Origin of the sequence: Marinicella litoralis (assembly GCF_002591915.1) — a bacterium.
Lineage (GTDB): Bacteria > Pseudomonadota > Gammaproteobacteria > Xanthomonadales > Marinicellaceae > Marinicella > Marinicella litoralis.
On sequence record NZ_NIHB01000002.1, the window covers coordinates 256,133 to 313,803 of the forward strand.

General features: G+C 42.0%; 36 protein-coding genes, 9 tRNA genes and 1 other RNA gene (1 of these 46 cut by a window edge). 17 read left to right on the forward strand and 29 right to left on the reverse strand.

Going from position 1 to position 57,671, the window contains the following annotated elements:
• Window positions 1–346 precede the first annotated feature (346 nt).
• Together CCS90_RS07630 and CCS90_RS07635 are read right to left on the reverse strand one after the other, a co-directional pair.
• Window positions 347–637, reverse strand: coding sequence for a DUF6881 domain-containing protein (locus CCS90_RS07630; RefSeq protein WP_099018960.1), 291 nt, complete (start codon window positions 635–637; stop codon window positions 347–349).
• Window positions 638–2,830: an HYD1 signature containing ADP-ribosyltransferase family protein gene (locus tag CCS90_RS07635; RefSeq protein WP_143751552.1), complete on the reverse strand. Its 2,193-nt coding sequence runs from the start codon at window positions 2,828–2,830 to the stop codon at window positions 638–640. It lies immediately after the preceding gene.
• 238 nt (window positions 2,831–3,068) lie between these two features.
• Here CCS90_RS07635 and CCS90_RS07640 point away from each other — a divergent pair, with 238 nt between their 5' ends.
• On the forward strand, window positions 3,069–4,004 hold the full coding sequence (locus tag CCS90_RS07640) for a transposase (protein ID WP_099018962.1): 936 nt from the start codon (window positions 3,069–3,071) through the stop codon (window positions 4,002–4,004).
• Between the two features lie 238 nt (window positions 4,005–4,242).
• On the opposite strand, the gene CCS90_RS07645 is transcribed toward CCS90_RS07640, so the two are convergent.
• The 3 genes from CCS90_RS07645 to ssrA form a co-directional block, all read right to left on the reverse strand.
• The gene (locus CCS90_RS07645; RefSeq protein ID WP_099018963.1) at window positions 4,243–4,827 is read right to left on the reverse strand and encodes an SMI1/KNR4 family protein; all 585 of its coding nucleotides are present in this window, start codon (window positions 4,825–4,827) and stop codon (window positions 4,243–4,245) included.
• A gap of 2 nt (window positions 4,828–4,829) precedes the next feature.
• On the reverse strand, window positions 4,830–18,302 hold the full coding sequence (locus CCS90_RS07650; protein ID WP_133566443.1) for an Ig-like domain-containing protein: 13,473 nt from the start codon (window positions 18,300–18,302) through the stop codon (window positions 4,830–4,832).
• A gap of 1,093 nt (window positions 18,303–19,395) precedes the next feature.
• Window positions 19,396–19,747, reverse strand: a transfer-messenger RNA (tmRNA) gene (gene ssrA, locus CCS90_RS07655).
• Between the two features lie 458 nt (window positions 19,748–20,205).
• Here ssrA and CCS90_RS07660 point away from each other — a divergent pair.
• From CCS90_RS07660 to CCS90_RS07695, 8 genes are all read left to right on the forward strand, one after another.
• Window positions 20,206–20,511, forward strand: a complete 306-nt coding sequence (locus CCS90_RS07660) for a hypothetical protein (RefSeq protein WP_099018965.1) — start codon at window positions 20,206–20,208, stop codon at window positions 20,509–20,511.
• A gap of 163 nt (window positions 20,512–20,674) precedes the next feature.
• The gene (locus tag CCS90_RS07665) at window positions 20,675–20,944 is read left to right on the forward strand and encodes a hypothetical protein (RefSeq protein WP_099018966.1); all 270 of its coding nucleotides are present in this window, start codon (window positions 20,675–20,677) and stop codon (window positions 20,942–20,944) included.
• Between the two features lie 93 nt (window positions 20,945–21,037).
• Complete coding sequence (locus CCS90_RS07670; protein ID WP_099018967.1) at window positions 21,038–23,320, forward strand: TonB-dependent receptor; 2,283 nt, start codon at window positions 21,038–21,040, stop codon at window positions 23,318–23,320.
• A 54-nt stretch (window positions 23,321–23,374) separates the two neighbouring features.
• The gene (locus CCS90_RS07675) at window positions 23,375–24,964 is read left to right on the forward strand and encodes a peptide chain release factor 3 (protein WP_099018968.1); all 1,590 of its coding nucleotides are present in this window, start codon (window positions 23,375–23,377) and stop codon (window positions 24,962–24,964) included.
• A 72-nt stretch (window positions 24,965–25,036) separates the two neighbouring features.
• A tRNA-Met gene (locus CCS90_RS07680) sits at window positions 25,037–25,113 on the forward strand.
• 382 nt (window positions 25,114–25,495) lie between these two features.
• Complete coding sequence (locus CCS90_RS07685; protein ID WP_162846750.1) at window positions 25,496–25,999, forward strand: chalcone isomerase family protein; 504 nt, start codon at window positions 25,496–25,498, stop codon at window positions 25,997–25,999.
• A gap of 5 nt (window positions 26,000–26,004) precedes the next feature.
• Window positions 26,005–29,010 (forward strand): amidohydrolase family protein, encoded by a 3,006-nt coding sequence (locus CCS90_RS07690; RefSeq protein ID WP_162846751.1) that lies wholly within the window; start codon window positions 26,005–26,007, stop codon window positions 29,008–29,010.
• Entirely contained in the window at window positions 29,007–30,272 is a 1,266-nt protein-coding gene (locus CCS90_RS07695; protein WP_099018971.1) for an amidohydrolase family protein, read from the forward strand. Before CCS90_RS07690 ends, CCS90_RS07695 begins: the two co-directional genes overlap by 4 nt.
• Window positions 30,273–30,350: 78 nt before the next feature.
• On the opposite strand, the gene CCS90_RS07700 is transcribed toward CCS90_RS07695, so the two are convergent.
• The 22 genes from CCS90_RS07700 to CCS90_RS07805 all read right to left on the reverse strand — a co-directional run bounded on the left by CCS90_RS07700 (window position 30,351) and on the right by CCS90_RS07805 (window position 49,940).
• Window positions 30,351–32,252 carry a SurA N-terminal domain-containing protein gene (locus tag CCS90_RS07700; RefSeq protein ID WP_099018972.1) on the reverse strand — a complete coding sequence of 634 codons (1,902 nt, stop codon included), beginning with the start codon at window positions 32,250–32,252 and terminating at the stop codon, window positions 30,351–30,353.
• Between the two features lie 73 nt (window positions 32,253–32,325).
• Window positions 32,326–32,402: transfer RNA gene (locus tag CCS90_RS07705), tRNA-Asp, on the reverse strand.
• Window positions 32,403–32,407: 5 nt separating this feature from the next.
• A tRNA-Val gene (locus CCS90_RS07710) sits at window positions 32,408–32,483 on the reverse strand.
• Between the two features lie 13 nt (window positions 32,484–32,496).
• On the reverse strand, window positions 32,497–32,769 hold the full coding sequence (locus tag CCS90_RS07715; protein WP_099018973.1) for an HU family DNA-binding protein: 273 nt from the start codon (window positions 32,767–32,769) through the stop codon (window positions 32,497–32,499).
• 255 nt (window positions 32,770–33,024) lie between these two features.
• Window positions 33,025–35,427, reverse strand: a complete 2,403-nt coding sequence (gene lon, locus CCS90_RS07720; protein WP_099018974.1) for an endopeptidase La — start codon at window positions 35,425–35,427, stop codon at window positions 33,025–33,027.
• Window positions 35,428–35,438: 11 nt separating this feature from the next.
• Entirely contained in the window at window positions 35,439–36,701 is a 1,263-nt protein-coding gene (clpX, locus tag CCS90_RS07725) for an ATP-dependent Clp protease ATP-binding subunit ClpX (RefSeq protein WP_099018975.1), read from the reverse strand.
• Window positions 36,702–36,863: 162 nt separating this feature from the next.
• Window positions 36,864–37,466, reverse strand: coding sequence for an ATP-dependent Clp endopeptidase proteolytic subunit ClpP (gene clpP, locus CCS90_RS07730; protein ID WP_099018976.1), 603 nt, complete (start codon window positions 37,464–37,466; stop codon window positions 36,864–36,866).
• A gap of 1 nt (window position 37,467) precedes the next feature.
• Complete coding sequence (gene tig, locus CCS90_RS07735) at window positions 37,468–38,772, reverse strand: trigger factor (protein WP_099018977.1); 1,305 nt, start codon at window positions 38,770–38,772, stop codon at window positions 37,468–37,470.
• Window positions 38,773–38,799: 27 nt separating this feature from the next.
• A tRNA-Leu gene (locus tag CCS90_RS07740) sits at window positions 38,800–38,884 on the reverse strand.
• A gap of 31 nt (window positions 38,885–38,915) precedes the next feature.
• A tRNA-His gene (locus CCS90_RS07745) sits at window positions 38,916–38,991 on the reverse strand.
• A gap of 13 nt (window positions 38,992–39,004) precedes the next feature.
• Window positions 39,005–39,081 (reverse strand) — tRNA-Arg (locus CCS90_RS07750).
• A gap of 22 nt (window positions 39,082–39,103) precedes the next feature.
• A tRNA-Pro gene (locus CCS90_RS07755) sits at window positions 39,104–39,180 on the reverse strand.
• Window positions 39,181–39,317: 137 nt separating this feature from the next.
• Window positions 39,318–39,395, reverse strand: a tRNA-Arg gene (locus CCS90_RS07760).
• A gap of 88 nt (window positions 39,396–39,483) precedes the next feature.
• A tRNA-Ser gene (locus tag CCS90_RS07765) sits at window positions 39,484–39,574 on the reverse strand.
• Between the two features lie 524 nt (window positions 39,575–40,098).
• The gene (gene csrA, locus CCS90_RS07770) at window positions 40,099–40,350 is read right to left on the reverse strand and encodes a carbon storage regulator CsrA (RefSeq protein ID WP_099018978.1); all 252 of its coding nucleotides are present in this window, start codon (window positions 40,348–40,350) and stop codon (window positions 40,099–40,101) included.
• Window positions 40,351–40,482: 132 nt separating this feature from the next.
• Window positions 40,483–43,101 carry an alanine--tRNA ligase gene (gene alaS / locus CCS90_RS07775; protein WP_099018979.1) on the reverse strand — a complete coding sequence of 873 codons (2,619 nt, stop codon included), beginning with the start codon at window positions 43,099–43,101 and terminating at the stop codon, window positions 40,483–40,485.
• A 101-nt stretch (window positions 43,102–43,202) separates the two neighbouring features.
• The gene (kdsB, locus tag CCS90_RS07780) at window positions 43,203–43,964 is read right to left on the reverse strand and encodes a 3-deoxy-manno-octulosonate cytidylyltransferase (protein WP_211336985.1); all 762 of its coding nucleotides are present in this window, start codon (window positions 43,962–43,964) and stop codon (window positions 43,203–43,205) included.
• Window positions 43,961–44,998, reverse strand: coding sequence for a tetraacyldisaccharide 4'-kinase (gene lpxK, locus CCS90_RS07785; RefSeq protein WP_099018980.1), 1,038 nt, complete (start codon window positions 44,996–44,998; stop codon window positions 43,961–43,963). Before lpxK ends, kdsB begins: the two co-directional genes overlap by 4 nt.
• Window positions 44,937–46,688, reverse strand: coding sequence for a lipid A export permease/ATP-binding protein MsbA (msbA, locus tag CCS90_RS07790; RefSeq protein WP_133566444.1), 1,752 nt, complete (start codon window positions 46,686–46,688; stop codon window positions 44,937–44,939). The genes lpxK and msbA overlap by 62 nt, the downstream gene beginning before the upstream one ends.
• Window positions 46,685–47,107 carry an ExbD/TolR family protein gene (locus CCS90_RS07795; RefSeq protein WP_099018982.1) on the reverse strand — a complete coding sequence of 141 codons (423 nt, stop codon included), beginning with the start codon at window positions 47,105–47,107 and terminating at the stop codon, window positions 46,685–46,687. The genes msbA and CCS90_RS07795 overlap by 4 nt, the downstream gene beginning before the upstream one ends.
• A gap of 4 nt (window positions 47,108–47,111) precedes the next feature.
• Window positions 47,112–47,714, reverse strand: a complete 603-nt coding sequence (locus tag CCS90_RS07800) for a MotA/TolQ/ExbB proton channel family protein (RefSeq protein WP_099018983.1) — start codon at window positions 47,712–47,714, stop codon at window positions 47,112–47,114.
• A gap of 240 nt (window positions 47,715–47,954) precedes the next feature.
• Window positions 47,955–49,940, reverse strand: coding sequence for an SDR family oxidoreductase (locus CCS90_RS07805; protein WP_099018984.1), 1,986 nt, complete (start codon window positions 49,938–49,940; stop codon window positions 47,955–47,957).
• Between the two features lie 82 nt (window positions 49,941–50,022).
• Here CCS90_RS07805 and CCS90_RS07810 point away from each other — a divergent pair, with 82 nt between their 5' ends.
• On the forward strand, window positions 50,023–50,280 hold the full coding sequence (locus tag CCS90_RS07810) for an acyl-CoA-binding protein (RefSeq protein WP_099019447.1): 258 nt from the start codon (window positions 50,023–50,025) through the stop codon (window positions 50,278–50,280).
• Window positions 50,281–50,907: a TetR/AcrR family transcriptional regulator gene (locus CCS90_RS07815; protein WP_099018985.1), complete on the forward strand. Its 627-nt coding sequence runs from the start codon at window positions 50,281–50,283 to the stop codon at window positions 50,905–50,907. It abuts the gene before it with no gap.
• Between the two features lies 1 nt (window position 50,908).
• On the opposite strand, the gene CCS90_RS07820 is transcribed toward CCS90_RS07815, so the two are convergent.
• Together CCS90_RS07820 and CCS90_RS07825 are read right to left on the reverse strand one after the other, a co-directional pair.
• Window positions 50,909–51,979: a saccharopine dehydrogenase family protein gene (locus CCS90_RS07820; RefSeq protein ID WP_099018986.1), complete on the reverse strand. Its 1,071-nt coding sequence runs from the start codon at window positions 51,977–51,979 to the stop codon at window positions 50,909–50,911.
• Window positions 51,976–52,791, reverse strand: coding sequence for an SDR family NAD(P)-dependent oxidoreductase (locus CCS90_RS07825; RefSeq protein WP_099018987.1), 816 nt, complete (start codon window positions 52,789–52,791; stop codon window positions 51,976–51,978). Before CCS90_RS07825 ends, CCS90_RS07820 begins: the two co-directional genes overlap by 4 nt.
• 77 nt (window positions 52,792–52,868) lie before the next feature.
• On the opposite strand from CCS90_RS07825, the gene CCS90_RS07830 reads away from it, so the two are divergent.
• The 6 genes from CCS90_RS07830 to CCS90_RS07855 all read left to right on the forward strand — a co-directional run.
• Complete coding sequence (locus CCS90_RS07830; protein WP_099018988.1) at window positions 52,869–54,050, forward strand: acyl-CoA dehydrogenase family protein; 1,182 nt, start codon at window positions 52,869–52,871, stop codon at window positions 54,048–54,050.
• Window positions 54,047–54,736, forward strand: coding sequence for a TetR/AcrR family transcriptional regulator (locus CCS90_RS07835; protein WP_099018989.1), 690 nt, complete (start codon window positions 54,047–54,049; stop codon window positions 54,734–54,736). Before CCS90_RS07830 ends, CCS90_RS07835 begins: the two co-directional genes overlap by 4 nt.
• The gene (locus CCS90_RS07840; protein ID WP_162846753.1) at window positions 54,736–55,737 is read left to right on the forward strand and encodes a phosphotransferase family protein; all 1,002 of its coding nucleotides are present in this window, start codon (window positions 54,736–54,738) and stop codon (window positions 55,735–55,737) included. Before CCS90_RS07835 ends, CCS90_RS07840 begins: the two co-directional genes overlap by 1 nt.
• Window positions 55,738–55,766: 29 nt before the next feature.
• The gene (locus CCS90_RS07845) at window positions 55,767–56,519 is read left to right on the forward strand and encodes a glucose 1-dehydrogenase (protein ID WP_099018991.1); all 753 of its coding nucleotides are present in this window, start codon (window positions 55,767–55,769) and stop codon (window positions 56,517–56,519) included.
• 57 nt (window positions 56,520–56,576) lie between these two features.
• A complete protein-coding gene (locus CCS90_RS07850) occupies window positions 56,577–56,978 on the forward strand; it encodes a nuclear transport factor 2 family protein (protein ID WP_099018992.1) in 402 nt (133 codons plus the stop codon).
• 102 nt (window positions 56,979–57,080) lie between these two features.
• Window positions 57,081–57,671, forward strand: the 5' portion of a protein-coding gene (locus CCS90_RS07855) for a DUF3011 domain-containing protein (RefSeq protein WP_099018993.1). It continues 645 nt past the right edge of the window; only the first 591 of its 1,236 coding nucleotides appear in the window; its start codon is at window positions 57,081–57,083; its stop codon lies off the right edge, out of view.

Genomic DNA, 57,671 nt, shown 5'->3' on the forward strand with positions numbered 1-57,671 from the left:
TGAGTTCGGAGGTCAAATCAGTACTTTTTTATGACTAAAACTTCGATCAATGTTCGGTTTGCAGTCCTTAAGCGATGCATGTCCTTGATTAGTTTCGCTCAGAGCTTAGATTTCAACCCTTAAGCGATGTGTGTTCTTGATTAGTTGTTAAAGCGCCAGCCCAGTATGACATAACGTGTTTTATGTTATACTAATTATGCTGCCAGGAAATCAGATTAGCATCCGTTTTTCTTCAACATTTGGGATGTATAAAACGGATATTCACAACATGTGAATATCCTCAAATTCCTTTTTGAGAATATTCTACTTTTGACGGTAGGTGTTTTTCGGGGGGATTACCATCCACTTATTTAGAATAGTTACTTAAAATTGCTAACCGCCAAACTTCTTCGAACTCTTCTTTTGTAATTTCATGTGGTTCAAACTCTTCTTGAGCAGCTATCTTTTCAACTTCAGGCATAGCACATTCAGATAATATAGAACCGTTTATTTCATGTTCATTAAACGCATAACCATAAGTGCCACCTCTATACTTTTCAACTTTTCTAACATCAAAATTATCATCTGCTATTTCATAATATAGCTCTACAGGCTCATTAATATCATTATGCTTCCACAATACTTTCAAATAATTCATCTAATTGCTCCCAGTTCTTAATATCCTTTTTGAAATATCTAATGCATTTTCATTAGGAAAAACAAACACACCATCTCTACCTTTCAATACATTAAAACCTGACACATCTATCTCAAGATAATTTTTGAATTTATCACCATGAAATGGTCTGCCTAAAAATGCTCGTGAAAGCTGAGCATTCGACTTTGAGCCTGGTGCTATATCAGAAAAATACTGTCCATTACCATACCTGGCATCTTTAGGGTTGTTAGCCTTTAATGAAGGATTAAGCTTACCAGAACTGACAATACCATCTAAACCTTTATCATCAGTATAATGATATAAACTTTGTATCGAATCACCACCTCTCTTACCCCATTTAACCTGAGGTACTACTGCAGCAATTGCAATAGCCCAACCTCCTAAACCACATCCACTTGAATAACATTCACTTACATCTTGAAATGGATTCATAAATCGCCCAATAGACTTTAGGTTATCCATTGAATCTTGTTCAGATCCAATATTTATCATGTTGCCCCATTTTCCTTGAGTATATCGATTACCATTAGAATCAGACAAGCCCAATCCTGGCCTATAAGCGAGATCTTTTCCATCGGGTTGACTTCTTACATCACTCCCATTCCACCCCTGTCCATTGTCACTAAAGCCTAATGCATAATTATTATTACTAAAACTCCCATTATTCACCCCAGCAGGAGAACCAACCGACTTCTGATTCTGCAAAAAGTTTTGATAATTACCTTGATTATGTGCATTATCTTTACGACTTCCTGAGAATATTTTACTAGCCACACCAGTAGTTACTTCTCTGACCTTATTTGCCATTTGCCTAAGTGCTTCATAATTATTCACAGCAGCTGCAGCAAATAAATTAGGTGTAGGTATATGTCCAGTAGGATCAGTATAACTCAACGGATTGTTATAAACATAGGCATATCGATTCAATGAATCAACTGCTGGTCCATCAGGAACAATGGTGTCAGCTTGTAACATCATGCCTAATTTAGGATCATACATCCTGGCATTGAAGTTAATTAAACTCAGTTCGCTAACATGATCCTGTCCGGTAAATCCTTTGTTACTTAATGAGACAGTGGCAAAATTTGCAAATGATGCAGGGTCCCAAATTGCACGGGTATTTCCAAATGCATCGTAACTAACATCTTCTCTCCAATCATTTAATTGTTTGGTATAAACCTGAATACTACCCAAGTGGTCTTTATGCATATAATCTACATCAATGATATCCGGGCCATGGTGTGTAACCATTGCATTACTGCCTAGATAGCGTTTTGATGAAACCTTACCAGCAATACCATCTGACCAATCAGATAATATTATTTCAGTGTTTCCAACATACCAAGTTAATGTTTCCTTGCCATTCTTTATGTCTCGACGTGTCAGTTTTTCATTTGAAGATCCATATGTGTAATCAACGGAGTAATTGCCATTACTCATGCTGGACGCTTTATTAAATGCTGTATAAGTTATGAGTCTACCATCTGAAACTTCTTGATTACCCACTGCATCATATTCATATGATTTTCCATCTGAGGTAGATTGAACACCATGAATGTGCTGAGGATCATAACTATATGTAATTGGTGTTTCTGTACCTCGTTTTAATATATCTCTTCGGCCACCCTCGTCATATGTGATGTCATAATCAGTAAAGTTGATTACCGACCCAAATACATCGGCATATTCAACTTCAGACTTGAGCAGACGGTTGACATTATCATAGTCAAAAACATCTTTGGTATATGTGTCAATATCTCTGGAATCCCATCGCGTTTTCATATTACCAACAGCATCATATTCAAAGGTCATGTACTGTAACTCTGACCCACCATCGGTTCTGCCAGACATCAGGAGCTCAAGACGACCAGATAAATCATATTCACGGTAGGTATATACACCATTACCAGCTACTTCCTTAGTAACGTGGCCAAAAGCATTCTTTGATAAAACTTTTTGATACTCTACACCTGTTCGTATTCCTTGTGTTATTTCTAAGTGTCCCTGATTATTGTATTGGTATAAAACGCCCTCCCCAGATGCATCGTAAGTCGCTTTAACACGACCATAAGCATCATAGTAAGATTGTTCATTTCTAATAAGCCCATGAGCCAGAAGTTCAGACGTTACCATTTCTGTTCGTCCAAAATCATCATAGAAGTACGTTTTCAAACTGGCTTGGCTGCTCTCAGTTAATACCTGGCCAAATGAACTTTGTTGCGGATCGTTTCCATAGGTAAACTCATGGTGATCTTCTAGTACACCATTGGAGCAATCATTGTTGCTTGTTGTATAGAACTAATCAAGGACAGGCACCCCAATCAACAAATTCTTACACGCTCTTCAGTAATTTGCCACAGATAATTACCCACCAATTGCTCAAAATATAGTTTTTAAACGGAGCTTTTGTATGACTATTGCCCGAAACCAACAGATTTGTGTTGAAGAAACGCCGTATTACCATATTGTCTCAAGATGTGTTCGACGCGCTTTTCTTTGCGGTGAAGACAAGGCTTCAGGAAAGTCGTTTGAACACCGACGTCAATGGCTGATTGATCGCATCAAACAAGTCACTTCTGTGTTCGCCATTGATGTGTGTTCTTACGCCATCATGAACAACCATTTCCACATCGTTTTGAAGATAAATTCAACCAAAGAATGGAACGCCACTCAGGTACTGATGACATGGTGCTCTTTGTACTCATTACCTGTGTTGTGTGATCGTTATCTAAAAGGTGAAATTGAGACTGAAGCTGAGCTCAGACGAGTTAAGGAATATGTGGCTGAATACCGCTCCAGACTTGCATCAGTATCTTGGTATATGAAATCAATCAATGAGTACGTTGCTCGCATGGCGAATGAAGAAGATAAATGTAGCGGTCACTTCTGGGAATCGAGGTTCAAGAGCCAAGCCCTGCTTGATGAGCGAGCTTTACTGACCTGCATGGCTTACGTTGATCTGAACCCGATTCGAGCTGCTATCGCGAAAGATTTGAAAGGTTCTGAATTCACTTCGATTAAGGAACGAATTGAGAGCACAAATACATGGTTATCCGGTTTTGGTAAAGGTGATAATGACCTGCCTTTTTATCTATCAAGTTATATTGATCTAGTTGATGAGACAGGTAGGTGTTTAAGGGACGACAAGCGTGGCTTTATTTCAGAGAAAACAGCCAAAACCATTGATGATGTTGGTATTGACCCAGACTCCTGGTTAGACGAATTAAAAGGCTTTAAATCAATTGGTTTCTCAGCCGTTGGAACAGCTGAGCAACTCAAAGAATATTCAATCAAAACCAAGAGAAAGTGGGCGCTAGGGATTAAACTAAAACCCGCTTTGGAATAGCACAAAAACCATCAAAATCTATCCAGCAGAACATGTCTGCAACCGTCCAGCTCAGCTCAAATCTACTAAAACCAACTCTAAACCACCCTAACCTCTGACTTAATCACTTTCCTGCTGAACAAATGGGTCAAGTCAGTTATTTTTTAATCAAAAACATCACTTAAAAATTAGTTTGTGCTTTCTAAGTAATGCATGTCCTTGATTAGTTCATGCATGTCCTTGATTAGTTCACCTTTGATTAGTTATCCTCCCAAAGCCCAATAGCAACAAAGGCATTGTAATCGTCATCCTCTGAATGACTCACTATGCTCATTTCATTATTATTCAATGTTACAGTTATACGCCCAGCTTCAATTTCTTCATTGATCCTTCCACAAAGCTCATTTAAGGATTTTGAGACTAATAAAACTCTACTGTCACCTCCCATCATGTCTGTAAGTATTATTTGCCCATCATTTCCGGTATCTGCTGAATCAAAGTCTAAAAAGTTATAAATACCATCTACAGATACAAATGGAATCCATTTTTTATTGTAAACATAAGGTTTAACACCTTCTACAATAGAAGATTCATTAACATATTGATTTAATTCTTCAAAGTTAAAAAACAAATCTTCAATTGTTTCCTTGTAATAGTCTAAATCCACAAGTGGAGATATGTAACATTCTGAGTTTTCCATTTTAAGCGAGGAGCAACAAATCCAAAAAAATTTAACTTCTTCAGAAATAATTAATCCTAATTCTTTTTCAAACCATGAAAACCTTTCATTATCAATATCTATTTGTGATATTTCTTTTTTAAATAATTTTTCTATTTGTTCCATATTTATTTCCAGTCTAAACACAAAGCTGCAGAAGGTATATCTGCACTTGGTAATGCTATTGATGTAAATCTACTTTTCTTAATTGGCCTCTCTTTTAGCCTACAAACTGAAACCAATGTTTTAAATAAACCTCCTTGTAACCTTTGCTCTCCTGCTGGGGCCAACCTAAGGGAAACTTGTCCAGGCAAATTACTTGGGGCACCTTGTCTTGTTTGAAAATATGGGTACTCATCACACCATTGTGTCATTGAAGAACCTCCACAAACCTGCCCTACTTTCTTATACCTATCTAAATGTTTCCTAGTATTGGTTTTTTTCTGGTAGTTCAAGAGAAATGATGCAGGTCTTAGTTGTGTACCAGAACCACGGCCTAGTTGGGCATCAGCTATGTGCTCTGCAGTTACTGGAGAATCAGCCCCACCAGTGACAAGCACTGCGCCTCCTAACTTACATTTTTTTGGATGTTGAATACATTGTTTTACCAACCTTTTAGCCTGAGCATAACTTTTTTTAGTAAAAGTGTAAGCCTTTTTAATATATTTTCTAGGTGAAATTGGACGGGCCCATCTGGCAACAATGGCTCTTAAATTACCCATTAAACTACTCAATGTCACATACCCACTAGGATCCACATTATTAATCGGATCAGCATGCGTATACAAATACTTGTGCAAGGACTTAGGTTCAAACTGCATCCCCGGGAACGTATCCATATTCTGGAACCGCCCAATACCCGGATTATAATACCTCGCCCTCAAATAATAAAACCCAACATTATTGTCATACTGCTCGCCGGTAAACAGGTAGTTGTTTTCAATGGCACCATACTGATAATCCAATTCACCAAAAGCCTGATAACCATAGGAATTTTGTACAGCTCCATTAACATCAGTTAGGATTCGGGTACTGCCCAAACCATCATAACCAAAGGTGTACACACCCTGGGCATTGGTCTGGCTGATCAAGTCATCTCCATAGGTATAAACCACTTGTGGCATAAACAAGTCATCTTGTTCTTCCAGCACTTGGTGGTAACTTCTGTTGGGGTCGACCAAATAGTTAATGGTTTGACCGTTTACAGTCTGGCTTTGGCGTATGCCACCGGCATCATAGCTGTAACTGATGCTCGAGGTGCTGGTATCAGCGGTGAGCATGCGGTTGTCTTTGGAGTAGCTGTAAGTGGTATCAATGACTGTATCGACTGTCTTGGTTAATGTATTGCCATTGTCGTCATAATCATAGCGGGTAACGATTGAGTTTTTCGTCTCTGTCAACAGATGATCATTATAGTTGTAGGTATACAGCGTGATGGTCCCATCTATTTCCTGCTGTAAACGGTTGCCTACCGCATCATAAGCCCATTGGGAAAAATGATCGCCGTTGATAGGATCGGTTACAGTTTCGCTCAACAAGCGGTACAAGTCATCGTAGTCATATTCAACATAACGACCAGTACCTTCGGTCAAACTCAAACGGTTGCCATTGGGTCCCAATTCATATGAATAACTGGCAAGAATGGTGTTCAATGCATCGGTGTGTACCAAGTCAGTCAAACGGTTCAAGTCATCATAGGTATAGGTCGCCACTGTGCCATTGGCATTGGTTTGGGTTTCTCGGTTACCCACCGCATCATAGGTGTAGGTCGTGGTTCCTGTGGCATCGGTCACGGTTTTCAAGCGGTTAAGCTGATCAAAGGTGTAATCTACAGTCTGATTGGGGGTTTTTACTTGGGTGCGATTGCCATTCAGATCATATTGATACTCGATGTAATTACCGGTTGGGTAATCAATGCGCGTCAAGCGATCTTGGGCGTCGTAGCTGTAACCGGTTGTACCATTTATCTCGGTCACAGTTTCCATTTGACCTGTTATGGTGTAAGTGTTCACTACGGTACTTAGATCGGCATAGGTGGTCAAAACCAATTGATTCAAATCGTTGTACTCATAGGTGGTCAAGTCACCATTGAAATCAGTTTTACTGACCCTGTTACCTACTGCATCATAGCCATAGGATTCGGTTTCACCCATGGGCAATGTTCTGGAAGTGACCCGATTGAGTGCATCATAAGTCCACACTGTGGTGTGGTTATTGGCATCGGTTTGGGTCAACTTGTTACCGCGTTGATCATAGGTATACTCAGTGCGTTGGTTCAAAGCATCGATGACTGCCACCAGGTTACCTGCTGCATCGTATTCGTACTGTGTCGATAAACCTGCCAAATCCGTTGCTGACTCTTTGCGGCTCAATTGGTCATAAGTGGTGGTGGTAAAGCTGCCATTATGAAAATTGGTGCGCTCAAGATTACCCAAGGCGTTGTATTCAAAGATTGTTACCCTACCCAGCGCATAGGTGCTTTGCGTGCGTCTGCCTAAGGCATCATAAACCGATGAGGTTTCATTACCTAAAGCATCAATGGTCTTGGTACGCCTGCCTGCATCATCATACTCATAAGTGGTGGTGTTACCATTGGCGTCAGAAACCGCCACCAAGCGCCCTGCACCATCGTAAGAGTTCACAGTCATTGGGTTGTCTGTGTCGTCGCTTGGCGTGTCATCTGGATAGATCACCGCCTCAACACGATTCAGTTCATCGTAGATGGTTTTGGTGATTCGCCCTGCTCGATCGGTAGACTCGATGACGTTATTCTCTTCGTCATAAACCATGGTTTCGGTTGAGCCATCTGGATAGCGGGTGAGCACTTGATTACCGCGGTCATCGTATTCCATTTCAGTGCGGCGACCTAATGTATCAATGCTGGCTGAAACTTTGTTCAATGCGTTGTATTCAGTGCGGGTGATGTTACCTAAGGCGTCTGTTACTGTAACCACATCACCATTGGCATTGTATTGGTAAGTGGTGGTGTATTCAGTCACAGTCACTCCCAACTCATCGCTAATGATTTGGGTTTCAGTCAGTGGCCTGGCTTCATCATCATATTCAGTTTCAGTTCGCAGTCCATTGAGGTCTGTACTCCCGCCTGTCAAACCGTCATTGGTACCACCACTGATGGGACTGATGTCATAACGGTTACCTGCCGCATCAGTAAACCCAGTATTAACTGAGATACTTTCCTCTGTACTGGCATTGATTCCTGATAGCCAGTGGAATTGTGTGATTCTACCCAAAGCATCTGTTACCTGTTTAAGTTGAGCATAACCATGCTGTGGATCTTCAGGTCTTTGTGGGTCGTAATCTGGATTGTATTCATTGGTGATTACAGGCTGTCCCAATGCATCCACCTGAGTTAATAACTCGGCTTTTCGATTGTATGTCGAGGTGGTGACATGTCCAAGAGGATCGGTTTCAGTTAACTGATTACCTTGTGCATCATAAGTCCACTCGGTTCGATGACCCAAGTGGTTAGTCCGTGATTCCTCTAATCGCAAATAATTGTATTCATAATTGGTGGTTTCTCCCAACGCATTGGTTTGGGCAATGATGTTACCGGCATTATCAAATGCATTAACCATGCTGTTACCCCGACGGTCTGTGATGGTCGATGTTCTGGCTATCAAGTTATTATCGTATTCGATGCGATTGCCATCGGCATCAATGTGCGCCACCAATCTGCCACCTGAGTCATATTCATTGCGCGCCACCCTGATACCTCGAGGGTCAATGATGTCTTCCAGGTAGTGATCTTGAATATAGGTAAAGGTGGTGGTGTTTCCATTCAAATCAGTGAATGAAACCAAATCGCCTGCGGCATCATAGCCATAATCGACTCCCTCACCATTTGCTTTTTCAATGCGGGTGATGCGCCCTTGGGCATCACGAATGAACTCAACAGACAATCCTCCGGAATGTTCAATGCCATTTTCAGTGAATCTGAGTTCATGACCCGAAGTGGTTTTAATTTTTCTAACATTGAAGCCTTGATCCAATGAATACTCGGTACCATCGAGCATGGTTAAGGTGTACTGGTTCGGATCAACCGGCACAAATGAAGTCAACTCTTCTAAATTTCCATTGATAATCTTTAAGTTATTTTGACCTAAGTTTGATGTAATGGTTGAGGTGGTATCTCCCTGAGGGATGAACTCAATGCCAAAATAGTCAGGAGTGATGATGTTTTGGCAATTTGACAACAGTTCAGATGCCGGATTGAGTGTTTTGGCCTTAACCTTAAATTTCTCAACCTGACCATCAGGTAGCAGCACTGACACCAAAGCTTCACTGGCCGGTTTAACACAATACCTGGGTAACCTAACCGGCCCAATGCTGTAAAATCCAGTTTCCATGTACCAGGCCAAGCCAGGAATCCGGCTTTCTTGAACCCTGACCGATTCAAAGCCAATTGACCAACCTTTACCAAAAGCCCGATCTCGATTGCGGTCTCGTGTGTCATAACCCCGGGTGATGGTCACTGGAATTCCCGCAACTGGGATGTTCATGTCTTCAAATGCAATGGAAAAATGACCCAGTTTCAAATCACCCTCCAAAAACACACTGTGCACAACACTGGATCTTTGGCCACTTAAATCCGTGGCTTCAATTAATAACACATAAATACCATTTCTGAGCAATGACGTATCCCAATTTGCCACCACTGCATCATCAACTGTATCAGTCCCTTCCGCCAACGTCACTCGGCCAGAAAAATCATCTTCCGCATTGCGGTATGACAGTTTCCATGAAGCCAAATTATCATCTTGAACACTGACCACAACATCATTAAATCCAGTGATGATCGCTCCATCTTCAGGGCTGAGGATATCGACTTCTGGGAATGCTGAGGCTGTAGAAGAAGTGACCGTATACGTAGACAGTTCAGTCACTGTTTCATATGTATCTGATACTTCTGCGACCACATCATGCGAACCCACACCATCAGCTGTAAAAGCGGTTTCATTGTTTTCATCTAATACAAGCAATTGTCCATCAACAGTTAAATTGATTGATACCGGGTCAACTGCATTAGTAACGATAACTTGAACAGTTACCTCATCGCCTTCAACAATATATTCAGGAGTAATGGTGACTGTGGCTGTTAAGGGTACATTTTGGTCTAATACCAATACATTCCATGCTTGGTTGATGTAATACTGATTGTCAGAAACCCTGACAATGACATCTTCTGACCCAATGACTGAAGGCACCCAAGTCAATAAGCCATTGGCATCAACTGACATGCCAGCTGGACCACTGATTAACTCATAATCTAATTCGTCACCGTCACTGTCAGAAGCCATGATTTGGTAAGAATAACTAAGTCCTACTTTGGCAATATAACCAGGCACACTGGTTAAATTTGGTGGGTTGTTAATTCCTGTCCCTTGAACTGAAATGGTGAAGGATTGGGTGGCAAAACCACCTCTTAAATCATCCACATAAACGACCACATCAAATACACCCACTTGATTGGTGGTTGGCAGCCAAGATATTTCACCACTTTCAGAATTTATTTGCATGCCAGCTGGCCCAACAAACAAAGTGTATTGCAGCACATCTAAATCAGCATCAACTGCTATCACATCATAACTATACAATGAATTCACCGTTGCATTTAATGAGGGCGTTGAGGTGATTTCTGGCGCAACATTGTCTGCCACAATGGTAGTGACTTGAATTGACCATGCTTGCTCAATAAATCCAAATCCATCGGACACCCTCAATACAACTGAATAAGTCCCTTCACTGACTGGTGTCCAAGTAACCAGACCATTTTGCGCTAAGGTCATCCCTACCGGTGCTTCAGTTAAACTGAATATAAGTACATCACCATCTGCATCTCTCGCGCTGACAAGGTATTCATAAGGGGAATTGGTGAAAGCGTTGAAAGGGGGTTGACTGTTTATGGTGGGATACTCATTGGATGGTGGCGTACCTACTTCAATCACTTGCAGGGTGTATGTTTGCTGAACTGATGCGCCCAATATATCAGCCACATCAATCACAATCTCATGGTCTCCCACTTGTGATGATTCTGGAATCCAATTAACTTTTCCAGTCATTGGGTGAATTTGCATACCCGCTGGTGATTGAAGTAAGGCATATTCCAATGGATTGTTGTTGGGATCATTCGCCACAACTTGATAGTCGTACTCAACATCCACATAAGCCAAACCATTGGCAGAAGATGAAATATAAGGAGGAAGGTTGTTTGTATTTTCTTCAACAAGTATATTCAGCTGAATGACATCACTTAAACCTTGTAGGTCCTTAGCTTCAATTTGAATACTGTGCTGGCCGAGTTGCGAAGGTGATGGCACCCAATAAAGCACACCACTAAAAGGATCAAGCCGCACACCATCTGGACCATTAATCAGACGCATTGAGATGTCATCACCTGTGTCAGGATCTTCTACCTCGATAACTTGACGAAAAATTGTTGATGCTTTGGCATTTGTAAGAGTTGAAGTAAGAAAACTCGGTGCTTCATTGATATTTTCAACCAAAACTGTGAATCTTTGCTGGCCTACTAAGTTTTGAGCATCAATGGCCTGTACCTCAAATAAGGCCGTGGTTAAGCTGTTGTTGTTTTCTATGCATTCACTTACATTTTCTGCCACATCTATTTGAGCATATAAATTTGTAGTGATCAGTGTTGGATCAACTGCAATTGAAAATGTCAGTGATGCGCCAGCTGACAGCGCTGGTATGACTCTATTGTCTAGAACTTGACCACCCAAATTAAAGTCACCATTACTGATGACCAGATCAGTTTCTGATGAACTTCCTAACCCCCTGTTTGTAACTTCAACCCATACCTCTGCAATTGTATCTGTTTCAACTAATTTAAGGTCCAACACTGCCAAATCAGCTGTGCCTAAAGGGTGACCATTCAAAAATGTATTGGATCGGTATGTATTGTGAGTCAACCAACTTTTTTCAGGATTGGCCGGTACGGTTAAATCATCATTGATGTTATTAATGCTATATGCATATTGATTCCAAATGTTTCGCGTATCTACCCAAGAATCATAGCGGTCTTCAATGACTTTAATACCTGTATTGCCCGAAACAACTATTTCAGCATGTCCATCATTGTCAATATCAACCACAATGGGTGCTTCTGACGATGTGACTGAGTTGTTGGGTGTAATGTATCTGACATCACCTGTAGAGCCATCAAAAACACGCAAGAATTGTTCGTCGTGATAAACCGCCTCTAATTGTCCATCACCTTCAAAATCGAAAGCCACTGCACCCGTGGTGTGTGAACCTTCGACCACAGGATGGGCCCACAACTCAGCGCCAGAAGTGGCGTCAAATGCCCTGAAATGGAATCCAACCAGCCCCATCAGATCAGGGTCGCCATCACCATCGGCATCACCTATGGCCAATGGGGTGGCATTGTAACTGTTGTAATAATTTCTCCAAATCAAAGTACCATCATTATCAATCACTTGCACGCTTTTGTGAGTGCCACTGGTATACGCCAATTCTGGAAACTCATCACCGTCAATGTTTACAGCTGAGAATGAACGGGCGTAATCGCCATCAGGTAATTTCCACAATTCATTGCCTAAATAATCGAAAACCGTGTCGTAAATCAAGACTTCTTTAATTCCATCTGAATCTAAATCTATGGCATCCGCAAAACTGGCATTCCAAACCCGGCCAGTATGTTCGAATCGCAATGAACCATTATTTTCCAGCACCGCACTGGCTGCTAAAATTTCTGGAATCCCGTCGCCTTCAATGTCTACTATGGTAGCTGCTCCTTGGTTGTAACAGGAATTGGCACGTGGAAAATCAGAACTCCATTCAATGGCACCCTCATGGTCGAATACCACCGTTCCTCCGTTGTCTCTCATTGCAACGATTTCAATGGATCCATCGGCATCAATATCGGCTGCAGCCAAACTTGAACCTGACCCCACTGCCTGAATTGATAACGAGGTGTCCCACAGTAACTCACCGCTTATTCCATCTAAAGCAATGATATATGAAGGCCGACAATCACCTCTCCAAGCCACAGCCAAGACCACTTTATCGTCATTGATATCCATAACTCCATCACCATTGGTATCTTGCAATGGAACCACAATGGGCTGGCTTAAGGCAGGGATGGTGTTTTGCCATTTCACAACTGGATCAAAACCACCCAATTCAGGACCAGAAAATCGACAAAACTGGTTAGTCGTTGTGATTGACTTGGCAGGTATAGTGTCCATCAATGCCGTAAAAACACCTGTTGATTGTTCTAAATCATAGCCAGCTGGTGAATTAAGAACATTGAAACCGACGATGTCATTATCGACATCAACTGCATCGATGTCATAACTGAAACTGCTGTACTCAGCAACTGATGCACTCGGTGCAGAAACAATAACTGGGGCTTCAAATCCAATCACTGTAAGGACGTATGTTTGAATTGCTTCACCACCGCGCCCATCTGTAACCCTTACTGTCACATCATGAATACCCGCATCATTGATGTTCGTAACCCATGTAATTACGCCCGATGATGGGTGAATACTCATTTCAAATGGAGAATCTAGCAAACCATAGACCAGACTGTCTCCATCAGGATCATTTGCTGTAACCAAGTATTCATATGTTTCCAGTACTTTAATTGATTCAATGGGTGAAGAAGTAATTTGTGGTGGCTCATTTGGAATTGGCGGTAACACATTTATGGTAAAAGTTTGTGTGCTTACCGCTCCAAAAATATCACTGACATTCAATGTCATTTGATGTGTACCTTGTTGACTGGCGTCAGGAATCCAAAATAAATGGCCGCTAACATCATCAATAGTTAAGCCATAGGGACCATCACTTATGGAATACAACAAGGCATCTCCTAAGTCATTATCGATGGCTAAAAATTGAAAATTGTACGGCTCATTGGCTGTGGCCTCATCCATTTCAGCGGTCAAAATAATTGGTTCACTGTTGGTATCAACTACATTCACTAAAAACCGTTGGGTGTCATATAAATTTCTACTGTCCGTCGCTCTGACTTGGATTAACTCTGCTGCAGCCAGGTTATTATTTTCGATACATTCATTGAGTTCATTGGAAGCATCAACCACAGCATAAATATTTGCAGAAATTTGTGATCGGTTTAATCCAGTTAAAGTTAATCGCGATGTTTGGTTGGCACTTAACACAGGGACAAGTACTTCGCCCAACAATTGACCACCAACTTCAGGATCAGAGTTATAGAACTTCACTGTGGTTTCGGCTGGCGTTGGTGACAATCCTCTGTTTATAACCAACACACTGACTGAAGAAAATTCTGCATCAATCAACTCAAGCTCAGACACTGCCAAATCCGGAATACCAAGTGGGCTTCTGTCAGGAAAATTATTTAATCTATATGTGTTGTGTGTTTGCCAACTATTTATGGGATCAGCAGGAACAGTCCCATCATCATTGATGTTATCAATGTGATATGAAAATTGATTCCAAATACTCCTCGTATCTACCCAAGGGTTAATGCCAGAAAGCATTTTTACTCCGGATGTACCACCATTTTCAACAACCAATATGTCTGCAGCACCATCCAAATTAACATCAGCAATCACTGGAAATTCAAGAGATGTGTGGCTGCGATTAGGCGTTTCATACAATACACTGCCTTGTAAAGCATCATAAATTCGAAAATACCTTTCATCTGCATATGTGATTTCAACACGACCATCGCCATTAAAATCGAACATAGACGAGCCTGTCATGCTTGATGAAGCATCTTGAATGGGTTGTGTCCAAAGGATGTTTCCATCGCCATCAAATAAATGGAATCGCTTGGCTCCCGCCACACCAATTACAGTTTGACCATTAACCTGACCAACTGTTGGTGCACCACCAAAACCACCACCAATTAATTGGGATTCCCAAAGTTCAGTACCTAAAGAATCATAAGCCCTTAAATAACCTTCAAACACACTGAGTATTTCTGCATGTCCTTCATTATTGATGTCTGCAATGGCGGAAAAGATTCTGCTTTGACTGACTATATCAACTGGCTGAGTCCATAATTCAGTACCATCTGGGGCATAAACTGTACCACCCATAACAACCTCATTGATACCATCATTTTCTAAGTCCGTAACAAGTGGCGCACTGATTACACTCAAAACATCATGAGTCCAAAGCGTATTGCCTTGATTGTCAAGCACACTACCAGCTATTAAGATTTCAGGACTTCCGTCTTTATCAATATCTGAAATTGTTGGAGGATAGGACCAACCTCGAGCGAACGGAATGGCATTAATTGGGGCCCTGAATTTTTCAGTTCCATCATGCTCCAATACAATGATGTGAACTCGGTCAGTACTGGTTCCAACAATTTCAACAATCCCATCACCATCCAGGTCCGCAGCAGCCAATGGGCCAGATGGATAAAGCTTGCTTACAGAATTGATGAAGACTGTTTCGAGGGTATCTGCTCTAACGGCTACAACTTTGTTGGCACTGTAACTATTTTGGTAAGCATTAAAAACAACAACAGGGGTGTCTTCTACATCAATATTTCCATCTCCATTACTGTCAATGGCTCTGATGACCAGTGGTGGTATATCTACATCATTATATATATCACCATTTAATGGCCACAATACTGTCTCAGTGACTTCAAAATTTTGTTGCAACTGAACACCACTGCGACAATAAAAATTTTGTTTAATATTACCTTGAACCGGAACATCAAAAGCAGAAATATTTAATACGCCTGAAACGGTGTCTATAGTAGAGTTGTTTGGTGATTGGTCAATAGAATAAATGATTGTGTCATTGTTCTGGTCAACACCATTTACATCGTAAACATAGCTGGTTTGTTCATCAACAATGGTTCCGGGTTCGGAAACGATTTCAGGAGGAAGGTTGTTCTCAACAACATGGATGTCAACAGTAACAATTAATGAGTCAAGCAATCCATCACTGGAGTGATATGTAAAACCATCAAAGCCGTAAAAGTCAGTAGTTGGTGTATAAATATAATTTGCACCCGAACCCGTTAAAGTACCATTTAATGGCGAAGTATCAATCACATAATTTAATAAATCTCCATCGACGTCTGTGCCTGATAAAATTATGTTGATTGATTCATTTTGCTGGGTCTGAATATTTAAACTATCGGCAATGGGTTCATCATTGACCGGATTTACTGTTATATAGACTGATGATACAGCTGAAACCAGTTGACCATCACTGACCTGGTATGTGAACACATCTGACCCATTGAAGTTCACTTCCGGCGTATAAATCAAATCAGGAATTGTGCCAGTCAACGATCCGTGAGTCGGCTGTGAAACCAATTGATAGCTGATTTCATTGTTATCAATATCTGAGCCTAGCAGGATTAATTCACCCGCAACGTCTTCATCAGTCACAAAATCTACCTGAGTTGCAATTGGTGCATCATTGACCGCAATTACATTGATATTAACTGTGGCAGGATTTGAAGTTTCTAAACCATCATTAACTGTAAAAGTGATTGAATCCGTACCAAAGAAATTTGCATTTGGAATATAAGTTAAATTGGGTAGAGTTCCAGTAATTTCACCATGAACTGGCAATGTTTCCAGGTTGAACATCAATTCATCACCATCTGGGTCTTCACCATTCAAGACAATGTTTGTACTCTGGTCTTCGTTGAGCTGAATGTTTTGTTCAATTGCTGTTGGAGGTTGATTAATTGACACCACCTCAATTTCCACAATGGATGTATTTGAATCTACAAATCCATCGTTAACTTTGAATTCAAATGAATCGCTACCTGCGAAACCATGGTGAGGGGTATAAAGATAATCAGGTCCAATTCCTGTTAGTGTTCCATGAATGGTTGGACTGGTAATGATGAATTCCAAACCATCAAGATCACCATCAGTTACTGCCAATAAATATTGTTGACCATTAATTACTTCATTACGATCACTGAGAACAAACTGAACCGCTTCATTTTGCAGCGTGCTAAAAGAGTTATCCAATGTATATGGCGCATAATTACCGCAAGCCACACCACCTCGATAAATGAAACTGATGTTACTTTGACCATTGAGTTTATAAGCCGTCAGTTCAATTTGTGCGAAATCACTGACCGCATAATCCAAATGACTGCCTGATCCCCTGATTTCTGACCAAAGTGGAACCGTAATCACCTGTCCGATGAGGTCATCGAGTGCATCTCTTACATGTCTGGCATTGTTTTTCCCAGGCGCACCTTGTATCCAATCACCTACATTAACTTGGTGGTCAGCTGAATTATCAGGATTCACATAATTATGCGAATCTCCTGGCATAACAAAACTTTGTGCCAGTGTATTGGTGTCATTGCACCCTTCCCAAGTTAACAGTGAATAATTTCCATTACCTACAGAGGTCGAATAATTATTAACTTGATCACCCACTTGTAAGTTTTGCACCTGAATGTCTTCAAGTACATAAGGATATAGTTCACATTGAGTTTGTCCGACATTGAAACTAATCGCAGCAACTTCCGAGTCTAGCTCACCATCATTGGCAACAAATAACAAATGATCAACACCAATAAAACCATTAAACGGTACATATTCAAATTCAGGGGCTGTTCCATTGAGCGTGCCAAAGCGTGGGCCCTCAATAACTCGAAATGACAAGTTGTCTCCATTGACATCACTGGCCGTTAATGTAAAAGAAATGTTTTCATCCTGGGCCAAATCAAAAGATTGGTCATCAGCCAATGGCATCTGATTATTTTGACTGCTTGCTCCATCAAATGGTACGTGATTAATTTGCATCATTCCATCCCAAGACTGTGCAAACAACTGACCTTTAATTACCCCTTGTGGATTGCTAATGATTGCATGTGGAGCCAACACCGTGCCTTCAACTCCAATACCCGAAAACGTCAGTGTGTTGGCTTCATAAAAATTATAAATAACACGTTCCCGGTGGTTTTCCAAACTCGCCATACTCATGTTAGTTAAACCTGAACTGACGCCTGAAACATTGAACACAACATAAGCATAATCTGGAATACAATCTACCTGAAATGTATGAGATTCAAGAACTGTTGCTCCATCTAAATTAAAAACTTGGATGGCACTGCTACAATCACCAGATAAAGTCAATCCACCCCATTGGTAGTCAAAAGAAGTATTTACCGACATTTGAGCCAATGACTGACTTAACCCAACCAACTCATTATAAGTTGCTGCAAAATCAATCGGCAACGCACTGCTTCCTTCAACCCTCGAGCCTGGCTCCATACCATTTGTCACAGCAGAACCAACACCCAAGATGCTTCCCGCTGCCAAAATGTTGCCATAATAAACACGACCACTTGGAAAAGTAACATCTCCACCACTGAGCAAAACATCGTGTATTTCGTTTGGATCTAATTTATCACCTACTGAATAGTTATTGATGTTGATATTGCCTTGAACAGCCAATCTACCTTCTACATCGGATGAATTGGCTGAAAAGTCACCAAAAATAATGGCATTGTAATCAGCTGCCGATCCCAAACTGATGTCTGATACCGCCTTAAAGGAAGTAGAAACCAATAGTGACATCAAAAGCGTTTTTAGGTATATGTTTTTCACAGTAAGTGCTCCCTACGAAATGTAAAGTATTTACTTTTTAATGGAGTTATCGAATAAATAATTTATTTTTAAATCCTTTTAATAAAAGCCAACCTGTTAACAGGTTTTATACAAATTAATTTTATGATTTTTCTTTAAAAAATGAGTCAAACAAAAGAATGGTACTTTTGTGATTTCAATGAGGAAATTAAACTGATTGTGATTCTTGCGCACAAATACATTTTGTTTATGATTAAACAAAAAATTAGTTTTGATTGAATTTGCAAAAACAAGAAAACTTGGAGAAGTGAATGATTTCGTCCATGATTCCAACAATGCGTGTAATGTTATTTCCATTTTAAAGCCCTTTATACTTTTTAAACACCAACGAATATCCAGAAACATTCATCAGTAATTACACACACGAATCCATTATATTTAATTTTTTTTAATATGCCATAAGTAATGGTAATTATTTTAAAAAAAGCGAATAAATAATACTTTTAAGTCTGAATGGTTTGGCTTAAATCGTGGATAATGATTGAAAAGTTAAACATGACTTGTAGAAAATGTAAGGGAAAAACGATGTAGATATGTCGAACCTCACTTTGTAATGGGTTCTATTCAAAGCCACGCATTCCACCAATAAAAAAGGCCACCTTGAAAAAAGGCGGCCATATTTAACCTGTCATTATTAATAGTTTCAATCCAGGCGTTGGGTTCATCGCGGGAATTACAAAACACATCCATGTGCTTCGCCCTACGGGTCGCCTACATGGATGTAGGTGTGCAAGAGATAGCAGGAGCGGTAACTGCCGCCTGCGGCGATCAAAAAGGCTGTCCTGCCTTTTTAGTCAAACCCCGCTGTGCGATAGGTTCTATTTAAAGCCGTCTCTACCACAATAAAACCACCTTTGAATTTGCTTTTAGACTGAAAGTCCGGCGGCGAGAATTATGAAATACATCCATGTATTTCACCCTGCGGGCCGCACTTCGTGCGTTCAATTTGGCTGTCCTGCCAAATTAGTCAAACCCCACTTCGTGAGGGTTCGAACCATTTCGCCGTCTCCACCAATAAAAAAAGGCCACCCCGTAAAGGGCAGCCTTATTTTATTGGTGGAGACGGCGGGAATCGAACCCGCGTCCGCAAGTCCTCTGCTTGAGGCTCTACATGCTTAGTTTCGGCTTTTAATCTTATGTTGATGACTCCGCCTAACAGGATTCATCAACACCAGCTCAGATTTTATTTAACCTGGTGCGTCTAAACAGCACACCGGGCGATCTTGCTAGTTATGACGGACAATCTACAAACGCAAGAATATGTAGGTGTCCGTTTAGCTTATGCAGCTAAAGCGTAGTTATCGTCGTTTGCAACTATAACTTTGAAACTGAGTTTTACGAGGTGAGTTTCGCCCTCGGCATGCACCTACAAGTTTCGTAACCCACGTCGAAGCCAGGTCGTCCCCTTGTATTGTTGATGAAAATATGGAGGTAAATTCCATAAATTCAAGGGTGTGTATTGTAACACCAAGCTGTGGAATGACAAGATAATGTCTGAATGTTTGAAGTAAATTTGAAACAGGAGGGTTTCACCCTCGGCATGCAGTTTTGTGACTTCCTTTGGTTTCTTTCATTGTGCCAATGAAAACCGACAAAGTCAGTGTATTTGATGGCATGACTGCTGTTCGCTGCGCGCTTAAAACGATCAGCTGTGTTTCAATATAAACATTTAAATTTATAATATCTGCTTATAAAAGTACATACCATCAAACCAGCTAAGTTGCTGATACTAAACTTAAATTATTTATTTTTACCAAATTGTTCCAGAACATTTCATCAATCCATTGGGGATTTCAATACACTAAACTCTGTACTTTTTAAATTTGAAAAGTATGGATTTTTATTAAACTAAAGAGGATACAAAATGAATAAATCAAAAACTTCAATTCTACTGTTTACCCTGAGCTTGCTATTGGGCTCTTTAACGGCCAATGCAGCTTGTACGGGTTGTGTTTATGTTGGGCCTATAGATGATGATATTGATCATTTAGCCACTTACAGTGCTGTTGTAAGATACACAACATGGCATACAAATGAGTATGGGCAAAGCTATTCTCGTGTCAATTTCTTAACACTGACAGGCACCAGCATGGCTTATTGCCAACAACAACTGAGTGCTGTTATGAATTCACCCGGCACCAGTGTGGTTCAGTTTTGTCAAAAGGACTGAACATGAAATGAATTTTCTTTCATTTTAAATGTAATGACTTGAATTAAACACAGCATGTCTGATTGATGTGGTGTGTTTAATTCAATTGTATAAACAAAGTCGATTTACAAAAATATACTTTTGACCTATTGATTATTTTGTTTTATAAAACTATATTGCGGATATGAACTTCAAAGTCATCCATGGAATACTGTTTATATTGCTGCTGTCGCTGTCTGCCTATGTGGTACACACGTCTTTGGCACATGACAGTGAGACCTGTGAGGTTTGTATTCAAGTGCAATCGAATGATGACTGGTCTGAACAAAGCAGCAGTCCCTACTTGGTATTCGATACCGCACTGCACGAGAAAATTTCTACAGCCACTCAGCTGGCTGATTACCACTTCCAACCCGCTGCCGACCTGATACGCGGCCCACCCAGCTTTACCTGATTTAGATTTAAAAAAGACATCCTCCTTGTTATACAAGGATTTTTTATCGTGAATCGTTGCTGATGCAATGTCACAAAATAAATAGGTAAACACATGAAATATTTTAAAATATTATTGCTGGTCATTTCCCCCATTTCAATGGCCCAAGAATCAAAGAAAAATTTAGTCGGGACCGTGACTGACAACCAAGCGCAAACCATTAGCCAGGCGGTTATTCGAATTCATGGCACAAAAAAACAAACCCAGTCAGCAGCAGATGGCACATTCAAGTTCGAGGACTTGGCTTTGGGTCGTTATGAAATAGACATCGAAATTTCTAAAAGTCGACATTACAACACCTCGATTGAACACGATGGCTCAATGGTGGTTATCAATATAGACAACTTACAATTGGATGATTTGGTGGTTTCCGCCAATCCCTTAGAACACAATCAATTAAAAATGACCACACCGGTGGCCATATTAAGTGAGGAAGATTTGGTCATGGACCGAGGCTTGTCGTTGGACCAAACTTTGAACCAAATCACTGGCGTTAATTCAGGCAGTTTTGGTGCGGGGGCTGGACAAATCGTCATCCGTGGTCAGCAAGGTCCCAGGGTCACTGTTTTAACCAATAACGTAACCAATCAAGACGCTTCATCGGTCAGCCCAGATCACTGGGTTTCAACTGAACCTTTGCTGGCCAAACAAATTGAAGTATTGAAAGGCCCTGCCACCCTACTCTATGGAGGTGGCGCTGTGGGCGGTGTGGTCAATGTGGTTGATGATGTGATCCCAATGCAAATGATTGATGGCGTAGAAGGCGGTCTTGAAGGGCGGTTTTCTGACAACACCTTGACTGAGCGGGCTGGTGTCATCAGCTTGAGCGGTGGATTAACCGCCAACCTCATGGGGCATTTCAGTTATTTCAACAGCTCCAGCGAAGATTTCAAGATTCCAGGTTCTGCTGAATCAGCAGTTTTGCACCAAGCCGAAGGTCATGACGAAGACGACGAAGATGAGGAGGCCAATCTAGGCATTCTGGAAAATTCATCGGTCCAGTCAGATGGTGTGAATTTGGGATTCTCCTGGGTTTATGACCGAGGTTATTGGGGTCTGTCTGTTTCAAATTTCAATCGAAATTATGGCATCCCAGGTCATGAACATGGGCATGAGGAAGGTGGTGACACGGACGCCGAAGAAGAAGAGTTTGTTCGGATTGACCTGGATAAATCAATTATAAATATCAAAGGTTTACACCAATTATCTGACGAATCATTTATCAGACAGTTGCGCACCCATTATTCCACCACTGACTACCAACACATCGAATTAGAGGGTGCTGAAATCGGCACTGTTTTTGATAACCAGGCGGATGAATTCAGGCTTGAATTGACCCATGGTACGGTCGGTGGTTTTGAGGGTGTGTGGGGCGCGCAGTATTCAAAAAGGGATTTCTCAGCACTGGGTGAAGAAGCTTATATTTTGCCCTCAGAAACCCAAATTCTGAGTTTGTTTATGGTTGAGGAAAGGGAGTTTGACAATTGGCATGGAGAGTTTGGTTTTCGTTTTGATGAACAGTCGGTTAAAACTGCTTTGTTCAATGACATCAATGATTCTGCATTCAGCTTGTCACTGGGAGCCACCATTGAGCTGAATGAACATTGGACTTTGCCCATAAATCTGGCATCGGCACAACGGTTGCCGACGGCAGAAGAGTATTTTTCGAACCAAGGCGACGCCGACCAATTGATTCCCCATTTGGCTACAGCAACCATTGAAATTGGCAACCCTGAGCTTGGCCCCGAAACGGCCAATAACTTTGATGTGGGATTAAAGTACCGCCACCAAGGATTCAGTTTCAATTTAGCCTACTTCTACAACCAAATTGATGATTACATCTTCTTACGTGACACTGGAAGTACCTCTGATGATTTGCCTGTCTTTGTATACACCCAACAAAATGCCAGCTTCAACGGCTATGAGGCCGATGTGGCTTATCAGTTTGCAGACAGGTTCAACAACCAATGGGATTTTAGATTGTTTACCGATGCCACCCATGCAGAACTGAACAATGGTGAAAATGTACCCAGAATCCCTGCCAGCCGCATGGGCGCTGAGGTCAACTGGTTGCGAGGTGATTGGTCGGTTGGGCTCAACCACACCCACGTCAACCAACAGACTGATTTGGCCAATTTTGAATTGCGCACTGAAGCCTATGATTTACTCGACCTCAGTGTCAATTGGGTCAATTATGGCAACCATTTTGAAACGTTGGTCTTTATCAAGGCCAAAAACCTATTGGATGAAGAAATCAGAGACCATTCTTCATTCATTAAGGACATCGCCCCCAGACCTGGACGCAGCCTGACAGCTGGTTTCAGATTAACTTTTTAAAAGCATCCGATGATGCTAAAATGCGCTGCTTAATTTCATTGACTCAAAATAAACATGGCTGAACAGAAAGCTGAATACTTAAACCGTAGAACGTTTGCTATTATTTCGCATCCTGATGCGGGTAAAACGACCATCACTGAAAAAATTCTGTTGTTTGGTGGTGCCATTCAGGTGGCCGGTTCAGTTAAATCCAGAAAAGCCGACCGACATGCCACCTCTGATTGGATGGCGATGGAACAAGAAAGGGGCATATCCATCACCTCTTCCATCATGCAGTTTCCATACAAAGGTCGAACCATGAATTTATTGGACACACCCGGTCATGCCGATTTCTCGGAAGACACTTATCGGACTTTGACTGCGGTTGATTCTGCCTTGATGGTGATTGATTGTGCCAAGGGTGTTGAGGAAAGAACCATCAAATTGATGGAAGTTTGTCGATTAAGAACCACGCCAATTTACACGTTTATCAATAAGTTAGATCGCGAAGGTAAGGAACCGATTGAATTGTTGGATGAAGTTGAAGAGGTGTTAAAAATCAAATGCGCACCAATCACTTGGCCCATCGGAATGGGTAAACGACTTAAAGGTGTTTATCACTTTTTGAATGATGAAGTGATGCTGTATGAAGCAGGCAAAAACTACGAAACTCAAGAAGCCGTTATCATCAAAGGTTTGCATTCACCAGAATTGAATGAGGCTTTAGGAACAGCGGCCGATGATTTCAGAGAAGAAATAGAATTGGTACAAGGCGCCTCACATGCTTTTGACCTGGACGCGTACTTACGTGGTGAGTTGTCTCCGGTGTTTTTTGGTTCGGCAATCAACAACTTTGGGGTTCAGCCTTTACTTGATTCATTCGTGGAAAATGCCCCAGAACCGCAACCTCGAGCCACTTTAGATCGGGTGGTTGAGCCCAATGAGAAAAAATGTTCTGGTTTTGTTTTTAAAATTCAAGCCAATATGGATCCCAACCACCGCGACCGTGTGGCCTTTATGCGGATTTGTTCTGGTGTCTTTAACCAAGGCATGAAATTAAAAAATTCACGCACTGGCAAGGACGTTAAAATACCCAATGCATTGACCTTTTTGGCCGAACAACGTGAACATGTTGATCATGCTTATCCTGGTGACATCATTGGTATTCACAACCATGGCACCATCAGTATTGGTGATTCGTTCAGTGAAAGTGAAGTGCTGCAATTCACCGGAATCCCAAGTTTCGCGCCCGAGCTTTTCAGGCGAGCTCGTTTGAAAGATCCATTGAAGCTCAAAGCCTTACAAAAAGGCCTGGCACAGTTGTCAGAAGAAGGTGCCACCCAATTTTTCAAACCGCTCATCAGCAATGAGCTGATATTAGGAGCCATCGGTGTGTTGCAATTTGAAGTGGTTGCCTACCGCTTAAAACGCGAATACAACGTGGAAGCCATTTTTGAAACTGTTGAAACCAGAACCGCCTATTGGGTGGATTCAGATGACCACAAGAAAATGCAGCAATTTAAAAACAAAAATGAAACCTATCTGGCAACGGATGCCCATGGTCACTTGGTCTATTTAGCACCTTCTATGGTGAATCTTCAGTTGGCACAGGACCGCCACCCAGAAATCAGATTCCATAACACCACAGAAACTTTGAAGTCATAAGAAAAACTGCACTTTTTTTTCAACTAACTACTTGACAAAAAGTGTGATTGGATAGAAAATTCGCCCCCTCGTGGCTATATAGCTCAGTTGGTTAGAGCACAGCATTCATAATGCTGGGGTCCCAGGTTCAAGTCCCGGTATAGCCACCACTTTTCTCCTTCGAATACCCCAGCAAGTGCATACACGGCATTTAAGTCCTTGCACACCGCTACCCAAAGCTCCCCTCTCTGTTCTAAACAACATCCTTACGCTGCTGATGCGGTTGGCACAGCGAAGCGAAGCCAGAGCATCGAGCCGAAGTCCTAAGTCATGTTCGCCGCGGCTGCTTTTGTTTTTTTCTTCTTTTAAAAAACAAATGAAAGCCCAAGAACATTCATGCGCTGATGCGGTTGGCACAGCGAAGCGCAGCCAGAGCATCGAGCCGAAGTCCTAAGTCATGTTCGCCGCGGCTGCTTTTGTTTTTTCTTCTTTTAAAAAACAAATGAAAGCCCAAGAACATTCAACTATAATGTTTAGATGCCTATATTATTTATGATTACATTATTATTCAGCAGCCAAGTTAATGGCACAGGTCAGTGGGTTAAATTGGGTGAAGCTGAAATCAGCTGGGGTTATAAAACACCTTACCGAATTAATTTAATGGCACCCAAAGGTGTACACAACATAGACGATATTCGCAACGGCATGCAAGACATTCAATTCGATCTTGAATGGCTGGCTCCGGTAACAACAAAGGAACAGGTTGATGATCATTTTAAACAACTCATCAATGACAAACTGGATGGTCCAGAATCAATTAAATTCAACCAAACCATTCTTAATAGGTTGGTAAAAAAACTACCAGAAGCCAATCGATATGATCGTTGGCAATTTATTTTTTCACCCGATTCTGGCACCGAAATTTATATTGATGGAACGAAGGTGCACACCATGATTGGTTCAGAAATCAACCGTGCCTTGCATCAAGCTTGGCTGTTCCGAGATCCAGTCACCACCTCTAAACTCTTAACTCGATTACTCAAATTAGGTAAATAATGAAAATGAAATTAAAATTGACCGCTTGGGCTGTGTTCGCCTGTAGCCAAATAAGCCATGCTTCAGACGTTCCAACGGCTGTGATTAATGGCAACATAGACCAACGCAATACAATCATTGCGCTCACCCATGCAACGGTTCACTTAAATGCCAATAAAACCATAGAAGATGCCACTTTGTTGTTACAAAATGATCGCATCATTGGAATCAGTCAGTCAGACAAAACGCCAAACAATGCCCATATCAAGGATTACACTGGCATGCACATCTATCCTGGCTTTGTTCATATGGATTCTTCAGTCGGTTTACCTGAACCGGACAAAAAACCACCCTTCAGTTGGACCAAAGCAGAAACTTTGAACAGCACCATACCTGGTGCCTACAACAGCAATGAAGCCATCAAAGCCGCTTACGATGCCGCCAAAGTCTACACCACAGATGAAAAAACCAATGCCAAATTAAGGGCTGCAGGTTTTACCTCTGCACTCAGTTACCGAAAAGACGGTATCATGCGCGGTACATCGGTGCTCACTCATTTGGCAGACTGGCCAGAGGAAAAGAGCATCATCACCGCTCAGGCCGCTCAACATTATTCATTCGACAAAGGGTCTTCAAAGCAGGACTACCCTGTTTCATTGATGGGTGCTGTGGCTTTGATCAGACAAACTTGGTTGGATGCCAAGTGGTATCAACAACAAAACGAAATGATAGATTTTGATTTGGCTGCGATAAATAAAACCACCCAACTGCCAAAAATCATCACCAGTGAAAATTGGCAACAAAGTTTATTGGCCGATAAAATTGGCAATGAGTTTGACACCCGTTTTGTGGTAAAAACCAATGCCAATTCCTACCAAAACTTAACCGCAATCAGTCAAACCAAACAAACCTTAATTGTTCCTTTAACGACCCCAGATGCACCAGCCATTCATGATGAACTGGATGATTGGAATGTTGACTTCAATGATTTAAAAAGCTGGGAAGTGGCTCCATTCAATGCCGCCTTGTTGGAACAGCATGATGTTAAGTTTGCCCTGATACCCAGCAGCTCACCGAAAGGGTTGGGCAGTTTTTTGAAAGATTTGCGCAAAGCCCACAAAAACGGTTTGACCGAATCATCTGCCCTGGCCGCATTAACCACCGTCCCTGCAGCCATTTTAGGCCAAACTGAGATCGGTTCTATTGGCAAAGGCCAATTTGCCAGTTTTATTGTCACAGACGGTTCCTTGTTAAGTGAGAAAACTCAAATCGCTGAAACCTGGGTGGCTGGCACAGCTTACACCATCAATGGCATTCCCGATTTACTGCCGGGTCAATACGAACTGAGCAAGGGTGAAAAAACCTATCAATTCGAATTGAATTACGAGGGCTCAAAAATGAAACTGTCAGCCACGGATGAGGCCGATGAAAATAAATACAAAATCTCACCCGCTGGCAACTTTGTCAACATTACCGTTGAACATGGTGAGCAAAAAGACACTTATTTTGCTGTCATCAAGGACCGACAATTGATGCCACTGGATGACAATGATTGGCAAATGAATAAAGTCGCTGATTTATCCGACAAGCCCAATGAAGAAAAGAAAGAATCGGAAACCGATGAAGTCGCACTACCTACCATCCCAAAACCATTTTCAGCTTATGGTCTACAAAACATTGACCGCAATGACACGGTTATGATTAAAAACGCAACGGTCTGGACCAATGAAGACGATGGTATTTTAGAAAACACCGACGTTTGGGTACAAAACGGTCGCATCAAAAAAGTGGGCAAAGACCTTTCAGTGGGTAACAATGACAAGACCATAGATGGCACAGGTTTACACCTGACCAGTGGCATCATTGATGAACATGCACACATTGCTTTGTTGTCAGTCAATGACGTGGCGGTAAACTCTTCAATGGTCAGGATGCAAGATGTGGTCAACCCACATGATGTCAACATTTATCGCAACTTGGCAGGTGGCGTGACGGCTGCCCAGTTGTTACATGGCTCTGCCAATCCTATCGGCGGTCAATCTGCCTTGGTTAAACTCAAATGGGGTGTAGACAGGCCTGAGGACTTGCTGATCGATGGCGCTGATGGTTTCATCAAGTTTGCCTTGGGAGAAAATGTCAAACGCTCCAGAAGTACACAATCGATACGATACCCATTAACACGCATGGGTGTAGAACAGGTTTATCGAGACACATTCACCCAAGCCAAAGCCTATGAAAAAGCATGGTCGGATTACAATAAATTAAGTTCAAGTGCCAAAAAGAAAACCACAGCACCACGCAAAGACTTGGTTATGGATGCCACTTTAGAGGTCCTCAATCAACAACGATTTGTGTCTTGTCATTCTTATGTGCAATCAGAAATAAATATGTTGATGCATGTGGCTGAAGACTTTAATTTCAACATCAACACCTTTACCCACATTTTAGAGGGTTATAAGGTGGCTGATAAAATGAAGCAACATGGGGTTGGAGGGTCAACCTTTGCAGATTGGTGGGCTTATAAGTGGGAGGTCAATTATGCCATTCCCTACAACGCTTCTTTGATGAACAATGCCGGTGTTGTCACTGCCATCAACTCAGACTCAGGTGAAATGTCCAGAAGATTGAATCAAGAAGCAGCAAAATCAATTAAATACGGTGGTTTATCTGAACAAGATGCCTGGAAACTGGTCACATTGAATCCTGCAAAACTGCTTCACTTGGATGATCAAATGGGCAGCATCAAAGTAGGCAAAGATGCTGATTTGGTGTTGTGGTCAGACAACCCACTTTCAATTTATGCCAAAGCAGAAAAAACCATGGTTGATGGTGTTGTTTATTTTGATCGCGCCAAACAAGCACAAATAGAAAGTCAAATTGCTGAGGAAAAACAACGCTTGATTGCACTCAGTAAAAAATCAGGCGGTAAAAAAGCACCGTTCAAATCCATGCCTGCCAAAAGTTTTGAATGTGAAAGCATGACCGGATACCACGAAATTGACCAATTAATATTCTCAGGAGCCTTACAATGATTAAGATGATAACCACAACACTGATGTTGTGTTCTTTGAGTGCGTCTGCATTAACCCCAGCACCCAACGACAGTGCACCTGTAGATAAGGTATTTATCAATGCCAACATCCATGTCGGTAATGGTGAGGTTTTACAAAACGCACAGTTTGCCGTTGCTGACGGAAAAATCACCCGTGCCGGCTATTACAAAATCCCCTACACTGGTGACGAAATTGACCTCAAGGGTGCTCACATATACCCTGGGTTTATTTTAACCAACACCAACTTAGGACTGACTGAAGTCGATTCAGTCAAAGCCACATTGGACACCGCTGAAACGGGACAAATCAATGCCAATGTAAGGAGCTTAGTCGCTTATAACACCGACTCTGAACGCATTCCAACCATGCGTTTTAATGGCATCCTTTTGGCACAGACTACGCCAGCTGGTGGCTTGGTTAGTGGAAACTCATCGGTGGTCCAGTTAGATGCTTGGAATTGGGAAGACGCTGCCGTTAAGGTTGATGATGCCCTACATATCAATTGGCCTGCAGAATGGGCCAAGCGATTCGATTTCAGCACATTTACCATGCAACTGAAACAAGATGAAAAGTATGCAGAAAAGGTGGACCAAATCAAGGCTTTGTTCAATGATGCGATGGCCTCAAGCGGCAGTAATAATTTAAAACTCAATGCCGTTAAGCCAGTCTTTAAAGGCGAGAAAAAAGTCTATATCCATAGCAACAACCCCAAATCCATCATTGAAAGTATTAATTACTTTCAATCAATTGGAGTCAAAGACTTGGTATTGGTTACCGGCCAAGCGGCTGAAAAAGTCATTGAATTCATCAAAGGCTCTGGGGTCAGCGTTGTACTTCAATCAGTGCATACTTTGCCTCAATTGAGTGATGACTCAGTCGATACCACTTATGCCTTACCCGTCAAATTGGTCAACGCAGGCATCCTCACTGCCATCAGTTATCCTGGATCAATGTCATCGAGAAATCTGGCCTTTACTGCAGGTAATACCGTTTCATACGGTAATACACCAGAACAAGCGCTCAGCATGATTACATTGAATCCTGCCAAGATCTTAGGTATTGATCAAACCTATGGTTCATTAGAACCGGGTAAAAGTGCCACCTTCTTTATCAGCGAAGGCGATGCGTTGGACATGCGAACCAATGTCATTAAATCAGCTTATATTGATGGCAGAGAAATTGAATTGAATACCAGGCAACAGGCCTTGTATCAAAGGTATAAAGAAAAGTACAGTCAGTAATGAACTGATTATTTCGTATAAAAAAAGGAGCGAATGATTCGCTCCTTTTTTTTGCCCCGATTTTGAGTGATCAATCGTTTATAAAATGGATTGATTTAACATGTCTTCATTAACCGTCACAGTCGCATTTTCGCGCAAGGCTTGAATCAATAACTGCTGTTCGTTGGTTTTGATGTTTCTGGCCAATTGAACCGATTCAGACTTGATGTCTTCCAAAGTTGTTAGATCGACATCATTAACCGCCAACAATTCAACCACGGCCACATCAGAGCCATTGCTGTCTAATACTTCAATTGGCGTACTGCCCGCTTCTGGACGACCCATTTCATACAAGCCTTTGACCAAGTTAAATGGCAATGTAGAACCTGTTCTGGGAACCGCATAAGCTGTTTCTAAAGCCAAATCATGTTCAGCTGCTAATTCAGACAGGTCAGATCCTTCGGCTTTATATTGTTCGGCAATTTGCTCAGCCAAAGATCTGGCTTGTTCGGCTGCTTTTTGATTTTTCAAAGTAGTCACAATTAAATCCTTAACTTCATCCAAAGGCTTTAATTCAGCGGCTTTGACTTCATTCAAGTGCATGAATACCACATGGGTATCTGTGATGTTAACGACTTCTGAGTTCATCAAGTCTTCTTTAACATTGGGTGAAAAGGCTGCGTTGATGAATGTCTGCTCTGAGGCCAGGCCTAAGCCACCGCTTCTCGCAAACAGCTCAGTGGTTTGAACTTGAAGCCCCGTGGCTTCAGCAGCACCCTCAAGACCAGCTTGTGCATCCAATACCTGTTCAGCCAGTTCACTGGCTCTTTCTAAGAAAACAGTCTCAGAATCAACCGCTTGCAATTCTTGAACGATGTCATTCTTGACGGCTTCAAATACTGGAATGGCTGATGGCTTGATTTCATTCAACTGAATGATGTGAAAGCCAAATTGGGTTTCTACTGGCTCAGAAACAGTACCAGCGGTCATGCTGAACAAGGTGTCTTCAAATTCTTTGACCATGTCCTCTGGTGATACCCAACCTAAGTCACCACCTGAGGAGGCAGAACCCGGATCTTGTGAATAGGCTTCTGCCAACTCAGCAAATGATTCACCAGCGGCCAGTTTTTCTTGAATCTCTTTAAGTATAGACTCAGCTTCATCGTTGTTATTAACCAATATATGTGATGCCAAACGTTGTTCAGGTTTACGGAACCTTTCTTTGTTGCTTTCGAAATACTCCAATGCCGTGGCATCATTGATATCAATGCTTTGAGCCACATCTGTTGCATTCAACTCAATGTAGTTAACAGAGACTTGTTCTTCTGACATGTATTGCGCTGAATTGTCATTGTAATAAGTTTCAATTTCCTCATCAGTCAACTCAATATTTTCAAGGAATTGTTCTTGAGTAATGGTGATGTAATTGATGTCTCTGGTTTGTTTGTTTAATGAAGCCATTTTTTCGGTTTCAAACGGCGTCACAAATGAAGTGACATCCAACATGCCGTTAAGTGCGCGGCCTGACTCTTCATCTTCCAATTTCATTTGCAACAACTGTGCAGATTGATTGGTTTGAGTTAAAAATGCAGCGTACAAAGATTTGTCAAATTGTCCATTTTCATCTTTGAATGCGGGTGCTTCTTCAATCATTGAACGAATTTTAGCAGCGGTTACGGTATAACCATTGTCTTTCGCCACTTGTTTAACCAATTCATTGTTAATCATTGATTCCAAGAAGTTTCTTCGCATCACAGGCGTATCAAAATAGCTCGGATCGATGCCATCTCCAAACTGACTGATCATATTTTGTTTGTAGTTATTAAACTGCGAAGTGAAGTCAGTGTAACTGATGACTTCGCCATTGACGGTAGCCAATTTATCATTGCTTGATTGAGCGAAGTAATCTCCAACACCCCATAAAGCAAAAGCCAAAATCAAGATGCCCATAACGATGGTCATGAACAGTCCTGATGATTTTTTTCTTATCCAAGTTAACATAGTCTAAACACTCAAATTGTTGTTAAATTTTTCTTAAAAAAAAAGGGTGTCTGAATGACACCCTTCTTTAGTATGGCGGAGCGGACGGGACTCGAACCCGCGACCCCCGGCGTGACAGGCCGGTATTCTAACCAACTGAACTACCGCTCCGAATCTGGTGGGTGCTGAGGGGATCGAACCCCCGACCCTCGCCTTGTAAGGGCGATGCTCTCCCAGCTGAGCTAAGCACCCGATTCAGGGAGCGTTAGTTTACAGCATCTTTTAATGCTTTGCCAGCTTTAAATGATGGGATTTTTGCAGCTTTAATTTCGATGGTTTCGCCAGTTCTTGGGTTACGACCTTGTCTAGCAGCACGCTCTTTTACAGCGAATGTTCCGAAACCAACAAAAGTCAGTTTTTCACCACTTTTTAAAGAATCTGTAATAGTTCCAACTACAGCGTCAAAACAGTCACTTGCAGTAGATTGTGATACGTTAGCACTGTCAGCAACAGCTTTGATAAAATCTTGCTTTTTCATTGTATTACTCCTTCGTCTCGTTATTTTTAATTATTGACATCATTTGTCAAGAAAGGCGCATTTTATAACAGTTTCGTTAACATTTGCTAATAAATTTTTAATATTTTTTTTATCCAAATAAAACCCAGCCAATTACACGCAAACGTAAGCATAGCTTGCTTTGATAAGCAAGTCTTAATTTTAAGATTGTGGGTATTTTTGCACTGATTTTCCGATAAAAGTTTACATTAACAATGAACCTTTAATGGTTCATTGTTAATGACTTTTTTCGTTTTGGACTGCACTTTCTTTTTTAATGATTGCAACTTCACCTGATTCTGCTTCGACCGGTGGTTTGTATTTGATTTTTTGTGACAAAGCCAAGGTTAAAACCTCATCAATCCACTTAACCGGCACAATATTCAACTTTTCAGTGATCTGAGCTGGCATCTCACTGATGTTCTTTTCATTCTCTTTGGGAATGATGACGGTTTTAACGCCACCCCTTAATGCGGCCAAAAGTTTCTCTTTTAAACCACCTATGGCAAGTACCCTGCCCCTTAAAGTGATCTCACCTGTCATGGCCACGTTGGCTTTGACTGGGTTTTGACTTAAGGCCGATACCAATGCTGTACACATGCCAATACCGGCACTGGGTCCATCTTTCGGTGTAGCCCCTTCAGGCACATGCACATGTATGTCATATTTAGTGAACATTTCAGGTGCCACTCCAAATAACGATGCCCTGGATTTAACCACAGACAAAGCCGCTTGGATGGACTCTTTCATCACTGTTCCTAAGTGTCCTGTCAACGACAGTTTCCCAGTACCAGGATAAGCGGCGGCTTCAATTTGTAATAAATCACCACCAACCTCAGTCCATGCGAGTCCAGTTACGGTACCCACTTCATCGGCTTTTTCAGCCACTCCAAAACTCACTTTTTTCACACCAAGAAAATCTTGTAGGTTCTTGATAGAAACATTGATGGCTGTAGTGTCTTTGTCCGTTAATATTTGTTTGACTGCTTTCCTGGCAATTTTAGCGACTTCGCGTTCCAAGTTTCTGACGCCAGATTCTCTGGTGTAGTAACGAACAACGTCTTTGATGGCCGCTCTTGATAGTTTGACCTCTGATTTTTTAAGGCCATGCGCTTTCAGCTGTTTAGGTATAAGATACCTGACCGCTATTTCAATTTTTTCTTCTTCTGTGTACCCAGGAATTCGAATGATTTCCATTCGATCCCTTAATGGCGCTGGAATATTTAATGAGTTGGCAGTGGCAATAAACATCACTTCTGACAAATCAAAATCCACTTCCAAGTAATGATCAGTAAATGCACTGTTTTGTTCGGGATCTAAAACCTCTAACAACGCAGCAGCCGGGTCACCTCTGAAATCCCTGGACATTTTATCCAACTCATCCAGAATCATCACAGGATTACAGGCTTTGACTTTGGTGATGTTTTGAATCACTCGACCAGGCATGGAACCAATATACGTTCTTCTGTGACCACGAATTTCTGATTCATCAGAAACCCCACCCAGGGAAAAACGACTGAATTGACGATTGGTGGCTTTGGCTATGGATTTACCCAATGAAGTTTTACCCACTCCAGGAGGGCCAACCAGGCACATGATGGCACCTTTCATCTTCGGCGTTCTTTGTTGAACGGCCAGATACTCTAAAATTCTTTCTTTGATTTCATCTAGACCATAATGGTCTTCATCCAAAACTTTCTTGGCATAAGCCAAATCAAGCTTTAATTCACTTCGCTGCTGCCACGGTAAGGCCAAAATGGTATCTAAATAGTTCCTGACTACGGTGGCTTCAGCTGACATGGGTGGCATCATTTGCAGTTTTTTGAATTCAGCATCTACTTTTTCTTGAGCCGATTTGGATAATTTGGTTTCTGCGATCTTTTTTTCTAAATCAGCATATTCTGAATGTGAATCATCAATGTCCGTTAATTCTTTCTTGATCGCTTTGATCTGTTCGTTCAAGTAATATTCGCGTTGATTTTTCTCAATTTGTCCTTTGACCCTGCCACGGATTTTTTTCTCCATCACAATCAACTCTAATTCGGCTTCAATCATTGCCAAAATACTTTCTAACCGATGATTTTCATCCATCACCTCTAACAAGTTTTGTTTGTCTTGGTGTTTGATGACCAAATGTGCAGAAATGGTGTCAGTTAATTTGCCAACATCTTCAATACTGGTGATGTTGCTGATGATTTCTTTTGGAATTTTTTTGTGCTTTCTGACATAGTCTTTGAAGCGATCTTTCAAAGCCCTTTTCATGGCTTTTTCTTCCGCATCACCGGTTGAACCCGTGGTTTTTAATTCAACATAATGGGCTTTGAAATATTCTGAGTCTTCTAAGTTTTGAATCCGAACCCTCGATTTGCCTTCGATCAGCACTTTGTGGGTACCGTCTTGTAACTTAACCATTTGCAAAATTGAAGACAAAGTCCCAATTTCATAAATGTCATCTATTTTGGGTTCGTCAATTTCTGGTTGTTTTTGCGCCACCAACACAACTGGTTGATTGGATTTCATGGCACTTTCCAATGCCAATACAGATTTTTCCCGACCTACAAACAATGGTACAACCATGCCAGGGAAAATAACCACGTCTCTTAATGGTAATACGGACGATTTATCTTGTGGGTTTGTCATATATTATATTTTTACTCAGTAACTTGATTTGCGATTTTGCCATAGACCAAATATGGTTTGTTACCATCTTCAATGACCGCTCTGTCTATAACCACTTTCTCAATATTTTCTTGATCAGGGAGGTCATACATAATATCCAACAAGGCGGATTCCATGATGGTCCTTAAACCACGCGCACCTGTTTTACGAGCTTGAGCCAATTTCGCAATGGCCTCGTATGCATCTTCTCTGATCTCTAATTCAACATTTTCCATTTCGAATAAACGCATGAATTGTTTAGAAATGGCATTTTTAGGTTCTTTAAGAATCCTCACCAACGCCGCTTCGTCCAGCCTTTCTAAAGTGGCTGAAACCGGTAACCTGCCAACAAATTCTGGAATCAACCCATATTTGACCAAATCATCAGATTCCAATCCTTTGAACAATGCCAATTCGGCATCGTTTTCTAATTGCGATGAAACCTCAGCTGAGAAACCAATACCCGTTTTAACAGACCTTTCTTGGATGATTTTCTCTAAGCCAGAAAAAGCACCACCACAGACAAATAAAATGTTTTTGGTGTTAACTTGTAGGAATTCTTGTTGTGGGTGTTTTCTGCCACCTTGTGGTGGAATCGAGGCCACTGTACCCTCTATTAATTTTAATAAGGCTTGTTGCACACCTTCACCAGAGACGTCTCGGGTTATTGAAGGATTTTCTGACTTCCTTGAAACTTTATCAATTTCATCAATATAAATAATACCCGATTCAGCCTTATCTACATCATAGTCACAATTTTGTAACAATTTTTGAATGATGTTTTCCACATCTTCACCCACATAGCCTGCTTCAGTCAGGGTGGTTGCATCAGCAATAGTGAATGGCACATTCAAAATCCTGGCCAATGTTTCTGCCAACAGCGTTTTTCCTGAACCGGTGGGTCCCACCAACAATATATTGGATTTGGAAAGTTCCACTTCGTCGTTGCCTTCAGAGTGATTTGAACGGATTCTTTTGTAATGGTTATAGACCGCCACAGCCAATACTTTTTTAGCTGTTTCTTGTCCAATAACATACTCATTCAATAATTCATGAATGCGTTTTGGTGTCGGTAAATCCTCTAAACTCTCAGAAAGGGTTTCTTCCATTTCATCGCGAATAATTTCATTACATAAATCAACACACTCGTCACAAATGAACACACTTGGACCGGCAATTAATTTGGTAACCTCTTGTTGGCTTTTACCACAAAAACTGCAATGTTTTACTTCTTCTAAACCTTTGTTTTCACTCATAGATATGACTTTAATACCTTGTTAATAGAGATATGATACAGAAAATGATAGCCAATGCCTACTGGGATGGTATTAATAACTGTAATAATTAGGAGTAATATGTGGCTACTGAGCTGTTATTCAAGGTCAATAACAGCTCAGATGACATATTGTGGCGGGTATTTATCTGGATTCGATCACTTGGTCAATGATACCGTAGTCTTTGGCTTCTTCGGCACTCAAAAAATGGTCACGGTCAGTGTCTTTACTGACCTTCTCAATAGATTGACCTGAATGTTTTGCCATCAATTCATTCATTTTTTGCTTAACTTTAAGCATTTCTTTGGCATGAATGTCAATGTCAGAAGCCTGACCCTGAAAACCACCCAATGGCTGATGAATCATCACCCTTGAATTAGGCAAGGCAAACCGTTTTCCAGCGGCACCTGCATTCAATAAGAAAGCGCCCATACTGGCAGCTTGGCCGATACACATGGTGCTGACATCAGGTTTAATGAATTGCATGGTGTCATAGATAGACATACCTGAAGTGATCACACCACCTGGACTGTTGATATAAAGACTGATGTCTTTATCTGGGTTATCAGCTTCTAAAAACAACAACTGAGCAACCACCAGATTAGCCATGTGATCTTCAACTTGACCGACCATAAATATAATTCTTTCCTTCAACAGACGAGAATATATATCGAATGACCGCTCTCCTCTGGCCGTTCTTTCGATGACCATTGGAACCAAATTCATTGCTTCTTCTAAATTAACCATTTTATGCAGCTGGTTTCATGACATCATCGAAAGATTTTTTCTTTTCTTTGACATCCAGTTTAGATTCAACCCATTCCATGACTTGTGCTTCAATCACATTTTGCTCAACACTGGCCATCAAATCTTGATTCTTATAATACATTTGAATCACTTCTTCTGGCTGTTCGAAAGTTTGTGCGATGTCGTTGATTTGCTCTCTGACTTTTGCAAAATCAGTTTTGATGTCTTGTTTGCGTGCAATGTCTTGAATAATCAAAGTATTTAAGATGCGGTCTTTTGCATCATTTTCAAATTTTGCAGCATCAGGTAATTCAGCATCAGCAACACCCATTTGCTTGGCACGTTGTTGTTCTTGCAGCGCCATATGCTGGCTTTCTTTTTGAATCATTGATTGTGGCAACAAGGTGTCTTTACAAGCTTTTCTTAAACCTTCCAAAGCATTTAATTTGAATGCATTGTTAACTGACTGCGACAATTCGCGTTCCAAGTTTTTCTTGATGTCTGCCTTGAATTCTTCAACATCACCACTTTCCACACCAAATGATTTGACAAATTCTTCATCAACTTTGGGCAACTTTGCTTTTCTGACGTCAGTGACTTCGAATGACATTTTGGCTTTCTTTCCAGCCAATTCAGCCACATTGAAATCTTCAGCGAAATCCAATTCAACTTCGGCTTTTTCGTTGGCTTTTAAACCAATCAATGCATCAACCAATTCAGCAGGTACTTTGCTTTCACCCAACAACACGCCCATTTTTTCCGTGCCTTCAGCGGGATAAGTCACACCCTTTCCTTTGGCGCTGTATTCGATGGTAACCAAATCTTTCTTGGCAATTTTTCCTTTGCTCTCTTTCCAATCTTGCTTTTGTTTTTGCAAGTTGCTGATCATGCCATCGATGTCTTTGTCTTTGATCTCTGCCACTGTTTTTTCAACTTTAATCGATGAAAAATCGATTTCTGGAATTTGTGGCATTAATTCAACTTTGGCTTGGAATTCAAAACCACCATTATCGGTATCATCCGCTTTGATGACTTCAGGTGCAGCAATGATTTCTAGTTTATTTTCAGTGATGGCTTGTTCAATTGAGTCTTGCATCAATTGGCCTAAAACTTCCTGTCTGGCATGTTGGCCAAATCTTTGAACCAGAATGTTCTTAGGCACTTTACCTTGTCTAAATCCTTTTAACCTGACTTCTTTTCCAAGCTCCATTAATTTAGCATCAACTTTTGTTTGTATGTCATTGGCTTCTAAAGCAATGTTTACTAAACGTTCCAAACCTTCAGATTGATCGATTGAGATTTGCATCTTTACTCCACGTGTAAATCATAAATATGGTGCGAAAGGAGAGACTCGAACTCTCACATCAAAAGATACTGGTACCTAAAACCAGCGCGTCTACCAATTCCGCCACTCTCGCATGTGTATGTTATTTTGATGAAAGGTATGAATGGGGTGGCCGATGGGGCTCGAACCCACGACAACCAGAATCACAATCTGGCGCTCTACCAACTGAACTACGGCCACCACAATACCTGCTTGGCGCGCCCGGCACGACTCGAACGTGCAACCCTCGCCTTAGAAGGGCGATGCTCTATCCAGTTGAGCTACGGGCGCTAAAGACAGTATTCTATAAAAATGGTCGGGGTAGAGAGATTCGAACTCCCGACCCACTGCTCCCAAAGCAGTTGCGCTACCAGGCTGCGCTATACCCCGACATATTCACTCATTTCATCAAGCTGGCGAATTTTAATACCTATATCCACCAAGTTCAATCATAAAATGAGGTTTATTGTTCATATTTCAATGAACGATTCTGGTTATCTAAGAGAATAACCACAATCTGTAACAAATGGCGCGCCCGGAAGGATTCGAACCTCCGACCACCTGGTTCGTAGCCAGGTACTCTGATCCAACTGAGCTACGGGCGCTCAAGGGGTGCGAATTATCTTGCTTTTTATCCATTAAGTCAACAACAATTCGCATCATTTTTTCAATGTAATCAAACATCGAAAATAATGGCGGAGAGTGAGGGATTCGAACCCTCGATACGCGATTAACGTATACTCCCTTAGCAGGGGAGCGCCTTCAGCCGCTCGGCCAACTCTCCGAATTTATCATCTGATCCTTTTTATACTTGGTATCAGCATCAAGTTGGCACTCCCCAATGGGAGCCGCCTTATTCCGGGCTTCCTGCCCTACACCCTAAGGGTCCGCTGCGCGGGGCTAAAATGATCCAGTCATTTTAGTCAGCCGCTCGGCCAACTCTCCGAATTTATCATCTGATCCTTTTTATACTTGGTATCAGCATCAAGTTGGCACTCCCAAATGGGAGCCGCCTTATTCCGGGCTTCCTGCCCTACACCCTAAGGGTCCGCTGCGCGGGGCTAAAATGATCCAGTCATTTTAGTCAGCCGCTCGGCCAACTCTCCAAATTTATCATCTGATCCTTTTTATACTTAGTATCAGCATCAAGGCATCACCATTCAACGCCTTCTAACTAGCGAACTTATTTCAAGTTGCCATGATTGGGATTTTAATGATTTGGTCAACAAACCATTCAATGAACTTCCTGTTCAAGGGGCGCTTATTTTAATTTATTATTCTCAGATTGCAACAGCAATTTCAATCCATTTATTGATTTCCAAGATTGTCCTCATTTTCAACCGGCTCTACTGACTCTTCTGAACCTTCCGTATCTACTGATTCCACAACTTCGACTTGTTCATTTTTAATTCTTTCGTAAATTTCTTCACGATGAACTGCAATTTCTTTAGGAGCATTGATTCCTATACGAACTTGATTGCCTTTGATGCCCAATACGGTCACTGTGACATCATCACCAATCATAAGTGTTTCACCAACTCTTCTTGTCAAAATTAACATGTCTTATTCTCCTTATTTTATATTCAGTTCTACGGGGTAAAGAACTGTTCCAAAAAAGTTTTTGTTATACTTATCTTTGCTTTTTCGCAAACAAATTAGACTATATTTCAATCTAAATGAGAAGCCTTAATTTCAAATATTGTCGCGCAATTGCTTCATTGAAGTTTCAATCGCCTTGTTTAATTGGTTCTCGTCTGCTTCACCACCACCCTGTGCAAAATCTGGGCGACCACCTCCGCGGCCATTTACTTGAGATAAAATTGATTTAATCAAATCTCCTGCCTTAACCTGAGCCGTGGTGCTTTTAGTCACACCAACCATAACTTGTGCCTTGCCATCGCTGACCCGATTGCCTAAAACAATCACTCCCCGCTCATACTTGCTCTTAAAAGCATCAATAAAGTCCCTTAACACATCTGCATTTGAATCATTGAAAACGTGATATAAAAAATTAACCCCATTAATTTCAATCACCTGATTATAAATGTCATTGATGTTTGCACTGGCTTGTGCTTTATTCAATTCGTCCAATTGCTTTTCTAAATTTTTATTCTGATCCATCAATTTAGTCACTGCCTCTGTGACAAGATCAACCGGCGCATTGGTTAAAGCCGCCATTGATTTCAACTGTTTTTCTTGTTGTTGCACCCAATGAACGGCCTTATCACCGGTAATGGCTTCTATACGCCTGATTCCAGATGCCACTGAGGTTTCTTGAATAATTTTGAACAGGCCAATGTCACCAGTGGCGTGAACATGCGTACCGCCGCACAATTCCACAGAAAATCCACCAAAATCCATGACCCTGACGTCATCGCCATACTTCTCACCAAACAAAGCCATGGCGCCATAATCTATGGCTTCATCATAGGACATCTCTTTGTCGACTGCAGCCAAGTTTTCCCTGATGGCTTGATTGACTCGAGTTTCCACTTCATAAAGGTCATTTTGACTGATGGGTTGATTGTGTGAAAAATCAAAACGTAATTTATCAGCGTTAACCAACGAACCTTTTTGTTGCACATGCGTACCGAGCACATCTCGCAACACTTTATGTAATAAATGCGTTGCTGAATGATTCAAAATGACTTGTTGACGATAATTGTCATCTATTTTTGCCACAACAGCTTGTTGAGTTTTTAACGAACCTTTTGTTACATTGACTTGGTGTAAATGAAATTGACCCGCTGCTTTTTGGGTATCAACAACTTCAGCCATTAAACCCCCGGATTCCAAAACACCAACATCACCCACTTGACCACCTGATTCGGCATAAAATGGCGTGCTGTCAAGAACAACAAAAGCAGTTTCGCCTGCGTGTATTTCCTCTACTGGCTTACCATCTACCAAAATCATTTGCACATTCACTTCGGCAGTGGTGCTGTCATAACCGGTAAATACTGTCGGCGCCAGATTTTTAATGACGTCGGTTGAAATTTGATTGCTTTGAGAAAATTGTTTGTGTGATCTTGATCGGTCTTTCTGAGCTTCCATACACCGGTCAAATGCATCCACATCAACGACCCTATTGTCTTCACGTGCCACATCTTGAGTTAAATCCAAAGGAAAACCAAAGGTGTCGTACAGTTTGAAGGCCAACTCACCTGGTATGGTAGCGTTATCAGCCAAGGACTTGGTGGCTTTTTGGTATTCTTGCAAACCAATTTCCAAGGTTTCAGCAAATTTTTGTTCCTCTGCCTTCAAGGCGGCTTCAATGTTGTGCTGATTTTCAACCAGCTCAGGGTAATCGGCTCCCATCTGTTCGACCAATGACTGAACCATCTGATGGAAAAACAAATCCTTGGCGCCAAGCTTATTGCCATGCCGAGCTGCCCTTCGGATGATTCGTCGCAACACATATCCGCGGCCTTCATTGGATGGCAACACACCATCTGCAATTAAAAATGAACAGGTCCGTATATGATCAGCCACCACTTTCAAAGAAGGGTCGCCGAGGTCTTTGGCACCGGTTAACTCACTGGCCTTTTTAATCAAATGTTGAAATAAATCAATGTCATAATTGTTGTGCTTGCCTTGCATGATTGAAGCAATTCGTTCCAGACCCATGCCGGTGTCTACACAAGGTTTAGGCAATGGCAACAAACTACCGTCTGCCTGCTTGTCAAACTGCATAAACACCAAGTTCCAGATTTCTATGAAACGATCTCCGTCTTCTTCAGGTGTCCCAGGAGGGCCACCTGGTATATCTTCGCCATGATCATAAAAAATTTCGGTACATGGGCCACAGGGTCCGGTGTCACCCATTTGCCAAAAGTTATCCTTGGCACCAATTCGGGAAATTTTGTCGGCAGGAAAGCCTATTTCATCGCGCCATATCTTTTCGGCTTCATCATCTTCTTCAAATACTGTTACCCACAGCTTTTCCGCTGGCAAGCCCAATTCTTTGGTCAAAAAATCCCATGCATATTGAATGGCTTCACGTTTGAAGTAATCTCCAAAACTGAAATTTCCCAACATTTCAAAAAATGTGTGGTGTCTGGCGGTGTAGCCAACTTGGTCCAAGTCATTGTGTTTACCGCCAGCCCGCACACAACGTTGTGAAGAAGCTGCTCGGCTGTATTTTCTTTTTTCAGCACCCAGAAATACATCCTTGAATTGGACCATTCCTGCATTGACGAACAGTAAAGTGGGGTCATTGCCGGGAATCAGTGAACTGCTTCTGACAGCTTGGTGATTATGCGCTGCAAAAAACGCTATAAATTTCGCTCTGATTTGTTGGGTCGTTAACATAAGTTATTGGCTGATCAAATAAGCAGGAAATTTTATTGAACCACAACTCAATATACAACCTTTATTCACCTAACCACTTAAGATTGGACCAACAAATGGAATCAAGAATGTGTTTTTTCAAATCGTTTGACGTCTTCCAAGGTGTCAATGCCATGTGGCATCGGCTCAACGGCTGCAGCAGCCACTATGATTTCTCCTGTTTGCAATGCACGCAACTGCTCAAGAGATTCAGTGGTTTCCAGTGTGCTGGCACTTGTTTGTGTGAACCGTTTTAAAAAGTCTACTTTATACATATACAAGCCGATGTGATGTTTGTATTCGACACCCACTGGCATGCTTTTAGGTTCAACAAAACATTTTTGAGACCAGGGAATGGGTGCCCTGCTGAAATACAACGCTTTCTGCTGGTCATCAGTCACCAGCTTGACCACATTGGGATTGAACAAATCATCAAGGTTGTTAATCACTTGATACAAAGTCCCTATGCTGGCATCAGGATGGTTTTGTACCAATGAAATCACTTGATTGACATTGGCTTTCGGAATTCCTGGTTCATCACCTTGATAATTCAACACCCATGTTGAGTCTGACCAACCCATGATTTCGGCACATTCTGCAATGCGGTCAGTGCCCGACTGATGGTCATTACCAGTCATCACGACCTCATGACCTTGCGAGGCAACCAAAGCATGAATTCGTTCATCATCAGTGGCTACCACCACTTGCTTGGCGCCCAATTGATTGGCCGCTTCTATGGCCCATAAAATCAATGCTTTGCCTTTGAGTTCAATCAATGGTTTACCAGGTAAACGGGTTGATGCAAAACGAGCAGGAATACACACCACAAATTCCAATGGTTTCATTTCATCACCTTGTCTATGATTTGATTCAATGCATTAACTGTGGTTGCTGGAATCACCGCTTTTACTTTGACCACCCAAACATTGGGCAAATTCAATGACTCACATTTAACCGCATCTTTTTCAGTAATCAATACCATGGTTTCTTCATGCCCTTTAAAATCGGTTGCAGTGAAATTGTGATGATCAGGTAATGGGTGCTTAATGATGGCCATACCCACATTTGATAACAATGAAAAGAATCCATTGGGATTGGCAATTCCAGCCATTGCCACCACTTTTTGATTGCGAAATTCAGCTGAATCTTTGGTGTTTTGTGCATGGTTCAATTGGTGGATGCAATCGATGGCCAGCTCATAATGGTGCTGACCTTCAAACTTGCCTTTAAACACCACCAAATCCACTGAATTCAATCGTTCCAAGGGTTCGCGCAATGGACCGGCAGGCATCATCAAATGATTGCCTGTGCGCCACTTGGCATCCAGCATCACAATTTCTGCATCCCTGCCCAACGCCAAATGTTGCATGCCATCATCTGACACCACCACATTGACCGAGTAATTTTTAATCAAGGCTTTGGCCGCTTTAACCCTGTCCTTACCCACCATGACGGGGAGCTGGGTCCGTTTGGCCATCAACAAGGGTTCGTCACCCGAAGCCAACGGATTGGCATTGGGCGTAATGTACATGGGCTCAACTTTTCGCGTGCCCCCATAACCTCTTGAAACGATTCCTGGCTTATAACCCAGTGACTTTAAATGGTTGGTCAACCAGATGACCATGGGGGTTTTGCCCCCGCCGCCAGCAGTGATGTTACCAACTATTATTACCGGCACTTTAAGTTGATGGGTTTTGAACACCCCCCATTGGAATAATTTAGACCTGACAGACACCACAAATGAGAACAAAGCTGCAGCCATTTTTGCAAACATCCCTACTTTGCCACCACCATACCATCGCTGTCTGATTTTATTTTCATTCATCGCCATGATGACTTCCATCCATCGACAACATTTGGCTTTGCTGTAACTGGGCATAAATACCAGGTACAGCCATCAATTCTTGGTGGGTACCCACTTGTACCACTTGACCTTGATTTAGCACCACCACTTTATCCACATTTTCAATGGTTGAGAGTCTGTGCGCAATCACCAAGGTCGTTCGGTTCTGCATCAAGTGCTCCAGTGCATCCTGAATGTGTTTCTCAGACTCGGTATCCAAAGCTGAAGTGGCCTCATCCAATATTAACAAGGGGGCATCTTTCAAAATGGCTCGTGCGATGGCTATGCGTTGTCTTTGCCCGCCCGACAGCCTGGTGCCATTATCACCCAACTCAGTGTCTAAGCCATGATCCAGCTGATTGATAAACTCCATTGCGTTGGCTTGTTCGGCGGCTTGTATTATGGCTTCATCGCTACACTCAGCTTGGGCACCGTAAGCAATGTTGTTTCTCACCGTGTCATTGAATAAAACCACTTCCTGACTGACCATAGAGACATGGTCTCGCAGACTTTCCAGGGTGAATTTTTGAATGTTTTCGCCATTGATCAAAATTTGACCAGCAGAAACGTCATAAAACCGCGGCACCAAATTAACCAAGGTGGATTTACCACCACCCGATGCACCCACAAATGCAACACTTTGTCCCGCTTCAACAGTCAAGTTAATCTGCTTCAAAGCGTGTGATTCGTCACTGTATGAAAAATCAACATCTACAAATTCAACCTGCACTTGCTCTGCTTTTAGAGTAACTGTTCCCAAGTCAGCTTCTGGTTTCTGTGCCAGCACGTGCATCACACTGTCTGCCGCCGCCATGGTGGTTTGGATGGTTGACATCACCGAGGTTAGGTTTTTTACCGTTGGCATCAAAGCCAACATGGCGCTTAAAAACGCCATGAAATCAAACGCATCTATACCGGAACGAGCCGCCATATACATAATGATCGACAAAGCGACTGCCACCAACATCAGAACCACAGATGACAGCACTTCTTGACTGGCCACAATTTTGACTTGCAGTTGTCGATTGTTTTTGATGTTGGCCGCAAATTGTTTGCTTTCAGCATCCTGTCCTTTGAATATTTTTACAATTTTATGACCCTTGACCACTTCCTCTACTGTCTGTGTAATATCAGCAATTGAGTCCTGTATGCCATGACCAATTCTTCTGAATCTTTTGTTGATCATTCGAATGATGAATGCCACCAATGGAAATACAATAAAAGCAACCATGGCCAACTGCCATGAAAAATAGAACATAACCCCCAGAAAGAAAACTATGCTCAAGGCTTCTCTGATGATAATGACGAAGTTTTTAGACACACCATTGGCCATTTGCTCAATGTCAAATGTCATGCGCGAAATCAAGCCACCTGCTGAATGTTCATCATAAAATTTTTGTGGCATCCTGAGGTACTGATGAAACACTTGTTGACGCAAATCATTGATGATTTTTCTGCCCACCCAAGTGAAACCATAAGCAGCCAAAAAGTTACCGATGCTGCGCAGTAAAAAGATACCAATGATGATCAACGGGATGTATTTAACCCACAGGCTGTTGTCGTTAGAAAAACCCTCTCTTAAAATGGGCGACAACAGACCTGCAAACAGTCCTTTCATGGCTGCATCAATAGCAGCACCAATGATGGCAATGGCAAACACCAATCGATAAGGTTTTACGTACTTCATTAAACCGAAGTAAGTCAGGTTGCTGTTTACTTTACTCACTGCTTGTCACTGATTTGAGTGGTGGCCATGGATACTTTTTCAAACCCCATATTGCCCAATACATCCATCGCCATAATGACGTGTTTGTGAGCTGCATTGGCATCGGCTTTGATGATGACTGGCATGTCCCTGGCATCTTCAACAATTTTTTGTAATGCATTTTTTAAGGTGTGATTTTGTGCATTGATTAATTCATTGTTGTTGACAAAAAACACCCCTTTTTGACTAATAGAAATAACCAAATCTTGAGCTGCTGATGTCACCGGATTGGCGCTGGCCTCTGGCAGTTCAATTTTAAGCTTGGCTTGTTTTTCAAAGGTGGTACTGACCATAAAGAAGATCAACAGCAAAAACACCACATCAATCAATGGTGTGAGGTTCAACTTCCGGTTTTCATTGTCTTGGTTTGAAATTCTCATCCGCTTACTTTTTACTGATGGCGTCGATTAGTTGCATCACCTGTTGTTCCATAACAATGGTTTGGTCCGCAATTCGATTTTTGAAATACCGATAAAACAGTACAGCAGGAATGGCCACAATCAAACCAGCTGCCGTGGTCGTCAGGGCTTGTGATATGCCACCTGCCAGTTGATTGGCATTGCCTACTCCAAATTCCATGATATTAGCGAAAACCTTCATCATACCTATAACTGTTCCGAGTAATCCCAACAAGGGAGACACCTCGCCAATCACATTCAACCAATTCAACGGTTTTTCCAACTGATAAGATATGTGCCTGCCGGCGTCTTCAACCGACTCAATGATCTCTTCTCTGGGATCCATGCGCTTACGCAAAGCAGCAGCCATCAAATACCCCAATGGCGATGTTTCTGCCAATTGTTCAATGTGTTTTTGATCTAAGTTTTTCTTTTTTGACCATTCGATAACCTGACCAGGCAATTGTTCTGGTATGATTTCCTTGTTTCGAAGGCTCCAAAATCGCTCTCCGACAATCATCATGGCCAAAGCCATAAGGATCAACAGGAATATCATCACAATACCACCACTGCTGACTATTTCAAACATGCAAGCTGCTCCAAAATATGGTGTCTTTCTGCCTATTATTCATTGATTTAATGAAAATCAGATACACAAGACTTATTTGTAAATAGCGCACCGACTGTTGATTCACCTGAGCCAATCAATCAGTTCGTTCCGCTGTAAAGTTTGCCGTATTGTAACGGCTGAATCATAAATTTTCTGTAAAAAAAGCACACAACGTTTCAGCCAGCATCATTGGCTGAAACGTCATTTAAGTCTAATCAATTACCAATGCACACCACGCATTAAACTGGCAAAAGCCATTTGTTCTGGCGAAACCTCACGAGGAGAGTTGCCAGATTCGCCCTTGGCTGCCGATGAATCTGGGAACATATTGAATGCAGTGTTCATCATGACTTCCATTGATTTTGGCGCCACAGCATGCATCACTTGCGCAAATATACCCAGTCTGGTGGCTACCCTTTGAGGTCTTCTGATGATGGCGTCTTTGATAAACAAGGCCGATTCCTCTGGAGAAATGGTGGGCACATTGTTATACATTTTGGTCGGAGCAATCATCGGTGTTCTGACCAAAGGCATGTTGATGGTGGTGAATGCCACATTCAAGTCATTGTATTCAGCTGCCGCACAGCGTGCAAAGGCGTCCAATGCAGCTTTAGAAGCCACATAAGCTGAAAACCTTGGGGCATTGGTTAGCACACCAATGGATGAAATGTTAATCACATGTCCAGATTTGCGTTCGGCCATACCTGGTAAGAAACCCATAATTAACCGCAGTGAACCAAAGTAGTTCAAGTCCATGGTGCGCTCAAAATCATGAAAACGATCATAGGACAAAGCAATCGAACGACGGATTGAACGTCCTGCATTGTTAACCAAGATATCTACACCGCCCAAATCTTTCAGCACATCTTTAACCAATTTTTTGGCTGACTTTTCATCAGACAAATCGGCAGTATAAGAACTGACTTTGACCCCTTTCTTTTTCAAATCTTTGGCTGTTTCATCTAATTTTTCTTGGCCACGGGCCACAATAATCAAATGGGCACCCGCTTCGGCCAGCATTTCAGCCACAGCCAAACCAATGCCTGAAGTAGCACCTGTTACCATCACGCGTTTGTCTTTAACCCGGCCGGACAGTGAACGATCTATAAACAAATCAGGATCCAAGTTACGTTCCCAGTAATCCCATAACCGCCATGCGTATTTTTTCAGTTTCGGCAGTTTAATACCCGAACCTTTCAATGCTTTTTGCGTTTCTCGGTCATCAAAGCGAGTTGGGTAATTGATGAACTTTAAAACCCCGGGAGGAATCCCTAAATCGTTGAATATTTGTGACCTGATGCGTTTAACTGGAGACAGCATCATCAAGCCTTGTTTAACGGCACCTGGAATGAAGTTAAAAATGCGTGCATCGACTCGCATATTCATTTGTGGTGCATTGGCTGCATCAGCAAATATATTCAAAACAGTACCAATTCGCCTTGGGTTTGAGTCTGTGATATGAAAACAACCACCATCCAAGCCTGGCTTGTGCGAAATGTGATCCAACACATCCACCACATAATCCACTGGTACCATATTCAATCGACCGCCTTCGATACCCATCATTGGCATCCATTTGGGGAAAGTATTGCGCAACTTTTGGATCAGTTTAAAGAAATAATAAGGGCCATCAATTTTGTCTATTTGACCTGTTTTTGAATGCCCCAGTATCATTGCAGGACGATAAATTCTGAATGGGATTTGGCAGGTGTGCCTGACCACTGCTTCAGATTCATGTTTGGTTTTAAAATACGGTTGATCAATGCCTTCCGCTTCTTCGAACATGTCTTCACGGAACACACCGGGATACAGGCCAGCTGCAGCAATCGATGAGACATGATGGAAGCACTTGGCTTTGATTGCTTCTGCCAAATGCACTGCATGTGAAGTACCATCGACATTGGCGGCCATTTGTTCTTCCAGACCAGCCGTCATGTCGTAAATAGCTGCCAAATGGTAAAAGTGTTTGATTTTACCCATCATCAGGTCTTTGTTCTTTTTACTGACACCCAAGCTGTTTTTGGTTAAATCTCCAGTAATCAAGTCAATGCGCTTCATCGGCGCATCCATTTCTTCAAGCATATTTTTTAGTTTGGTTTTTGAACCGGACCTAACCAACAAATATATGTGCCCCGATCTTGCAAACAATTTTTCTAACAAGTGTCTCCCAACAAAGCCAGTGGCACCCGTAATAAAATATGACATTAATTTTCTCCCGTTAATTTGATTGACCCATGATTTAAAATCGTGTCAAATGATGCTAATACAATTTTCTGATTATCTTACCATGACTGAATTAAATGATGCATTTGAGAATGCGTTGAAAGACATAAAAAAATTAACCACCCGGCCTGATGATGCCACCATGTTGAAACTGTATGCCCTGTACAAACAAGGCTCTGTAGGTGATGTAAAAGGTGACAAGCCTGGATTCTTTGATTTTGTTGGCGCAGCTAAATACGAAGCTTGGGAAAAAAACCAAGGCATGAGCACCGATGAAGCCAAACAACAATACATCGATTTGGTCAACAAGCTCGGAAGCTGAGTGAAAACCAAAGAACGAATTTTGCACACGGCCTTGGAATTGTTCAACGAAGAAGGCGAACCCAATGTAACCACCAACCACATTGCAGATGAAATGGACATCAGTCCTGGTAACCTCTATTACCACTTCAAAAGCAAAGACGACATCATATGGCAAATCTTTTTGCAATATGAAAAGAAAATCAAAGAGGTGTTGGCTTCTCCTGACTTGAACCATGCTTCAATGAAAGACATGTGGCTGTATTTAAATATGGTGTTTGATGTCATTGTTGAATACCGCTTTTTGTACAGAAACTTGATTCAGCTGATGAACCGCATAGAATTTCTGAAAAGACATTTCAGACACATCCTGGCACTCAAGTCACAAAAAGCACTGCTTATCCTAGAACAGTTACGCAACGAAGGAACCTTATCAGCAGACCAAAGAACCACCGCCAACCTCGCAGATCAAATCGCCCTCACCTCAACTTTTTGGTTGAATTATTCAGTGGCTATCTTTGATGACAGCTTTGATGAACAGAAAAAACTGTCGCACGGTATTTTTCATATCCTGCAAATGATTGCGCCATTCTTAGATGAAAAACAGCGCGCCTTCTTAGATGAATTGTCTAAACAATTTTTAGATTGAATCAACTGGCAGATTGGGTGCCAGGAATTTTTTCAATCAAATCATCACCAAGCAACATACTGGGTGTTTGGTATCCAGAGGCATCGGCATAATCATTCAACAAAGCTTGTGCCACCATCACCGAACCATCGGCAGTAATCTCGTAACCATTGGCCACTTCAATTCGATAATCTTTGACATCGCCTGCGGCATTTTTAACTTCACCCCACACGAATGTGGTTAATTGAGCTCGGGTGGCTTCATCAGGTCCTTTGACTTTCTTTTCAATGCGTTTTTTTAGCAACTTTTGTACCAAACCCAAACCTAAAATGGGTTTGAACCAATTCATCCGTTTAAGCTGTTTGACCATTGCTGGAGATCCTGGAATATAGACTTCAATATTGGGTATTTGGGTGTTGTGATACGCAGTTGAGACATCACCCCAAGGAATCGTCATGGCCAGTTTTTCACCACCACCAAAATCAATTTTACGGGTTTTGGCTGCCAGCGGTACCGCAACGATTTTACCATCCACCCTGACTTTGCCGCCTTGTGGCAGGGCTTCAACAGATGTTTTGGCAGTACCTGGGCTGAAACCTGAGCGTGAATCAAATCCCAAGGACAAATGTGTTGCATCAGGCATCAGCGCTTTCAGTTTGGCAGCCACACAATCAGTTGGAATCACATCGAAACCCACTCCTGGACACAATACCACACCACGCACTTTAGCCGCTTCATTTAAACTGGCTGCCATTTCAAACACATCGATTTCACCGGTGATGTCAATGTAATGCGCTTGTTGTTTTAAACAAGCTTGCATCACCACTTCAGCCGTTTGCGAAAAGGGACCCGCACAATTCAACACCAAATGCATACCACTCAATAAGGCATCCGAATTATCCAGCATCTCGATATTGAACACCCGATGATCCAGACCATATTGTTCTGCCAGTGCTTTGACTTTTTCATCACTGCGGCCTGCCACCACTGGCTTCATCCCCGCTTTGACTGCCCGCTCGACAATCAACTGGCCAGAATATCCTGTGGCTCCATATATCATCCAGTTTTTGCTGGTCACATTATTTGTGTTCATTGGAACATCCTCTTGATCATTTTGACTTTTTGTTTGAAAAAATAGTTAGGAAACCACCGAGATAGGCGGTATTGCCATTGAGTCGTGCTGTCACACAACACCATAAATTGTTTGTTGTCAATTGAGGCTAATATCATGTTAGCCACATCATCGGCAGTGTATTTTGATTTCGTCATCCAACGATTGATTTGGTTTTTAATTTTATCATCCGTGTTTTGCATTGATTCAACCAGGTTGGTTTTGAAAAAGGCCGGACAAATCACCGAAACATGAATGCCCGCTTCGGCCAATTCACAGCGCAAAGTTTCACTCAAAGCCAATACACCTGCTTTTACCACATTGTATGAAGCCACTCCTGGTGCCAATGCCACGGCGGCAAATGAGGCCACATTAACAATGGCCGGATCCGCGCTTTTTTTCAGTTGGGGGATAAAAGCTTGGCAGCCTCGCACCACGCCCATCAGGTTTATTTGCCATTGGCGGGCCCATTCTTCCTCTGTTGAATCACAAACAGTCCCTTGCGAACCTACACCGGCATTGTTAACCAGCACATCAACACGTCCAAAATGTGCCATCACTTGATCCTTTAACTGCAACAACCCACCTGCTTGACCGACATCACAGTGAAAATAAGCAGCTTCTACTTGATGTTGTTTGATGGCTGCTACGGCTTGGTTACCCGCCTGTTCTTGTACGTCTGCCACTGCAATGTCATATCCTTGTTGCGCTGCTGCCAAAGCCAATGCTTTGCCTAAACCACTGGCCGCACCAGTAATGACCATCACTCTGTTATAATCTTTGCTTTTATTCATGGCTGCATCATATCAAAAAAAGCGAACATTCACTCGCTTTTTGCTATAATCGTCAAAAATACCCTGAGATCAATCATATGCCCAAACAAAGTTTCAGCCAAATGCTGACTGACATTGACACCATCATAAAACAACAAGTGATTCCACTCGAACCGTTGTTTTTATCACAACAATGGGAACAACTGTATCAACAAATGGATCAAATTCGCTTGCAGGTCAAAGCGCAGGGGTTGTGGGCACCAAACTTGCCTGATTCAGTTGGCGGTATGTCTTTAAGCATCCGTCAATTGGGACAAATTTCAGAAGTCACTGGGCAGTCACCCTTGGGACATTATTGTTTTGGTTGCCAAGCACCTGATGCCGGTAATGCCGAGTTATTACACATGTATGCCAATGAGTACATCAAGACAAACTTCTTGCTGCCCTTGGCCCAAGGTGAAATCAGAAGTTGTTTTGCCATGACCGAACCACACACCGCTGGTTCTAACCCAACCTTATTGGACACAAGTGCAGAATTAATTGATGGTCAATGGGTCATCAATGGCAGAAAGTGGTTTACCACGGCAGCAGATGGCGCCAACTTTACCATCGTCATGGCCGTTACAGACCCAGATGCGCCCAAACACCTCAGGGCCAGCATGATCATCGTTCCACTGGATAACCCAGGCTATCAAAACCTCCGCAACATACCGGTGATGGGTCACTCTGGTTCTGGCTATTATTCACACAGTGAAATTGAATTTAAAAATTGTAAGGTACCAGCCAATCACCTGATTGGAGAACAAGGACAAGGATTCAAAATGGCGCAACAAAGGTTGGGTCCTGGACGAATTCATCATTGTATGCGCTGGATTGGCATTGCCAATCGCTGTTTTGACTTGATGTGCCAACATGTTTTACAGCGACAAATCACGCCCACAAGTACCTTGGCAGATCAACCCGTCATACAAACTAAAATTGCTGAATCATATGCAGCCATCAACGCCTCAAGGTGCTTGGTCATGGAAACGGCAAAAATCATTGACGAACAGGGCTTTGATGCCGCCAAACACCACATATCGATGATTAAATTTGAAGCAGCCAACATGTTACAACTGGTGGTAAACCATGCGTTGCAATCGATGGGCGCATTAGGAATGACCGACGACAGCATCATCGCCTTCTTCTATCGCGAAGAACGGGCCGCACGCATTTATGATGGCCCTGACGAAGTACACAAACTCTCTTTGGCCAAAAGCCTGCTTAAAAAATACCTATGAACCTCAGCTACGAAACCTTTTTACAAGAATTTGAGGCCTTGATCGGTGATGAATGGACGTGTATTTTTGACATGTACCATAAAAAATTGAATTTAAAAAACCGCAACATTGCGACCAAGAAGTTCAAAACCATCATTGAAAGCGTTTTTAAACTGTCCCACACCAAAGGGTTCCAAGCGATGACCTTGCGAGACCTCAGCCAAGAATCTGGTATCAGCATGGGTGGCTTGTATAAATATTTCTCCAACAAAAACCAAATTGCAGAAATGATTCATGCCGCTATGATACACATGGCAGAAACTTGTTTAAAAATAAAAGAATACAGGCACTTGGATCCTGTGTTTGAATTGAATGAACTGTTGGCCAGGCATATTTACATCAGTGAACGACTGAAAAAATGGTTTTATTTTGTTTTTATGGAATGTAAGAGCCTGGATCGAGAATTGCTTAACACCATCATGGCATCTGAACAATTTATGGGGGAAGCGATTTTAGAACGAATCCTCGACGCCAATAAACAAAACCTCAGTCAATGTACCAATCCTGATTTTGTTTCTGCCATGCTCAAAGCCATGCTACAAGATTGGTATTTAAAAACATGGAAGTACCAACAAAAAAACATCAATGCCGATCAATATGTTGCCAACTTATTGCTCTCGGTTTATCAACTTATCCAGGTGAAATAATGAATTCACAACAACAGCATAACATCGCCCAATATTTAAAAAAACATTTGAAGACCCATGGCGAACTTCACTTCAAAGCATTTAAAGGCGGTGCCTCAAACCTAACCTACTCGGTCAAAGATGACGCCAATGAGTGGATCATGCGAACCTCACCACCAGGCACCAAAGCCAAAGGTGCACATGACATGCAACGTGAATTCGATTTATTACAACAATTGAATCCAGTGTTCCCCTTATGCCCTGAAGTTGTTTTGTTGTGCCAAGATTCGACGGTCTTTGATCGTGATTTTTATTTAATGCAACCCATCAATGGCATCATCATTCGACAAAAGTTACCGGCGATTTACCAAAATTCAGATTTAAGCGCACTGTGTAAAGAGTTGATCAAAGTACAGCATCAATTACACCAAGCACCCACCGACCAGTTGCAGCGGTTCAATAAGGGGCCTGGCTATATCGATCGCCAAATTTCAGGTTGGATACACCGTTACTCTCGAGTGATACCGGCACAAGACATGGCCGAACCGGTGATCAAATGGTTGGTAAACAATCAACCCGAAGACCACCGTCAATACACCCTGATTCACAACGATTATAAATTTGACAATGTGGTATTCGATCAGCAAAACACCAGCCAAATCATTGGTGTATTGGACTGGGAAATGACCACCATTGGTGATCCTTTGATGGACCTTGGTTGTTCATTGGCTTACTGGTTCGAGGCCACAGATCATGAACTGTTGAAACAAATCAGTATGATGCCGACCTATTTAGATGGCATGCTGACTCGCGATGAAATGGTCCATCAATATTGTTTGGCCAGTGGCCAATCCATTGACAATTACCATTATTATTATATTTATGGCTTATTCAGGCTGGCAGTGATACTCCAACAAATTTACTACCGCTATGAAAAAGGCCAAACCGACAATCCTGCCTTTAAACCGCTGGGAATGATCCGTGACTTGGTCCTTAAACAAGCGCTGACACACCTTACCTGAACTTCATTTAAAATTTTAAAGAGAATAACATGACCCAATTCGAAAACAAAGTTGTCCTGATCACTGGTGCCAGTCGTGGCATTGGTGAAGCCATTGCCCATCAATTCGCTGCACAAGGTGCCCAAGTGATTGTCAGTTCACGTTCACAAGAAGGCATTGATGCTGTGGCCAACGCCATCAAGCAAAATGGCGGTAAAGCCGGAGCCATCACCTGCCACAATGGAGACAAAGCCTCGCGTGATGGCTTGATAAAACAAACCATCGAGCAATACGGACAATTGGATGTGATGATCAACAATGCAGCAGCCAACCCGTATTTTGGCAATGTATTGGATATGGGTTTTGAAGCCATTAAAAAAACCATTGAGGTCAACATCGAAGGTTATTTCCACATGAGTCAATTGGCTGGGCAACAGATGCGTAAGCAAGGCGCTGGAGTCATCATCAATACCTCGTCAGTGAATGGACGGGTTGCTGGTTTCAATCAATCGCTCTACTCTGCTTCTAAAGCCGCCATCATTTCAATGACTGAAAGTTTTGCCAAAGAATGTGCTCAATTTGGTATCCGCGTCAATGCCGTGTTACCAGGATTAACTGACACCAAATTTGCCTCTGCACTGACCCAAAATGAAGCCATGTTAAAAATGATCTTGCCACAAATCCCCTTGGGACGAATCGCCCAGCCCGAAGAGATTGCACCGGCCTATTTATTCCTGGCTTCAGATGCCGCCAAATACATCACAGGTGTCAGCCTGCCCATAGATGGTGGCTTGTTGGCTTAAGCATCGAGATTGAATATAAAATAGTTTTCAGTAAACCATTTGATAACCGAGAATGCAATGACATCACAACCGATTCAACAAACCATTAAAAACTGGCATCAACTGATCAAAGCAGCTGATCCTGAGAAACTCAATGAATTGTTGGCTGATGAGGTGGTTTTTCATTCACCAGTGATGCACACACCCCAAGCTGGCAAACCTTTGGTCAAAATGTACCTCACCGCGGCTTTTCATGTGTTGTTGCCCAATCAATTCCAATACCTGCGCCAGGTATTGGACGATAACCAAGCTGTGCTTGAATTTCAGGCGGAAATTGATGGACTGATTATCAATGGTGTAGACATGATTGCGTGTAACGATGCGGGTCAAATCACAGATTTCAAAGTCATGCTCAGGCCCCTCAAAGCACTGAATCTGGTACAACAAAAAATGTTTGAATTGCTACAAAAACAAGGATAACCACCGCGGCATACGTTATAGATTGATACTTGTTTACAAATTGTTCTACATTGATGGTCCATCAATGGTTAAAATAATTAGCAGCATAACAAGGAGAAATCGATGAAAAAGCATATAATTTGGAGCTTGATGTTACTCTCAAGCCTGGCCTTTGCCCAAACAGCAAAAAAAGAGTTGGAACAACTTCCGACTGAAAAAAATTCATCTGAACAACAGTTCAGTCAAAGTAAATCCCAAAAAAATTACGGCAACAACCGATATGGCACAGGTGATAAATTCATCTGTGAATCTTATCGCGGCCAAAGGCAACATTGCAATGCCGATACTTCAGGTGGTGTCAGGCTGGTTAAACAAATAGGCTACAACTCCTGCCAAGGCAACTGGGGTTATGACTATTATGGCGTTTGGGTCACCAATGGCTGTCGCGGTGAGTTTCAAATTGATCGCTACCAAGACCATTATGGACAAACCGACGATGTGATCCGTTGTGAATCCTACAGTCAGCGCAGACAAACCTGTGCGCGAGATTTGCGAGGTGCAGATGTTTCATTGATTCACCAACTGAGCAATCGCAGCTGTCAAGGCAACTGGGGCTTCAATTACAATGAAATCTGGGTCTCCAATGGCTGTAAAGCAGATTTTTATGTCTCACATCGCAACAATGGCACCGATCCTTACCAAGCAGGTAACAAC

Bases quoted from the DNA above. Each gene is read 5' to 3' on its own strand.
- CCS90_RS07630 (WP_099018960.1), bottom strand. From the start codon at position 637: ATGAATTATTTGAAAGTATTGTGGAAGCATAATGATATTAATGAGCCT.
- CCS90_RS07640 (WP_099018962.1), top strand. From the start codon at position 3,069: ATGACTATTGCCCGAAACCAACAGATTTGTGTTGAAGAAACGCCGTAT.
- CCS90_RS07645 (WP_099018963.1), bottom strand. From the start codon at position 4,827: ATGGAACAAATAGAAAAATTATTTAAAAAAGAAATATCACAAATAGAT.
- CCS90_RS07660 (WP_099018965.1), top strand. From the start codon at position 20,206: ATGAATAAATCAAAAACTTCAATTCTACTGTTTACCCTGAGCTTGCTA.
- CCS90_RS07665 (WP_099018966.1), top strand. From the start codon at position 20,675: ATGAACTTCAAAGTCATCCATGGAATACTGTTTATATTGCTGCTGTCG.
- CCS90_RS07670 (WP_099018967.1), top strand. From the start codon at position 21,038: ATGAAATATTTTAAAATATTATTGCTGGTCATTTCCCCCATTTCAATG.
- CCS90_RS07675 (WP_099018968.1), top strand. From the start codon at position 23,375: ATGGCTGAACAGAAAGCTGAATACTTAAACCGTAGAACGTTTGCTATT.
- CCS90_RS07685 (WP_162846750.1), top strand. From the start codon at position 25,496: ATGATTACATTATTATTCAGCAGCCAAGTTAATGGCACAGGTCAGTGG.
- CCS90_RS07690 (WP_162846751.1), top strand. From the start codon at position 26,005: ATGAAATTAAAATTGACCGCTTGGGCTGTGTTCGCCTGTAGCCAAATA.
- CCS90_RS07695 (WP_099018971.1), top strand. From the start codon at position 29,007: ATGATTAAGATGATAACCACAACACTGATGTTGTGTTCTTTGAGTGCG.
- CCS90_RS07700 (WP_099018972.1), bottom strand. From the start codon at position 32,252: ATGTTAACTTGGATAAGAAAAAAATCATCAGGACTGTTCATGACCATC.
- CCS90_RS07715 (WP_099018973.1), bottom strand. From the start codon at position 32,769: ATGAAAAAGCAAGATTTTATCAAAGCTGTTGCTGACAGTGCTAACGTA.
- lon (WP_099018974.1), bottom strand. From the start codon at position 35,427: ATGACAAACCCACAAGATAAATCGTCCGTATTACCATTAAGAGACGTG.
- clpX (WP_099018975.1), bottom strand. From the start codon at position 36,701: ATGAGTGAAAACAAAGGTTTAGAAGAAGTAAAACATTGCAGTTTTTGT.
- clpP (WP_099018976.1), bottom strand. From the start codon at position 37,466: ATGGTTAATTTAGAAGAAGCAATGAATTTGGTTCCAATGGTCATCGAA.
- tig (WP_099018977.1), bottom strand. From the start codon at position 38,772: ATGCAAATCTCAATCGATCAATCTGAAGGTTTGGAACGTTTAGTAAAC.
- csrA (WP_099018978.1), bottom strand. From the start codon at position 40,350: ATGTTAATTTTGACAAGAAGAGTTGGTGAAACACTTATGATTGGTGAT.
- alaS (WP_099018979.1), bottom strand. From the start codon at position 43,101: ATGTTAACGACCCAACAAATCAGAGCGAAATTTATAGCGTTTTTTGCA.
- kdsB (WP_211336985.1), bottom strand. From the start codon at position 43,964: ATGAAACCATTGGAATTTGTGGTGTGTATTCCTGCTCGTTTTGCATCA.
- lpxK (WP_099018980.1), bottom strand. From the start codon at position 44,998: ATGCCCAGTTACAGCAAAGCCAAATGTTGTCGATGGATGGAAGTCATC.
- CCS90_RS07795 (WP_099018982.1), bottom strand. From the start codon at position 47,107: ATGAGAATTTCAAACCAAGACAATGAAAACCGGAAGTTGAACCTCACA.
- CCS90_RS07800 (WP_099018983.1), bottom strand. From the start codon at position 47,714: ATGTTTGAAATAGTCAGCAGTGGTGGTATTGTGATGATATTCCTGTTG.
- CCS90_RS07805 (WP_099018984.1), bottom strand. From the start codon at position 49,940: ATGTCATATTTTATTACGGGTGCCACTGGCTTTGTTGGGAGACACTTG.
- CCS90_RS07810 (WP_099019447.1), top strand. From the start codon at position 50,023: ATGACTGAATTAAATGATGCATTTGAGAATGCGTTGAAAGACATAAAA.
- CCS90_RS07820 (WP_099018986.1), bottom strand. From the start codon at position 51,979: ATGAACACAAATAATGTGACCAGCAAAAACTGGATGATATATGGAGCC.
- CCS90_RS07825 (WP_099018987.1), bottom strand. From the start codon at position 52,791: ATGAATAAAAGCAAAGATTATAACAGAGTGATGGTCATTACTGGTGCG.
- CCS90_RS07830 (WP_099018988.1), top strand. From the start codon at position 52,869: ATGCCCAAACAAAGTTTCAGCCAAATGCTGACTGACATTGACACCATC.
- CCS90_RS07835 (WP_099018989.1), top strand. From the start codon at position 54,047: ATGAACCTCAGCTACGAAACCTTTTTACAAGAATTTGAGGCCTTGATC.
- CCS90_RS07840 (WP_162846753.1), top strand. From the start codon at position 54,736: ATGAATTCACAACAACAGCATAACATCGCCCAATATTTAAAAAAACAT.
- CCS90_RS07845 (WP_099018991.1), top strand. From the start codon at position 55,767: ATGACCCAATTCGAAAACAAAGTTGTCCTGATCACTGGTGCCAGTCGT.
- CCS90_RS07850 (WP_099018992.1), top strand. From the start codon at position 56,577: ATGACATCACAACCGATTCAACAAACCATTAAAAACTGGCATCAACTG.